This is a genomic window from Lottiidibacillus patelloidae, assembly GCF_002262935.1.
In the GTDB taxonomy this organism is placed as follows: domain Bacteria; phylum Bacillota; class Bacilli; order Bacillales; family SA5d-4; genus Lottiidibacillus; species Lottiidibacillus patelloidae.
On record NZ_NPIA01000004.1, the window covers coordinates 1 to 57,237 of the forward strand.

At 35.8% G+C, this 57,237-nt stretch carries 66 protein-coding genes and 1 rRNA gene (1 of these 67 only partly in view); 49 read left to right on the forward strand and 18 right to left on the reverse strand.

The annotated features are described in order from the left end of the window. The first annotated feature begins 2 nt into the window (after positions 1 to 2). The 3 genes from rrf to CIB95_RS08575 all read left to right on the forward strand — a co-directional run bounded on the left by rrf (position 3) and on the right by CIB95_RS08575 (position 1,191). A 5S ribosomal RNA gene (gene rrf, locus CIB95_RS08565) occupies positions 3 to 119 on the forward strand. Positions 120 to 232: 113 nt separating this feature from the next. Continuing rightward, positions 233 to 643, forward strand: a complete 411-nt coding sequence (locus CIB95_RS08570; RefSeq protein WP_233144094.1) for a GNAT family N-acetyltransferase — start codon at positions 233 to 235, stop codon at positions 641 to 643. A 29-nt stretch (positions 644 to 672) separates the two neighbouring features. Next, the gene (locus CIB95_RS08575; protein ID WP_094924249.1) at positions 673 to 1,191 is read left to right on the forward strand and encodes a GNAT family N-acetyltransferase; all 519 of its coding nucleotides are present in this window, start codon (positions 673 to 675) and stop codon (positions 1,189 to 1,191) included. An 80-nt stretch (positions 1,192 to 1,271) separates the two neighbouring features. Here the strand turns inward: CIB95_RS08575 and CIB95_RS08580 are convergent, their stop codons facing one another. Further along, a complete protein-coding gene (locus CIB95_RS08580; protein ID WP_158217591.1) occupies positions 1,272 to 1,703 on the reverse strand; it encodes an Hsp20/alpha crystallin family protein in 432 nt (143 codons plus the stop codon). A gap of 158 nt (positions 1,704 to 1,861) precedes the next feature. Between CIB95_RS08580 and CIB95_RS08585 the strand changes: the two genes are divergently transcribed. Genes CIB95_RS08585 through purB form a run of 3 tightly spaced genes read left to right on the forward strand, consistent with a single transcriptional unit; the run spans position 1,862 to position 3,874 of the window. Further along, positions 1,862 to 2,368: a DUF2179 domain-containing protein gene (locus CIB95_RS08585; RefSeq protein ID WP_198949186.1), complete on the forward strand. Its 507-nt coding sequence runs from the start codon at positions 1,862 to 1,864 to the stop codon at positions 2,366 to 2,368. 5 nt (positions 2,369 to 2,373) lie between these two features. Further along, positions 2,374 to 2,580, forward strand: coding sequence for an NETI motif-containing protein (locus tag CIB95_RS08590; protein WP_094924253.1), 207 nt, complete (start codon positions 2,374 to 2,376; stop codon positions 2,578 to 2,580). 1 nt (position 2,581) lies between these two features. Then, complete coding sequence (gene purB / locus CIB95_RS08595) at positions 2,582 to 3,874, forward strand: adenylosuccinate lyase (protein ID WP_094924255.1); 1,293 nt, start codon at positions 2,582 to 2,584, stop codon at positions 3,872 to 3,874. Positions 3,875 to 3,879: 5 nt separating this feature from the next. Here the strand turns inward: purB and CIB95_RS16570 are convergent, their stop codons facing one another. After that, the gene (locus CIB95_RS16570; RefSeq protein ID WP_332893193.1) at positions 3,880 to 3,975 is read right to left on the reverse strand and encodes an EYxxD motif small membrane protein; all 96 of its coding nucleotides are present in this window, start codon (positions 3,973 to 3,975) and stop codon (positions 3,880 to 3,882) included. An 80-nt stretch (positions 3,976 to 4,055) separates the two neighbouring features. After that, positions 4,056 to 4,310 (reverse strand): YgaP family membrane protein, encoded by a 255-nt coding sequence (locus CIB95_RS08600; protein WP_094924256.1) that lies wholly within the window; start codon positions 4,308 to 4,310, stop codon positions 4,056 to 4,058. A gap of 66 nt (positions 4,311 to 4,376) precedes the next feature. Here CIB95_RS08600 and CIB95_RS08605 point away from each other — a divergent pair, with 66 nt between their 5' ends. From CIB95_RS08605 to CIB95_RS16350, 12 genes are all read left to right on the forward strand, one after another. After that, a complete protein-coding gene (locus CIB95_RS08605) occupies positions 4,377 to 6,089 on the forward strand; it encodes an adenine deaminase C-terminal domain-containing protein (protein WP_233144095.1) in 1,713 nt (570 codons plus the stop codon). Positions 6,090 to 6,128: 39 nt separating this feature from the next. Then, on the forward strand, positions 6,129 to 7,226 hold the full coding sequence (locus tag CIB95_RS08610; protein ID WP_094924259.1) for a DUF3048 domain-containing protein: 1,098 nt from the start codon (positions 6,129 to 6,131) through the stop codon (positions 7,224 to 7,226). 35 nt (positions 7,227 to 7,261) lie between these two features. Continuing rightward, a complete protein-coding gene (locus tag CIB95_RS08615) occupies positions 7,262 to 7,573 on the forward strand; it encodes a YerC/YecD family TrpR-related protein (protein ID WP_094924261.1) in 312 nt (103 codons plus the stop codon). Between the two features lie 599 nt (positions 7,574 to 8,172). Beyond that, positions 8,173 to 8,868: a heptaprenylglyceryl phosphate synthase gene (gene pcrB / locus CIB95_RS08620; protein WP_094924262.1), complete on the forward strand. Its 696-nt coding sequence runs from the start codon at positions 8,173 to 8,175 to the stop codon at positions 8,866 to 8,868. A gap of 12 nt (positions 8,869 to 8,880) precedes the next feature. Beyond that, complete coding sequence (gene pcrA / locus CIB95_RS08625) at positions 8,881 to 11,094, forward strand: DNA helicase PcrA (RefSeq protein ID WP_094924264.1); 2,214 nt, start codon at positions 8,881 to 8,883, stop codon at positions 11,092 to 11,094. Between the two features lie 18 nt (positions 11,095 to 11,112). Then, complete coding sequence (gene ligA / locus CIB95_RS08630; protein WP_094924265.1) at positions 11,113 to 13,125, forward strand: NAD-dependent DNA ligase LigA; 2,013 nt, start codon at positions 11,113 to 11,115, stop codon at positions 13,123 to 13,125. A 4-nt stretch (positions 13,126 to 13,129) separates the two neighbouring features. Continuing rightward, complete coding sequence (locus CIB95_RS08635) at positions 13,130 to 14,296, forward strand: CamS family sex pheromone protein (protein ID WP_142296483.1); 1,167 nt, start codon at positions 13,130 to 13,132, stop codon at positions 14,294 to 14,296. Between the two features lie 81 nt (positions 14,297 to 14,377). Next, positions 14,378 to 15,925: an L-glutamate gamma-semialdehyde dehydrogenase gene (gene pruA / locus CIB95_RS08640; RefSeq protein ID WP_094924268.1), complete on the forward strand. Its 1,548-nt coding sequence runs from the start codon at positions 14,378 to 14,380 to the stop codon at positions 15,923 to 15,925. A gap of 138 nt (positions 15,926 to 16,063) precedes the next feature. Next, a complete protein-coding gene (locus CIB95_RS08645; RefSeq protein ID WP_094924270.1) occupies positions 16,064 to 16,474 on the forward strand; it encodes a VOC family protein in 411 nt (136 codons plus the stop codon). 107 nt (positions 16,475 to 16,581) lie between these two features. Further along, a complete protein-coding gene (locus tag CIB95_RS16345) occupies positions 16,582 to 16,755 on the forward strand; it encodes a hypothetical protein (RefSeq protein WP_198949181.1) in 174 nt (57 codons plus the stop codon). 32 nt (positions 16,756 to 16,787) lie between these two features. After that, entirely contained in the window at positions 16,788 to 17,252 is a 465-nt protein-coding gene (locus tag CIB95_RS08650; RefSeq protein ID WP_094924271.1) for a DUF2306 domain-containing protein, read from the forward strand. A gap of 95 nt (positions 17,253 to 17,347) precedes the next feature. Next, positions 17,348 to 17,509 (forward strand): hypothetical protein, encoded by a 162-nt coding sequence (locus CIB95_RS16350; RefSeq protein ID WP_198949182.1) that lies wholly within the window; start codon positions 17,348 to 17,350, stop codon positions 17,507 to 17,509. A gap of 37 nt (positions 17,510 to 17,546) precedes the next feature. Here the strand turns inward: CIB95_RS16350 and CIB95_RS08655 are convergent, their stop codons facing one another. From CIB95_RS08655 to CIB95_RS08665, 3 genes are read right to left on the reverse strand one after another with little or no spacing between them, the layout of a single operon-like run. Then, a complete protein-coding gene (locus CIB95_RS08655; protein ID WP_158217592.1) occupies positions 17,547 to 19,139 on the reverse strand; it encodes a YndJ family protein in 1,593 nt (530 codons plus the stop codon). Continuing rightward, the gene (locus CIB95_RS08660; RefSeq protein ID WP_233144096.1) at positions 19,126 to 19,737 is read right to left on the reverse strand and encodes a DUF4166 domain-containing protein; all 612 of its coding nucleotides are present in this window, start codon (positions 19,735 to 19,737) and stop codon (positions 19,126 to 19,128) included. Before CIB95_RS08660 ends, CIB95_RS08655 begins: the two co-directional genes overlap by 14 nt. Positions 19,738 to 19,739: 2 nt before the next feature. Further along, positions 19,740 to 20,648, reverse strand: coding sequence for a DoxX-like family protein (locus tag CIB95_RS08665; RefSeq protein WP_094924274.1), 909 nt, complete (start codon positions 20,646 to 20,648; stop codon positions 19,740 to 19,742). A gap of 404 nt (positions 20,649 to 21,052) precedes the next feature. Here CIB95_RS08665 and putP point away from each other — a divergent pair, with 404 nt between their 5' ends. The 5 genes from putP to CIB95_RS08690 all read left to right on the forward strand — a co-directional run bounded on the left by putP (position 21,053) and on the right by CIB95_RS08690 (position 24,706). Then, positions 21,053 to 22,573 carry a sodium/proline symporter PutP gene (gene putP, locus CIB95_RS08670; protein ID WP_094924276.1) on the forward strand — a complete coding sequence of 507 codons (1,521 nt, stop codon included), beginning with the start codon at positions 21,053 to 21,055 and terminating at the stop codon, positions 22,571 to 22,573. A 218-nt stretch (positions 22,574 to 22,791) separates the two neighbouring features. Next, positions 22,792 to 23,016: a hypothetical protein gene (locus tag CIB95_RS08675; protein WP_094924277.1), complete on the forward strand. Its 225-nt coding sequence runs from the start codon at positions 22,792 to 22,794 to the stop codon at positions 23,014 to 23,016. Between the two features lie 114 nt (positions 23,017 to 23,130). Continuing rightward, entirely contained in the window at positions 23,131 to 23,481 is a 351-nt protein-coding gene (locus CIB95_RS08680) for a hypothetical protein (RefSeq protein ID WP_094924279.1), read from the forward strand. 51 nt (positions 23,482 to 23,532) lie between these two features. Further along, positions 23,533 to 24,111, forward strand: coding sequence for a hypothetical protein (locus tag CIB95_RS08685; protein WP_094924280.1), 579 nt, complete (start codon positions 23,533 to 23,535; stop codon positions 24,109 to 24,111). A gap of 34 nt (positions 24,112 to 24,145) precedes the next feature. After that, positions 24,146 to 24,706 carry a 2'-5' RNA ligase family protein gene (locus CIB95_RS08690; protein WP_094924282.1) on the forward strand — a complete coding sequence of 187 codons (561 nt, stop codon included), beginning with the start codon at positions 24,146 to 24,148 and terminating at the stop codon, positions 24,704 to 24,706. A 74-nt stretch (positions 24,707 to 24,780) separates the two neighbouring features. Here the strand turns inward: CIB95_RS08690 and CIB95_RS08695 are convergent, their stop codons facing one another. After that, the gene (locus tag CIB95_RS08695) at positions 24,781 to 25,269 is read right to left on the reverse strand and encodes a VOC family protein (protein WP_094924283.1); all 489 of its coding nucleotides are present in this window, start codon (positions 25,267 to 25,269) and stop codon (positions 24,781 to 24,783) included. Positions 25,270 to 25,447: 178 nt separating this feature from the next. Here CIB95_RS08695 and CIB95_RS08700 point away from each other — a divergent pair, with 178 nt between their 5' ends. The 3 genes from CIB95_RS08700 to CIB95_RS08710 are packed head-to-tail and all read left to right on the forward strand — an operon-like array spanning position 25,448 to position 28,296. After that, entirely contained in the window at positions 25,448 to 26,905 is a 1,458-nt protein-coding gene (locus CIB95_RS08700; RefSeq protein ID WP_233144097.1) for a GAF domain-containing sensor histidine kinase, read from the forward strand. Between the two features lie 20 nt (positions 26,906 to 26,925). Continuing rightward, on the forward strand, positions 26,926 to 27,561 hold the full coding sequence (locus CIB95_RS08705; RefSeq protein WP_094924286.1) for a response regulator: 636 nt from the start codon (positions 26,926 to 26,928) through the stop codon (positions 27,559 to 27,561). Positions 27,562 to 27,576: 15 nt separating this feature from the next. Further along, complete coding sequence (locus CIB95_RS08710; RefSeq protein ID WP_094924288.1) at positions 27,577 to 28,296, forward strand: nucleotidyltransferase domain-containing protein; 720 nt, start codon at positions 27,577 to 27,579, stop codon at positions 28,294 to 28,296. Between the two features lie 348 nt (positions 28,297 to 28,644). Here the strand turns inward: CIB95_RS08710 and CIB95_RS08715 are convergent, their stop codons facing one another. Further along, complete coding sequence (locus CIB95_RS08715) at positions 28,645 to 29,226, reverse strand: DUF2087 domain-containing protein (protein WP_094924289.1); 582 nt, start codon at positions 29,224 to 29,226, stop codon at positions 28,645 to 28,647. A gap of 135 nt (positions 29,227 to 29,361) precedes the next feature. Between CIB95_RS08715 and CIB95_RS08720 the strand changes: the two genes are divergently transcribed. From CIB95_RS08720 to CIB95_RS08755, 8 genes are all read left to right on the forward strand, one after another. Beyond that, positions 29,362 to 29,655, forward strand: a complete 294-nt coding sequence (locus CIB95_RS08720) for an HNH endonuclease (RefSeq protein ID WP_094924291.1) — start codon at positions 29,362 to 29,364, stop codon at positions 29,653 to 29,655. A 46-nt stretch (positions 29,656 to 29,701) separates the two neighbouring features. Beyond that, a complete protein-coding gene (locus CIB95_RS08725; protein WP_094924292.1) occupies positions 29,702 to 30,133 on the forward strand; it encodes a GNAT family N-acetyltransferase in 432 nt (143 codons plus the stop codon). Between the two features lie 129 nt (positions 30,134 to 30,262). After that, positions 30,263 to 30,853 carry a hypothetical protein gene (locus CIB95_RS08730; protein WP_094924294.1) on the forward strand — a complete coding sequence of 197 codons (591 nt, stop codon included), beginning with the start codon at positions 30,263 to 30,265 and terminating at the stop codon, positions 30,851 to 30,853. Between the two features lie 124 nt (positions 30,854 to 30,977). Then, positions 30,978 to 31,460: a hypothetical protein gene (locus CIB95_RS08735; protein ID WP_094924295.1), complete on the forward strand. Its 483-nt coding sequence runs from the start codon at positions 30,978 to 30,980 to the stop codon at positions 31,458 to 31,460. A gap of 24 nt (positions 31,461 to 31,484) precedes the next feature. Continuing rightward, positions 31,485 to 31,964, forward strand: a complete 480-nt coding sequence (locus CIB95_RS08740) for a GNAT family N-acetyltransferase (protein WP_094924297.1) — start codon at positions 31,485 to 31,487, stop codon at positions 31,962 to 31,964. A 17-nt stretch (positions 31,965 to 31,981) separates the two neighbouring features. Further along, entirely contained in the window at positions 31,982 to 32,854 is an 873-nt protein-coding gene (locus CIB95_RS08745; RefSeq protein ID WP_094924298.1) for an NAD-dependent epimerase/dehydratase family protein, read from the forward strand. Between the two features lies 1 nt (position 32,855). Then, positions 32,856 to 33,209 (forward strand): VOC family protein, encoded by a 354-nt coding sequence (locus tag CIB95_RS08750; RefSeq protein ID WP_094924300.1) that lies wholly within the window; start codon positions 32,856 to 32,858, stop codon positions 33,207 to 33,209. Between the two features lie 8 nt (positions 33,210 to 33,217). Further along, entirely contained in the window at positions 33,218 to 33,805 is a 588-nt protein-coding gene (locus CIB95_RS08755; protein ID WP_094924302.1) for a hypothetical protein, read from the forward strand. 38 nt (positions 33,806 to 33,843) lie between these two features. On the opposite strand, the gene CIB95_RS16510 is transcribed toward CIB95_RS08755, so the two are convergent. Continuing rightward, the gene (locus tag CIB95_RS16510) at positions 33,844 to 33,972 is read right to left on the reverse strand and encodes a TipAS antibiotic-recognition domain-containing protein (protein ID WP_094924745.1); all 129 of its coding nucleotides are present in this window, start codon (positions 33,970 to 33,972) and stop codon (positions 33,844 to 33,846) included. 447 nt (positions 33,973 to 34,419) lie between these two features. Between CIB95_RS16510 and CIB95_RS08765 the strand changes: the two genes are divergently transcribed. Further along, positions 34,420 to 36,402, forward strand: coding sequence for a DUF6807 domain-containing protein (locus CIB95_RS08765; RefSeq protein ID WP_094924303.1), 1,983 nt, complete (start codon positions 34,420 to 34,422; stop codon positions 36,400 to 36,402). A 37-nt stretch (positions 36,403 to 36,439) separates the two neighbouring features. Here the strand turns inward: CIB95_RS08765 and CIB95_RS08770 are convergent, their stop codons facing one another. The 3 genes from CIB95_RS08770 to CIB95_RS08780 are packed head-to-tail and all read right to left on the reverse strand — an operon-like array spanning position 36,440 to position 38,464. Then, positions 36,440 to 36,859, reverse strand: a complete 420-nt coding sequence (locus CIB95_RS08770; RefSeq protein ID WP_094924306.1) for a DUF350 domain-containing protein — start codon at positions 36,857 to 36,859, stop codon at positions 36,440 to 36,442. Between the two features lie 22 nt (positions 36,860 to 36,881). After that, entirely contained in the window at positions 36,882 to 38,135 is a 1,254-nt protein-coding gene (locus CIB95_RS08775) for a glutathionylspermidine synthase family protein (protein ID WP_094924308.1), read from the reverse strand. A gap of 8 nt (positions 38,136 to 38,143) precedes the next feature. Then, positions 38,144 to 38,464 carry an aminotransferase yhxA gene (locus tag CIB95_RS08780; protein WP_094924310.1) on the reverse strand — a complete coding sequence of 107 codons (321 nt, stop codon included), beginning with the start codon at positions 38,462 to 38,464 and terminating at the stop codon, positions 38,144 to 38,146. A 117-nt stretch (positions 38,465 to 38,581) separates the two neighbouring features. Between CIB95_RS08780 and CIB95_RS08785 the strand changes: the two genes are divergently transcribed. Beyond that, the gene (locus CIB95_RS08785) at positions 38,582 to 39,055 is read left to right on the forward strand and encodes a hypothetical protein (RefSeq protein ID WP_094924312.1); all 474 of its coding nucleotides are present in this window, start codon (positions 38,582 to 38,584) and stop codon (positions 39,053 to 39,055) included. A gap of 46 nt (positions 39,056 to 39,101) precedes the next feature. On the opposite strand, the gene CIB95_RS08790 is transcribed toward CIB95_RS08785, so the two are convergent. Next, positions 39,102 to 39,593: a hypothetical protein gene (locus CIB95_RS08790; protein ID WP_094924314.1), complete on the reverse strand. Its 492-nt coding sequence runs from the start codon at positions 39,591 to 39,593 to the stop codon at positions 39,102 to 39,104. 183 nt (positions 39,594 to 39,776) lie between these two features. On the opposite strand from CIB95_RS08790, the gene CIB95_RS08795 reads away from it, so the two are divergent. The 6 genes from CIB95_RS08795 to CIB95_RS08820 all read left to right on the forward strand — a co-directional run bounded on the left by CIB95_RS08795 (position 39,777) and on the right by CIB95_RS08820 (position 45,237). After that, positions 39,777 to 40,322 (forward strand): NADPH-dependent FMN reductase, encoded by a 546-nt coding sequence (locus tag CIB95_RS08795; protein ID WP_094924316.1) that lies wholly within the window; start codon positions 39,777 to 39,779, stop codon positions 40,320 to 40,322. Positions 40,323 to 40,430: 108 nt separating this feature from the next. Next, positions 40,431 to 40,856 (forward strand): hypothetical protein, encoded by a 426-nt coding sequence (locus CIB95_RS08800; RefSeq protein WP_094924318.1) that lies wholly within the window; start codon positions 40,431 to 40,433, stop codon positions 40,854 to 40,856. 164 nt (positions 40,857 to 41,020) lie between these two features. Continuing rightward, on the forward strand, positions 41,021 to 41,314 hold the full coding sequence (gene gatC, locus CIB95_RS08805; protein ID WP_094924320.1) for an Asp-tRNA(Asn)/Glu-tRNA(Gln) amidotransferase subunit GatC: 294 nt from the start codon (positions 41,021 to 41,023) through the stop codon (positions 41,312 to 41,314). Between the two features lie 17 nt (positions 41,315 to 41,331). Continuing rightward, positions 41,332 to 42,783 carry an Asp-tRNA(Asn)/Glu-tRNA(Gln) amidotransferase subunit GatA gene (gene gatA / locus CIB95_RS08810; RefSeq protein WP_094924321.1) on the forward strand — a complete coding sequence of 484 codons (1,452 nt, stop codon included), beginning with the start codon at positions 41,332 to 41,334 and terminating at the stop codon, positions 42,781 to 42,783. Between the two features lie 12 nt (positions 42,784 to 42,795). Next, positions 42,796 to 44,235: an Asp-tRNA(Asn)/Glu-tRNA(Gln) amidotransferase subunit GatB gene (gene gatB / locus CIB95_RS08815; protein WP_094924323.1), complete on the forward strand. Its 1,440-nt coding sequence runs from the start codon at positions 42,796 to 42,798 to the stop codon at positions 44,233 to 44,235. 93 nt (positions 44,236 to 44,328) lie between these two features. Beyond that, positions 44,329 to 45,237, forward strand: a complete 909-nt coding sequence (locus CIB95_RS08820) for a diacylglycerol kinase (protein WP_094924747.1) — start codon at positions 44,329 to 44,331, stop codon at positions 45,235 to 45,237. Between the two features lie 71 nt (positions 45,238 to 45,308). Here CIB95_RS08820 and CIB95_RS08825 read toward each other — a convergent pair whose 3' ends face one another. The 3 genes from CIB95_RS08825 to CIB95_RS08835 all read right to left on the reverse strand — a co-directional run bounded on the left by CIB95_RS08825 (position 45,309) and on the right by CIB95_RS08835 (position 47,363). Further along, the gene (locus tag CIB95_RS08825) at positions 45,309 to 45,713 is read right to left on the reverse strand and encodes a hypothetical protein (protein ID WP_094924324.1); all 405 of its coding nucleotides are present in this window, start codon (positions 45,711 to 45,713) and stop codon (positions 45,309 to 45,311) included. 89 nt (positions 45,714 to 45,802) lie between these two features. Then, entirely contained in the window at positions 45,803 to 46,576 is a 774-nt protein-coding gene (locus CIB95_RS08830; protein ID WP_094924326.1) for a YdcF family protein, read from the reverse strand. A gap of 22 nt (positions 46,577 to 46,598) precedes the next feature. Beyond that, a complete protein-coding gene (locus CIB95_RS08835) occupies positions 46,599 to 47,363 on the reverse strand; it encodes a YdcF family protein (protein ID WP_094924327.1) in 765 nt (254 codons plus the stop codon). 157 nt (positions 47,364 to 47,520) lie between these two features. On the opposite strand from CIB95_RS08835, the gene rlmD reads away from it, so the two are divergent. The 5 genes from rlmD to CIB95_RS08860 all read left to right on the forward strand — a co-directional run bounded on the left by rlmD (position 47,521) and on the right by CIB95_RS08860 (position 51,410). Then, entirely contained in the window at positions 47,521 to 48,879 is a 1,359-nt protein-coding gene (gene rlmD, locus CIB95_RS08840) for a 23S rRNA (uracil(1939)-C(5))-methyltransferase RlmD (RefSeq protein ID WP_094924329.1), read from the forward strand. A 70-nt stretch (positions 48,880 to 48,949) separates the two neighbouring features. Further along, complete coding sequence (locus tag CIB95_RS08845; protein ID WP_094924330.1) at positions 48,950 to 50,074, forward strand: hypothetical protein; 1,125 nt, start codon at positions 48,950 to 48,952, stop codon at positions 50,072 to 50,074. Positions 50,075 to 50,096: 22 nt separating this feature from the next. Then, on the forward strand, positions 50,097 to 50,183 hold the full coding sequence (locus CIB95_RS08850) for an SEC-C metal-binding domain-containing protein (RefSeq protein ID WP_094924332.1): 87 nt from the start codon (positions 50,097 to 50,099) through the stop codon (positions 50,181 to 50,183). A gap of 240 nt (positions 50,184 to 50,423) precedes the next feature. Then, positions 50,424 to 50,633, forward strand: a complete 210-nt coding sequence (locus CIB95_RS16440) for a PAS domain-containing protein (RefSeq protein ID WP_269844985.1) — start codon at positions 50,424 to 50,426, stop codon at positions 50,631 to 50,633. 42 nt (positions 50,634 to 50,675) lie between these two features. Continuing rightward, complete coding sequence (locus CIB95_RS08860; protein WP_094924335.1) at positions 50,676 to 51,410, forward strand: two-component system sensor histidine kinase NtrB; 735 nt, start codon at positions 50,676 to 50,678, stop codon at positions 51,408 to 51,410. A 237-nt stretch (positions 51,411 to 51,647) separates the two neighbouring features. Here the strand turns inward: CIB95_RS08860 and CIB95_RS08865 are convergent, their stop codons facing one another. After that, complete coding sequence (locus CIB95_RS08865; protein ID WP_158217593.1) at positions 51,648 to 52,733, reverse strand: GTPase; 1,086 nt, start codon at positions 52,731 to 52,733, stop codon at positions 51,648 to 51,650. A 680-nt stretch (positions 52,734 to 53,413) separates the two neighbouring features. Between CIB95_RS08865 and CIB95_RS08870 the strand changes: the two genes are divergently transcribed. Next, entirely contained in the window at positions 53,414 to 54,058 is a 645-nt protein-coding gene (locus CIB95_RS08870) for a hypothetical protein (RefSeq protein ID WP_094924338.1), read from the forward strand. Positions 54,059 to 54,353: 295 nt separating this feature from the next. Here CIB95_RS08870 and CIB95_RS08875 read toward each other — a convergent pair whose 3' ends face one another. Beyond that, entirely contained in the window at positions 54,354 to 55,355 is a 1,002-nt protein-coding gene (locus CIB95_RS08875) for a DUF4365 domain-containing protein (RefSeq protein WP_094924340.1), read from the reverse strand. 641 nt (positions 55,356 to 55,996) lie between these two features. On the opposite strand from CIB95_RS08875, the gene CIB95_RS08880 reads away from it, so the two are divergent. Further along, on the forward strand, positions 55,997 to 57,237 hold the 5' portion of the coding sequence (locus CIB95_RS08880) for an McrB family protein (RefSeq protein WP_094924341.1). Its footprint extends 946 nt past the window's final position; 1,241 of the gene's 2,187 nt are visible here — the first part of the coding sequence; the start codon lies at positions 55,997 to 55,999; the stop codon falls past the right edge of the window.

Here is a 57,237-nt window from a genome sequence, read left to right on the forward strand (position 1 = left end):
TGTCTGGTAATGATGGCGAAGAGGCCACACCCGTTCCCATACCGAACACGGAAGTTAAGCTCTTCAGCGCCGATGGTAGTTGGGGGCTGTCCCCCTGTGAGAGTAGGACGTTGCCAGGCAAATATGAAGAAGAAGTTGGATTATATCCAACTTCTTTTTTTCCTTCTAAAAAGAGACAGATAAATTTACGTAACTTTGTTATAGTAAAATTAAAACTGAAACAAAGGTGATTATGATGAACTTTACATACGCAAAAGAAGATAACCTTGAAGAATTAAAAAAACGAGATTCACATATTTCTGCCAAGGTGTTACTAAAAAAAATAAGAGATGAAGAAATTATCTTAGTTAATGATGAAAAAGGAATGCTAGTAGGCTTTCTTCGCTTTAATTATTTTTGGGATAGCATTCCATTTATGAACATGCTGCAAATTGTAAGTACTGCAAGGAGAAAAGGCATCGGAAAAGCTCTAGTTACTTTTTGGGAAAGTGAAATGAAGAAACAAGGCCATAATTATGTATTAACTTCAACGCAATCAGATGAAGAAGCACAGCATTTTTATCGAAAGATAGATTATAAGGAAAATGGCTCGTTTATACTTCCAAATGAGCCACTTGAGATTATTTTTGGTAAAAAGCTTTAAATAAACATAAAGGAAAGAATGGTGAGCGCATGATTACTATTAGATCTGAACAAAAAGCTGACATCGAAAGGATCTATCAAATAAATACACTTGCTTTTGCTAGAGAAGGTGAAGGGAAATTAGTAAACGAAATACGAAAATCTCCTTATTTCATACCGCCCTTATCATTAGTAGCTGAAAATGATAAGGGTATAGTAATCGGTCATATTTTATTTAGTAAAATAACGATTGAAACAAGTGATAAATCTGTAGAGACATTAGCGTTAGGACCAGTAGCGGTAGTTCCAGATTTTCAAAGACAAGGAGTAGGTGGAGCTTTAATTAGGGAAGGTATTCGAAAAGCGAAAGGGTTAAACTATGATTCTGTTGTAGTACTTGGCCATGCAGAATACTATCCTAAGTTCGGCTTTAGTAAAGCAAGTGAAAAAGGAATAAAACCGCCATTTACCGTTCCAGATGAAGCTTTTATGATTCTTGAGTTAAAAGAAGAAGCATTAAAAAATGTGATAGGAACGGTTAAGTATACGGAACCATTTTTAAAAGTTTAGAACTTAATAGCACGATACTCAATTAATAGAAACAGAAAAAACTAGGATAATAAAATCCTAGTTTTTTTTTCTCCTCTTTCTTAATCTTCCATCGACTTAATAGAAACGTATGAATTTTTATCTTTCGGAAAAGCACGATAAAGCTGAATGATTAACAATCCTCGATGATATTTCCCTTCGACTTTGTCTTCACGAATTGGATATGGTAATTCAAAAGTTCGATTAAAATTCCCCGTATGAATTTCGGATTGAACAAGTTGAAAACCATCGTAACCTAAAGAGATTTTTCCGCTAACTTCAACGGTCCGGTAATTAGCATGAATTGATATTTCTTCAACATCGGTTACTCCAGGAAGACTGATGACGAGAATACATTCATTTTCTGTTTTATATATATTTGCTTTGGGAAAATGCTCTAACATCTCCTGAAATTCCATGAAAAAATTATCATTATTCATAAATTGTTCCATATGTTTTTTCCATTGCTTCATATTATCCATACCTTTAAACATAAACATCCCTCCACTTTTCTATTAATTATCATATGTGGGCGTAGTACATTTGGTCCGAAAAGAGGCGATTTCTTGCATGAAGGTAATGTAGTTAGTACAATGAGGGCAATACAAGCGCAAAGTTCAGGAGGGATTTTTTGTTAGATAATGCTTTAGTTATGATTGGCCTAATTTTACTTATTAATATCGTATACGTTTCCTTTTTTACGATCAGAATGATTTTGACCTTAAAAGGCCAGAGGTATTTAGCAGCATTTATAAGTGTTTTTGAAGTTATTATTTATGTTATTGGCCTAGGTATCGTTTTAGAGAACTTAGATAATCTATATAATTTAATTGCTTATGCAACCGGATATGGACTCGGTGTATTAGTGGGGATGAAAATTGAAGAAAAACTGGCACTAGGATATATTAAAGTTAACGTTATTGTTAAAGATGTTAATACAGAAATACCAAGAATTTTACGTGACAAGGGGTATGGTGTGACATCTTGGATTGCTAATGGTTTAGAAGGAGAACGGTTAATGATTGAAATATTAACATCCCGCAAATCGGAAGTAGATCTATATAATACCGTAAAGAAAATTGACGAAAAAGCATTTATTATTTCACATGAACCGAAAGCATTTTATGGAGGCTTCTGGGTTAAGAAAGTACGGAGGTAACGTCCTTGAAAAAACAAAAAAAGAGAAAGTTTGAAGTTCTTGATGGCGAGACAATTGATCAGTGTCTAGAAAGAATGGAAAAAGAAGGGTATACACCTGTTAGGAGAATGGAACGTCCAGTTTTTGAAGAAATTGTTGAAAATAAAGAAAAAATAAGAAAGCCTTTCAAACAGCAAATTATTTTTGAAGGGAAACTTAAAGGGGAGAAGTAATGTGATAGAGCGTTATACGCGACCTGAAATGAAAAAACTTTGGTCTGAAGAGAATAGGCTGCAATCTTGGTTAGAAGTTGAAATTTTAGCTTGTGAAGCATGGAGTGAGCTCGGAACAATTCCAAAAGAAGATGTAGCATTACTTCGCAAAAATGCGTCTTTTAATATTGATCGAGTAAAAGAAATAGAAGAAGAAACAAGACATGACGTTGTTGCATTTACTAGAGCTGTTTCTGAAACATTAGGGGAAGAGAAAAAGTGGGTCCACTATGGCCTTACTTCAACAGATGTTGTTGATACGGCCTTAGGTTATCAACTTAAGCAAGTGAATGACATTATAAAGCAAGACTTGGAAAGAATCGTACAAGTATTAAAGGAAAAAGCACAAGAACATAAGTATACGGTTATGATGGGGCGCACACATGGCATCCATGCTGAACCGACAACTTTTGGCTTAAAGATGGCACTATGGTATGAAGAAATGAAGCGAAATGTAGCACGTTTCGAGGAAGCTGCAGACGGCGTTCAATATGGGAAAATTTCAGGGGCAGTAGGTACATATGCCAATATCGAGCCATTTGTCGAAGAATATGTTTGTGAAAAATTAGGGATTAAACATGCTCCAATTTCAACGCAAACACTTCAGCGTGATCGCTTCGCTCATTATATGTCTGTCATTGCTCTTATTGCAACAAGTATTGAAAAGTTTGCAGTTGAAGTTCGCGGCTTACAAAAAAGTGAAACGAGAGAAGTCGAAGAGTATTTTGCAAAAGGTCAAAAAGGGTCTTCAGCTATGCCTCATAAGCGAAATCCAATTGGCTCGGAAAATGTTACAGGTTTAGCGAGAGTTATTCGAGGGTATATGGTAACGGCATATGAAAATGTCCCACTTTGGCATGAACGTGATATTTCACATTCTTCTGCAGAGAGAGTTATTTTACCTGATGCAACTACAGCATTAAATTATATTCTAAATCGCTTTACAAATATTATTAAAAATTTAACAGTCTTCCCTGAAAATATGAAACGAAACATGGATAAAACGTATGGCTTAATTTATTCACAACGAGTATTATTAGCGCTAATAAATAAAGGGCTAAGCCGTGAAGATGCTTATGATCTCGTCCAACCGAAAGCAATGGAGGCTTGGGAAACAGAACAACAGTTTAAAAAGCTAGTTTCTGAAGATAAACAAATATCCTCCCTATTAACAAAAAAGGAAATAGATGATTGCTTTGATTATAGCTATCATTTATCACAAGTAGATAATGTATTTAACCGTTTAGGGTTATAACTTAATCACTTTTTCCGGCGAATCCAAACATAAGATAGGGCAACAATACTTCCTATTAACGTTGCCAATATAAAAAGTGTATCCGATAAATATTCAAACATGTCATTCACTCCTGCTATAAAAGTCTCCCGTAACTTGGGAGACTTTTTTCAATTATTTTTATGGTTAATCTCAATTTTTGTTAAGACGGGTTTATGATTTCCTTTTCTTCCTCGATGTCACAGCAGTCACCTTTTTTAGGCATACATTTCATTAGTTCAGTGATTGGGCAGAAACGAGTAATTCCTTGAGCAACTTTCATTGCTCCGAGTAGCACTACCCAAAGATAAGACTGACACCATGGACGTTTCACTAATTTAGCAGTAGACCACGACAACATCGTTAATCCACAAGTAATACGAATCATTGCGTTAATAATTCCAATATTTGGACGCATTTTTTCACCTCCATTTCTACTTTCATGGTAGGATATAGGAAAAGAGACGAAGGGAGAACGTTCTTTATGTTTCATTGGGATGTCGAGCAAATTAGAAAACAAATTAATGTAATTAAAGGAAAAGAAAATCCTTCTAAAGTTTTAAAAAACGTTACTTACTTAAATGGTCCTCTAAAGAAATGGCTTTCTGGTCATATATGGATTAGTGAAAACCGCATCATATACGTCGGTGAAGAGCTGCCCGAAAATCTAGAAAATACGGAAGTTGTTGATTGTACTGGGCAATTTGCAGTTCCTGGTTATATCGAACCACATGCTCATCCATTTCAGTTATATAATCCCCTCACTTTAGCTCATTATGCATCACTACGTGGAACGACAACACTTGTCAGTGACAACCTTTTATTGTCAATTTTATTTAATAAACAGCAAGCTTTTTCATTCATAAATGCTTTGGATAAAGAAGTATCCTCCTTTTATTGGTGGGCAAGATATGATTCTCAAACAGTGTTGCAAAACGAAAGACAAACCTATACAAAAGAAACGTTAAAAGCGTGGACAGATCATCCGAATGTACTTCAAGGTGGCGAGTTAACAGGTTGGCCAAAAGTGCTTGCAGGTGAAGACGAACTTGTAAAAGCAATGATTGAAACTAGAAAAAATAACAAACCTATTGAAGGACACCTTCCAGCAGCCTCGGCAAAAACATTAACACAGCTGGCACTACTCGGTGTGACTAGTGACCATGAGTCAATGACGGGTAAAGATGTTTTTGAACGTTTACGTCTTGGGTATAACGTAGCATTAAGGTATTCATCGATTCGCCCGGACTTGCCGGCATTACTTGAAGAAATGAAAGAGTATGACCTAGCTTCTTACGACAAAATAATGTTTACGACTGACGGATCGACACCAGCTTTTTATGAGCAAGGTGTTATCGATAAAATGATCTCTATTGCACTAGAAAATGGAATACCGTCAGAAGAAGCGTATAATATGGCTTCTTATAATGCGGCAAGGCATTTGCGAATTGACGATGTTCACGGCATTATAGCGCCAGGACAAATCGCCCATATTAATATACTTTCAGATATAAATAATCCTACACCTATAGCCGTTTTGGCTAGTGGCGAATGGGTTTTAAGAAACAAGGAAGCTTGCATGGAGGAAAAGCCGTTTCCATGGGCGGATTTTGACGTGGAAAAGCTGAACATTAGCTGGGAATTAAAAGAGGCAGATTTTCAGTTTGAAACAAAAACTGGATTAAAAATGCTCAATTCAGTAATTATTAAACCGTACGAAAGAGAAGAAGAAGCTCTTGCAGAAGACGAAAGTTATGTCATGTTAATTGATCGAAATGGGAAGTGGCGAGTTAACACAATATTGAAAGGCTTTGCTACCAATGTTTGTGGATTTGTTAGCTCTTATTCTAATAGTGGCGATATTATTTTAATTGGAAGAAATAAAAATAGGATGATCGCAGCTTTTAACCGCATGAAACAAATAGGTGGAGGCATTGTGCTTAGTGATAACGAGGAGTTAGTATATGAGCTACCGTTACCTTTGGCGGGCGCTTTTTCGGATATGCCTTTAGTATGGTTAGCGAAGGAAAATACAAAATTAAAAGAAATGCTACAAGAGCGAGGATATCGATTTGAAGATCCTGTCTATACATTGTTGTTTTTGTCTTCCATTCACCTACCATATATTCGCGTGACTCCAGCAGGAATCTACAATGTTATGCAGAAAAGTATTCTCAATCCTTTCGAGGTGCGTTAAACTAAAGATAATACTAATAAGGAAGTTAGGTTGATACTTATGAAAAGGATATTATTTATAATTATTTTCACATTATTCGCCTTAACTGCGTGCTCTAATGGAGAGAAAAATAACGAAGAACTAAGTTCGCCAGACCCAGTAATTACTGATGAAAATGAAAATGCAAACGATGAAAGTACAGATGAAGAAGAAGTAGTAGAAGTAGTAGAAGAAGTAGAGGAATCTTTACCATACGTTTATCCATTAACAGGTATTCGAACAGATCAAGACATCTCACAACGTGTCATCGCTGTTATGTTAAATAACCACGTAAAAGCAAGACCACAATCGGGACTACATAAAGCAGATGTTGTCTATGAAGTTTTAGCCGAAGGAAACATCACTCGTTTTTTAGCTTTATATCAAAGTGATCTTCCAGAAGTATTTGGACCAATTCGTAGTGCAAGACATTATTATATGGATTTAAGTAATGGCTATAATGGTTTTTATATTCACCATGGATGGAGCCCATTGGCGAAAAAAATGGTGAAAAATGGCCAAATTGAAAACTTAAATGGACTTTATTTTGATGGAATATTATTTCATCGTGCACCGTTTAGAAAAGCTCCTCATAACTCGTACATTACCGTTGAAAATTTAATGGAAGGTGCAGACCGTAAAGGGTACGCATTTGAAGATACCGACATTTCACCCTTACCATTTTTAACAGAAGACGAAGTAGCATCTTTGTCAGGTGAAAAAGCAACTAGTGTTACTGTTACATATGCTTCTAGTTATGATGTGAAATACGAATATAATGCGGAAGAGATGACTTACACGAGATACAGTTCAGGTGTGAAAACAGTAGACTTAGAAACAGAAATACCAATTACAACAAAAAATATATTCGTTGTTGAAGTGCCTCATTACTTTATTGATAGCTATCCACGCCGAGGTTTAAGTTTAACTGATGGTGGAAAAGGATATCTTATAGGTAATGGAATTGTACGGGAAGTAGAATGGCAAAATGTTGATGGGCGAATTCTTCCATTCCACGATGGGAAAGAAGTTGGCTTTATTCCAGGAAAGACGTGGATTAATATTGTACCAACAGACCCAGGTTTAGAAGATAGCGTTACTATTGTCGGTAATGAATAATAGTTTCGTTTTAAAGCTCGAAGGGAGAAAAAAGCGTGTCCATAGAAAAATTAAAAAGTGAAGAATTTAATGAGTTATTTGAAGCTATACTTTCTTTAGATTCAGTGGAAGAGTGTTATAAATTTTTTGATGATATATGTACAATAAATGAAATTCAGTCAATATCACAAAGATTACAAGTAGCGAAAATGCTTAAAGGTGGATTAACTTATCAAAAGATAGAAACCGAGACTGGCGCAAGTACGGCAACAATCTCTCGTGTTAAGCGTTGCTTAAACTACGGAAATGATGGCTATAATATCGTTTTAAATCGCATATGTCCTACTACTGAAAAAGAGAGCCTGTAACATTTTGTTACAGGTTTTATTTCTTTTTAGAGTGCTCCAGTTTTTACGCCGTTAACCGATTGCTTCAGCTTTTCTTTATCTGTCTAGCTTCGACTCCTAGCGACTAGTTAACTTCATACTTCTCATTTGCGATAAGTCAACATCAAAGTGTAAGAACACTTTGTGTTTCCTTTATCTCACTCGAAGTATTCCAGTTCATACGTCGCTAAGCAGTCGTCTCAGCTTTTCTTTATCTGTCTAGCTTCAGCAATCAACGTCTAGAAAACTTCACACTCTTCATTTCGATAAGTCTACATCGAATAGTTACGACTATTCGTGTATCCTTTATCTTAATCAGAGTGCTCCAGTTTTTACGCCGTTAACCGATTGCTTCAGCTTTTCTTTATCTGTCTAGCTTCGACTCCTAGCGACTAGTTAACTTCATACTTCTCATTTGCGATAAGTCAACATCAAAGTGTAAGAACACTTTGTGTTTCCTTTATCTCACTCGAAGTATTCCAGTTCATACGTCGCTAAGCAGTCGTCTCAGCTTTTCTTTTTTGGACGGTTACCATGTTATTTTGTTATAATTTTTTCATGAAGATGTAGGAGGAAACACGATGATGGAGTATCAAACATGGCAACATGTTTTTAAATTAGACCCTAATAAAGAAATCAATGATGAAAACTTAGAATTGATTTGTGAATCTGGTACGGACGCAGTAATTGTTGGTGGAACCGACGGAGTTACAATTGATAATACACTAGACTTATTAATGCGAATTCGTAGATATTCTGTACCTTGCGTACTCGAAGTTTCAACGATTGAAGCACTGACACCTGGCTTTGATTATTATTTTATCCCAACAGTGTTGAATAGTAATGAAACAAAATGGGTAACAGGTTTACATCACGAAGCTGTTAAGGAATACGGAGATATTATGAACTGGGATGAAATTGTCATGGAAGGCTACTGTATTTTAAATGAAAAATGTAAAGCTGCGGAAGTGACAAAAGTGAATGCGAATTTGGAAGTTAATGACGTTGTTGCCTATGCACGAATGGCAGAAAAGATGTACAACCTTCCAATTTTTTATTTAGAGTATAGTGGAACATATGGCGATCCTGCAATTGTTGAAAAAGTGAATAACACACTAACAAATACGAAACTTTTTTACGGCGGTGGCATTGACTCGAAGGAAAGTGCGAAAGAGATGAGCAGGTTTGCTGATACGATCGTAGTTGGCAATGTCATTTATGAAGATTTAAAAGCTGCCTTAGCTACAGTAACAGCAGTAAAACAAACAAACGTTTAAGGAGTGCAACAAATGAATACGATGAGCGAACGTTTAGTAGAAGGATTGAATAAAGAACAAAAAGAAGCAGTAAAACATACAGAAGGACCACTATTAATAATGGCTGGTGCGGGAAGTGGTAAGACTAGAGTTTTAACACATCGTATGGCGTATTTAATTGTTGAGAAAGGTGTTACACCATGGAACATTCTAGCACTAACCTTTACAAATAAAGCGGCTCGTGAGATGAAGGACCGTATTTCCGCTATTATCGGACCATCTGCTGAAGATATGTGGGTATCAACGTTCCACTCAATGTGTGTTCGTATTCTTAGAAGAGATATAGACCGAATTGGTTTTAATCGTAACTTCTCAATCATTGATTCAAGCGACCAATTAACGGTCATTAAAAACATTTTAAAAGCGCAAAACAAAGACCCGAAAAAATGGGATCCGAAGACAATTTTAGGTTCGATTAGTAGCGCGAAAAATGAATTGAAAACGGCGGAACATTTTAGTAGAACAGCCGGGGATCATTATGACAAAATCGTTAGTGAAGTATATACAGCATATGAAAAGCGTTTAAAGCAAAACCATGCATTAGACTTCGATGATTTAATTATGTCAACAATTCATCTGTTTAAGCGTGTACCTGAAGTACTTGAATTTTATCAACGTAAATTTCAATACATTCACGTCGATGAGTATCAAGATACCAACCGTGCACAATACGTATTAGTGCAAATGATGGCAGAGAAGTACAAAAACATTTGTGTTGTAGGTGACTCAGACCAATCGATTTACCGCTGGCGTGGCGCCGATATTGCTAATATTTTATCGTTTGAAAAAGACTATGATAATGCGGAAGTTATTTTATTAGAACAAAACTATCGTTCAACGAAAAGTATTTTAGAAGCGGCAAACAACGTTATCGAAAAAAACATGAACCGAAAGCCGAAAAAACTTTGGACAGAAAACCCTGATGGCAAAAAGATTAATTATTACCAAGGTGATAATGAGCATGATGAGGCACGATTTGTTGCTGGTAAAATTAAAGAATACGTTGATAATGGGAAGTATTCTTATTCAGATATTGCAATACTATACAGAACGAATGCTCAGTCCCGTGTCATGGAGGAAATGTTCCTTAAGGCAAATATGAATTACACAATTGTTGGCGGAACAAAGTTCTATGACAGAAAAGAAATTAAAGATTTACTAGCGTATCTTCGCTTAATTGCGAACCCTGATGATGACATTAGCATGCGCCGAATTATTAACGTACCAAAAAGAGGAATTGGGGCAACAACAGTTGATAAAATTGCTCTTTATGCCGATCAAAATGATATGTCGATGTCACGAGCATTAATGGAAGTTGAGCAAATTGGTCTAAGTGCTAGGTTCACAAATTCTTTAAGAGAGTTCGCAGCCCTTATGAACAATTGGACAAAAATGCAAGAGTTCTTATCTGTTACAGAGCTCGTGGAAGAAGTAATTAAGAAGACAGGTTACAGTGATATGCTAAAAGCCGAAAAATCGCTAGAAGCAGAATCTCGCCTTGAAAACATCGAGGAATTTTTATCAGTAACGAAAGAATTTGAAAAAGGTTCTGATGATAAAAGTTTAATCTCCTTTTTAACAGACCTAGCATTAGTAGCTGATATTGACCAAGTAGATGAAGAAGAAACTAAAACTAACGATAAAATTGTCTTAATGACGTTACACTCTGCTAAAGGACTTGAATTCCCACTTGTATTCTTAATGGGAATGGAAGAAGGCGTCTTCCCACATAGTAGATCTCTTTTTGAAGAGGAAGAAATGGAAGAGGAACGTCGTCTTGCTTATGTAGGGATAACGAGAGCAGAAAAAGAATTATATTTAACGAATGCAAAGATTCGTACTTTATTCGGCCGGACAAATGTAAACCCTGCATCACGCTTTATCCAAGAGATTCCTGAACATTTATTAAATGACTTAAACGAAGGGAAAATTCCTTGGAAACAACCGAACCGAAACAATGTTGCACAACAACCTACTAGAACAACGATGCGTCCGAAAGCAACGACAACAGGCGGAGAACAACATGGTTGGAAAGTTGGCGACAAAGCCGCGCATGGCAAATGGGGAACTGGTACAGTTGTTAGTACAAAGGGAGAAGGCGATTCATTAGAATTGGATATTGCATTCCCACAACCTGTTGGAATAAAACGTTTACTTGCAAAATTTGCGCCAATTACGAAGGCGTAATTAGTAGGAGGTATTGCATTGGACTTAACACAAGCGAAAACGCGTGTTGAAAAGCTACGTGAACTACTGGAAGATTACAATTATCAATACCATGTGTTAGATAACCCACAAGTATCTGACGAAGAATATGATCAACTAATGAACGAACTCATTGAACTTGAAGGGAACTATCCTGAACTTGCTTCAGAGGATTCTCCTACGCAACGTGTAGGTGGCATCCCTTTAGGTGCTTTCGAAAAAGTCGACCATAAAACACCGATGTTAAGTTTAAGCAATGCCTTCAATGAAGAAGACTTACGAGACTTTAACAAGCGTGTGAAACAAGCTGTAGGCGAAAAGGTCTCCTACATGTGCGAGCTAAAAATTGATGGACTTGCTGTTTCGTTGAAGTATGAAGATGGGCGATTTGTTCAAGGTGCTACGAGAGGCGACGGGCAAACTGGAGAAGACATAACAAATAATTTAAAGACAATTCGTTCGATTCCTTTAAAACTAAAGGAAGCTGTTTCTTTAGAAGTCCGCGGCGAGGCATTCATGCCTAAAAAGTCGTTCGAACAGCTGAATGAAGCTCGCGAACAAAGTGAAGAAGAACCATTTGCCAACCCACGTAACGCTGCAGCAGGGTCGTTAAGACAACTGGATCCAAAAATTGCGGCTAGCCGTAACTTAGATATCTACCTTTACAGCATCGCGGATTTAGGGAATCTCGAGGTATCGACGCATCAACAAGCATTAGACTATTTAGAGAAGTTAGGGCTTAAGACGAATAAAGAAAGAAAACACTGCCCTTCAATAGAAGATGTCATTACTTATGTGAATAGTTGGTTAGAAAAAAGACCACATCTTCCTTATGAAATTGACGGCATAGTAATTAAAGTGAATGAGCTTGATAACCAAAACGAGCTAGGTTTTACTGCGAAAAGTCCTAGATGGGCAACAGCTTACAAATTTCCTGCAGAGGAAGTAGTTACTCAACTGCAAGATATTGAATTAAGCATTGGCCGCACAGGTGTCGTCACACCAACGGCAATTTTAGCACCAGTAAAAGTAGCTGGAACGACAGTGAAGCGGGCTTCATTACATAATGAAGATTTAATTAAAGAAAAAGACCTCAAGCTCGGTGACTACGTTGTTATTAAAAAGGCTGGAGATATTATTCCAGAAGTCGTAAAAGTGTTGGAAGAACGCCGTACTGGAGAAGAACGAGAATTTTCAATGCCGACAGAGTGTCCGGCTTGCAGTAGTGAGCTCATTCGCATTGAAGATGAAGTGGCACTTAGGTGTATTAACCCTAAATGTCCAGCACAGACATTAGAGGGGATTATCCACTTTGTTTCAAGAACGGCAATGAATATCGATGGCTTAGGAGAGCGTCTTATAACACAACTGTTTGAAGCCGAGTTAATCGTCGATATTTCTGATTTATATCATTTAGAAGCCGAAGAGCTCCTAAAGCTCGAACGTATGGGACAAAAATCTGTCGACAATTTATTATCCGCAATAGAAGACTCGAAAGGACGCTCCCTTGAAAAGTTACTTTTCGGTTTAGGGATAAGACATGTTGGTGCGAAAGCTGCGAAAACATTAGCGCAACAATTTGAAACGATGGATCGATTAAAAGAAGCATCGAAAGAAGAAATAATCGCAATAAATGAAATAGGTGACAAAATGGCAGACTCGATTGTGAACTATTTTGCAAAACCAGAAGTTGCAGAACTGATCGATAAGCTGAAAAATGCTGGCTTAAATATGGAATACATCGGTCCGGAAGCAGCCGACATTGACGAAGAGAAGGCTATTTTTGCAGGAAAAACAGTCGTTCTAACAGGGAAGCTTGAAACGTTATCGAGATCTGATGCAAAACTGCAAATTGAAACACTTGGCGGTAATGTAACAGGTAGTGTAAGTAAAAAAACAGATCTTGTAGTAGCTGGGAAAGAAGCAGGCTCGAAGCTTACGAAAGCAAATGAATTGAACATTGAAGTTTGGGATGAGGAAAAGCTAATAGAAGTGTTACAAGCTGTGAGGTGAGAGAGTGATTAACCGGAGGATATTTATTTTTGTCATCTTGATGATTGTTTTATCAGGATGCATACCAAGTTTTGAATCAGAAGAAGAAAAGATAGAGGAAATTAAAGAAGAAGAGGATCAACTGATCATCTTGCCAAACATAAAAACAGCTGAAGAGTATTACCAAACGGTACTTCCGTACGAGCATAGTGAGGCTCGTGGTCTAATCCTATATGGCTTAAATTCTCGCTTGGATATTGATGAGTTAGAGATTGGTCTAATGCGATTAGCACAGGATACATTTAGTCCAGAAAAATACTTCTTCCAAGAAGGGCAATTACTTTCAGGTAACGTTGTTAATAACTGGCTAAAACGTAAAGATGCACATGAACTAGGGTTAAATCCGGCAGTAAACATTTTGCCAGAAGATACTTGGCAAGAGAAAATTAATAAAAATAAAGAAAAACCAAGTTACCTTTCTTATATTTTAGAGCATAACTACCTTGTGAAAAAGGAAGAAGGGGTAGTAGAACTTGGAGGAGTAGTCCTTGGCGTTTCCTTAAATTCAATCTTTTACATTGATGTGTATGATGATGCTCGCCTTAAACATTTCGACCACGTCGTGTTAAATGATGAAGAAATTGAAAAACAAGGGAAGATTATCGCTGGGAAAATTGCTCAAAGAGTAAGAAGCATGCCAAATATGGTAGATGTCCCAATTATTATCGGCCTATTTAAAGAGGCACCAAAAAGCTCTGTCATACCAGGATCTTTTATCGCAATGACAGTAGTTGAGCCAGGTAAATCATCCATTGCAAGCTGGAAGGCAATTAATGAAAAATATGTCTTGTTTCCATCTAGTGATGCTGCAAAAACAGATACAACTATGTCTAATCAATTCGAGCAATTTAAAGAGAAAATAGATGAGTTTTTTCCTAACTATGTAGGAATAATAGGAAAAGGATTTTATAAAGATGATAACTTGCAACGACTAGTCATTGACATTCCTATTCAATTTTACGGAAAAACAGAAATCATCTCATTTACACAATTTGTAACAGCTTTAATGATGAACGGAACCTTCCCTAATGATATCCTAATTGAAGTAAATATTAGCTCTCTTCAAGGAGCAGAAAGTTTAATTGTTGTTAAACCTGGAGAGAAAGATCCACTCGTCCATATATATAGATAATAGTTTAGGTTTGAAGTCGCTTACAATATCAGTTAGAATTGTAGTGAATTATAGATAACGTACATACAAGGAGGAATAAAAATGGTTTTACCTTATAAACATGAACCGTTTACTGATTTTTCAATTGAAGAAAATCGCAAAGCGATTGAAGAAGCTATTTCATACGTTAATGGTGAAATGGGTAAAGAATACCCATTAATCATCGGTGGTGAACGTATTACTACAGAAGATAAAATTACATCTGTAAACCCAGCGAATCATTCAGAAGTTATTGGTACAGTTTCAAAAGCTAACCAAGAGCTAGCAGAAAAAGCGATGCAAGTTGCTGATTCTACGTTTGAAACTTGGAGAAAATCGAAGCCAGAAATGCGAGCAGACATTCTTTTCCGTGCTGCTGCTATTATTCGTCGTCGTAAGCATGAGTTCTCAGCTTACTTAGTTAAAGAAGCAGGTAAGCCTTGGAATGAAGCAGATGCTGATACTGCTGAAGCTATCGACTTCCTAGAATTCTATGGTCGTCAAATGTTAGATATTAAAAACGGTGTTCGTGTAGAAAGCCGTCCAATTGAATATAACCGTTACAACTATATTCCATTAGGTGTAGGTGTTGTTATTTCTCCATGGAACTTCCCATTTGCAATCATGGCTGGTACAACAGTTGCGGCAATGGTTACTGGTAACACAGTATTACTTAAGCCTGCAAGTTCAACTCCAGTAGTTGCTTATAAGTTCATGGAAGTAATGGAAGAAGCGGGAATGCCTGCTGGTGTAATTAACTACATCCCAGGTAGTGGTGCAGAAGTTGGAGACTACTTAGTAGATCACCCTCGCACTCGTTTTGTAAGCTTCACTGGTTCTCGTGATGTTGGAACTCGTATTTACGAGCGTGCTGCAAAAGTTAACCCTGGCCAAAAATGGTTAAAGCGTGTAATCGCTGAAATGGGTGGAAAAGATACAATCGTAGTTGATAAAGAAGCTGACTTAGAATTAGCAGCTCAATCAATCGTGAAATCTGCATTCGGATTCTCAGGTCAAAAATGTTCTGCATGTTCACGTGCAGTAATCGTTGAAGACGTTTACGATCAAGTATTAAACCGTGCTGTTGAACTTGCAAAAGATTTAACTGCTGGAATCACTGAGCGTAACGAACACTTCATGGGACCTGTAAATGACCAAGGTGCTTATGACAAGATTATGAGCTACATTGAAATTGGTAAATCTGAAGGTAAACTAATGTTAGGTGGAGAAGGTGATGACTCAACTGGTTGGTTCATTAAACCGACAATCTTCGCTGACTTAGCTCATGATGCTCGTATCATGCAAGAAGAAATCTTCGGACCTGTTGTTGCATTCTCTAAAGCGAAAGACTTTGACGAAGCAATTGAAGTTGCAAACAACACAGACTACGGTCTAACTGGTGCTGTAATTTCAAACAACCGTGCAAACATTGAAAAAGCTCGTGAAGACTTCCACGTAGGTAACCTTTACTTCAACCGTGGATGTACTGGTGCAATCGTAGGATATCAACCATTCGGTGGCTTTAACATGTCTGGAACAGACTCTAAAGCTGGTGGACCTGACTACCTACTATTACACATGCAAGCGAAAACTACTTCAGAGCATCTGTAAAAACAATAATCAAAACTTTACTGACCTTGTCTTCGGACTCGGTCAGTTTTTTTATGTTTAAAAAGGAAACGGCTAATTCTTAGCGAAGTAGTGATGAAACATTCCATTTAATTACTTAAGAGTAAAAGGAGATAGTAAATGAACAAATTGGTAAGAGTAGGTACAACATATATTCCAGTTAGTAATGTTGAAAGATCAGCATCCTGGTACGGAGAAAAACTAGGAGCAGAATTAAGTTATATAGATGAAGAAAAAGCAATTATCAATCTAGCAAATCAAAGCTTTTTCTTAGTGAAAGCACAAGTAAATGAGTCTGCAAACTTTGTTGATGCAGAAGGAAATGAACGCTTTTCAATGACATTTGAAGTGGGTGGATTAGAAGCGTTAACGCAATTACATAGAACATTTAAAGAAAATGAAATCATTGTTGGAGAGATAGAAAATAGAGGACACACCGGTAGGAACTTTGTTTTCTCTGATCCAGATGGCAACAAGTTTGATGTATGGAGTGAATTAAGTCCGACTTTTAAAGAGAAATTTAACATCTAATGTGGATACACGAAGGAGAAGACTGATGGATAGAAAGATTATACCTAGCATATTACTTATTATATTAGCAGTTGCGGGTATTTTAAATTAGATTTGAGGTGGCCGGTATGACAGAAGAGGATAAGAAAAAACAAAGAGGAAGTGGCGGATATATTGCTGTAGGGGTCGCGGTAGGTACTGCGTTCGGAGTTGCACTAGATAATATCGGACTTGGAATTGCTTTAGGGTTAGCAATTGGAGCGGCAATCGATTGGTCAACTCATAACAAAAATAAAAAATGAAAGGCCACATTATTTAGAAAAGAGTTGATAATATGTTTCAACTATTGTTAACCATTCACATTATTACTGGAACAGTTTGTTTAATAACTGGGTTAATTGCGATGCTTTCTAAAAAGAAGAAAGGGAAACATACACGCTCTGGCGAGATATATCATTGGTCCTATGTTATTGTATTTGTCACAGCTGTGGTGATGTCGATAATTTATTGGGAAAAGAGCGCATATTTATTTTACATTGCTTTGTTTTCTTATAGTTTTGCATTAATGGGATATTTAGCCGTCAAGAAAAAGTGGAAAAATTGGTTAGGGTCTCATATAGGTGGAATGTTAGGTTCATATATTGGAATAGTAACTGCTACTATTGTTGTTAATATTCCAAGAATTCCTCTATTAAATCAATTGCCTATAATAATATTTTGGTTACTTCCTACAATTATAGGAGTCCCTCTAATAACTAGAGTTGGTAAAAGGTACGCATCAAAAACCGGGCTGACCTAATTTGCACCCTTTTCTAGTAAAAGTCGGAGGAAGCATTAATTAAGGTGTGACTATAAATTTTTTGATTCATACTAAATAAGTATGAGGTGATTGTTATGACGGATAAGAAAATTAAGCCGGAAAGTGGAAAGTACTTTGCCGTAGGTATAGCGATAGGTACTTCGCTTGGAGTAGCAGTAGATAATATCGGATTTGGAATGGCTATAGGGGTTTTAATTGGTGCGATAATAATAGAAAAAAAGAAAAATAAAAAGTAATATTACACATAAAACGAGGGAGTTTATCCCTCGTTTTTTAGTGCTTTTTAATATCATACTTTATCGACAGAAAAGGGAAGCCGAAGATCCACATGTTGTGCCTTGCTTGTAAGACTTCTGAATCTACTTCTTTCACTAGAAATGTTTCCTCTAATGGGAGTTTACATAAGTATTTTCCAAATGCTAAGTAAATGCCCGCGTCTGAATCCACTATAGACCTTTTACTTGATAACTGCAAATTTTCTCCGACTTGTTTTAACTCTAAAATTCCAACCATTGTCGACCAAGGTAGTGGCAGTGCGATGTTGTTATATGTTTTTCCGTCTTTTTCATGGGATGAGTATAAAGCGACAAAAGCTACCTCCTCTTCAATTTTACGAACCCAAGCTCGGACTGCGCTTCTTCCATCACGTTCATTATTGATAGCAACAATATCACCAGTCATCTCAATTTCCTTCCTAGAGAGTGGAAGGTTTATTTGCCCTGTGAAGCGACTAAATAATTTGTATACAACAGCAAAGGGCATAAACCAAAGCTGCCATTTTACTTTTGCAAATAGACGATAATCTTTCGTGTTTTCATAGAAATCTTTAATAGTCGGTGCTAACGTGGCAACATCAACATCCTTTTCATAGACAGCTATTTGATCAATTAGGCCATTGTATGAAGAGTTGCTCTTATACTCTTTTAATACTTCTTCACCAATTCGCATTTTACCGCGAATGTTACTCACGGGAAATGTCGGAAGGTGTGCCTTTGTTAAAGGTGTATGGAGTGACCAACCGATTATCCCGAGCAAACCAAAAAATATTGCATTAACAACGCCGTGAAATTGCAACATAAAATAAATGTCTATTACTACATTCCCGGTATAGTTCCCGAATGCATAAAAAAGAGAAAAAATAATGGTGACACCGATTGCAGAAAAAGAAATTCGCACGAGCCATTTTTGCAAAGTATGGGAAAAGTTAGCTTGAAAGGCGTAAGCGATCAGACTATAAATTGCTACGATATAAATAAGTACGGATAGAACTTCAACCGTTCTCGAATAAGTGATTCCTATGGCGACAACAAGTGGTGATATTAAGATTAATGAGCATATCAAGACATATGACTTCGGCTTGTAAATTCTGCCAAGAAAACCAACAAAAATCGGTAATAAAAATGCTGAATAATGAAAATGTATGGCAGTTAACCATGTCAGTAATGCAGAAAAGCCAGTATCAAGTTCTGCCGTATAGGCAAAAAACCAGACGCCTCCAATTGCTAAATACATGAGACCGAGATCAATGGCGAATTCTTCAAAGTTAATAAATCCACGGTGGAGAAAGCGACTGATGGCATATATAGCGACTATGATTGTAAATAAAAGATAAATACTTGGGAAAATAATGATCCATATTCCTTCATTAAAAATGAATGTACACACTACTGAAAGTGAAGCAATAACAGTTATTAAAGGAAAAAATCTTTGAAAAGAATCTTTCTTTCCGGCCATTACTAAATGCAATGCGATCGGCACGAAAAGAAGCTGTGCTCCTGATAACAGTAGCAAATGAGGGTAGCTAGTGAATAGCATAGTAAGTATAAAAAGAATGATTTGAAAGATAAGTAAATTAGAAAATTTCATCAGAAGTAAACTCCCCTTCATAGCCAAAGACTTGTCCAATTATTGGGTTCTTCACGATAACGCTAATTTCATAGACACCTTTCTCCTCATTATACCGTTCTGTTACTGTTGCGAGTCCTTGCAGCACCTTTGGTAACGGGATTTCAATTCTCCCCAATACTAAGCGCTGTTTATAAGAATCGATTCGTAATCCTCCATCAATACAAGAGAATTTCAAATCAGAGTACATTAACGGTGGTTCTCCTAAATAATCTTCAATAATATTTCGCTTTTTATCCAAGCTCATTAATGCATTAAAATACCTTCTTTTTTCTCCAAAGTGAAAGATCCGCTGCCAATGAATTTGTTCCTCGCCATTTTTTCCATGGCGGGCGGTATTCTTTATCGTAAAGGGGATGTTTTCCCCATGCTCTGGAAATAGTAATTTCCAATGTACACCGAAGTAAAAGAAAGGATATAGCCATTTCGGCCCTCCTGAAATTTTTCGCATCGTACCAGTTGCTTGAAATGGTTTTTCTTCAGAGATGTCATAACGTTTTTGTAACATTGGGTGTAGCTTATTGAAAGAATTTCCTAGTGATTGCTTAATAATAGACATTGTTATCCCTCTCTTTTGCGTTTGCACGATTTTGCTGAAGGCACATCTTTACTAACTAAAAATCCAACAATCGATAGAATAATTAAAGCGCTATTAAACGTAAGTGGCGTAAATGGATGAATGATATACTCCATTCCAGCTACTAGCGTTGAGATTGTTAATAGCGGAAAGACAAAGAGTTGAAGCAAAAATAACTGTCTTTTCTTTCGATAAAAAAGCCACAGAATACCGAACATCACTTCAACAATTCCAGCGACAAAAACAATCGTTGCAGCTGTCTCTTCAGACATTTCCATCATACTTCTTGTCATCGCTATTTCAGTCGGGTGCATCACTAATAATTTTGGTACTAGTCCATGAAAAATCCAGACGAACGCAAATAATAAGGTGATGAGCCAACTACTAAAAAAGCGAATGTATTGTGAAGCGGGAGTCTCACCTTTTTCAAGCCAACGCTTCAGGACGTCAAAACTAAGTGCAGTACCCCAACCGATCATCGGGCGGAAAGCTAATTTATCCAACAATGCTCCAAACGTTCCCCAGTTTGTTTTATAGTCGTATTGTGTTAAAAACTTTACATGTTCATGTTCGGGTTCATACTTCCAAAATCCTTTTCCTTCAGAAATAATCGAAAGCTTTTGCTCTGTACCAAAGTGTAAAGAAGACGTACGCGAGCCATCTTCGCCATTAAAGGTTCCAACACTTTTTCCCCAGCCTTCGATCTTTTTACCAAATCCTATATTCGTAGCATACGTAAATTTTTGCGGTTCATTTTCTTGTTTAGGTAAATAAGTGATTGAAGAAAAACGAAGGTCCCACTGTTCGTGAAGGTGGGGTGTTTGGGTTGATTCCCACAAATCGTCCATGGTTGTTATTATCGGTATTTCAACATAAATTGGTTTGCGTTTCATATGAACACTCCTCAATAATAAGTATTAAATTTCGGAAAATAATGACAAAAATCTATTTATTTCCCGTATTTCTTACTGTAAGAGTATCTACTCTACCGTAAAAGGCTCTCTGCTAAAGAGTAGATTATACCTCTACTATGATGGAAAATGCGCCCAAATGCTACCATAACACTACTTTGAACAGTAAATTTCCTTATGTTACGGTTTTATATGGGACTTAATTCTCATAGTTTATATGAGAAAAGTAATATTTTCACCATACATATAATAGGGTAAGACAAGGGGGTGTAATGATGGAAGAGTTTGCAATAACAGGAGCCACATGGTTTTGGTTACTCATTCCAATGCCATTACTAATCGTATTATCAATTATTTCGTATGTAAAAGAAGGGGGAAAATAATCCGTGTCAACAGCAACTTTAATAACATTTATTGTATATTTAATAGGAATGCTCGCGTTTGGGCTTTATTACTACAGAAAAACTAATAATCTATCAGACTACGTACTAGGAGGGAGACAGCTAGGTCCAGGAGTAGCTGCTTTAAGTGCTGGTGCATCTGATATGAGTAGCTGGCTAATTATCGGTTTACCAGCATATGCTTATAGTGCTGGTATGTCTTCACTTTGGATCTGTATCGGACTTTCTATTGGTGCTTATATTAACTGGCAGTTCGTTGCAAAAAGACTTCGTTCATATACAGAAATTGCGAAAGACTCGATTACAATTCCAGATTACTTAGAAAATCGTTTCCATGATAAATCAAAAGCATTACGTATTATTTCAGCGCTAGTAATCTTAGTGTTCTTTACGTTCTATGTATCTTCTGGTTTAGTAGCAGGTGCCATTCTTTTTGAAGCTTCATTTGATATGACATATAATGATGCGCTTCTTATTGGTTCAATTGTAATTATCTCTTACACTTTCTTAGGTGGTTTCTTAGCGGTAAGTTGGACAGACTTTATTCAAGGGATTTTAATGTTCCTTGCATTAATTGTCGTTCCTATCGTTGCGATTTCTAAGTTAGGTGGATGGGGCGAAACAGTAAATAAAGTAGGTTCAGTGGACCCAGCGTACTTAGATATCTTTAGTGGTATGGAAGGAATGGTAGGTTTCCTTGCTATCGTATCGTTAATGGCTTGGGGGCTAGGTTACTTCGGTCAACCACATATTATTACTCGTTTTATGGCAATTAGATCAGTAAAAGATATTCCGAAAGCGCGTTTAATTGGGATGTCATGGATGATTATTGGATTAATTGGTGCTGTGTTTGTAGGTTTTGCAGGTATTGCTTACTTTATGGATGCACCACTAGCTAATGCAGACGAAGTATTCCTTCAATTCGCAGATGTTCTATTCAATCCATGGGTATCAGGTATTCTTTTAGCGGCAATTTTAGCGGCAATTATGAGTACAATTGACTCGCAATTACTAGTATCTTCAAGTGCTTTAGCAGAGGATTTCCATAAAGCATTTTTAAATAAAGAAGCGTCTGATAAAGATTTAGTATGGGTGGGGCGTTATGGAGTAATTATCATTGCTTTAATCGCAATTATACTAGCTATTCCACAAAATCCTGCTTATGAAAGTTCAAGTAGTATTATTGACTTAGTAAGTTATGCATGGGGTGGCTTTGGTGCTGCATTTGGTCCAGTTATCCTTCTAAGCTTGTTCTGGAAACGCATGACTCGTAACGGAGCGCTTGGTGGTATGATTGTAGGTGCAGTGACTGTAGTTGTTTGGAAAAAGCTATCTGAAGTCCCTGTCGATGGAACACAAGCGGATGCAATCATTCCATTTTCACTGTATGAAATCGTACCAGGTTTCTTATTAGCAACACTTACAATTTGGATTGTAAGTTTACTAGGTAAAAAACCATCAGCTGAAATTGAAGCTGAATTTGATCAAGCAGCAAGCGGAAAATAAGTTTCAAAAAAACAGTTTAGCACACCAATTCTTTTTTAACGTTACTTGAGATGTGCAACCGAATATCATAGGAAAGCGCACTGCATTTCATATTGAAATCCAGTGCGTTTTCTTTTTTTATTTATTTTAAGAAAGCAAAAACATTGCTTTTTTCAATTATAAGAGATTGTAATAATTCGATTATTTTGAAATAATTGGTATTAAAAGGAGGTTTTCATGTGAGGAATATATTGTTTCCCCTATTAGCTTCAATAGGGACAATGGCTCTACTTTTTTGGATTGGAAATACGTTTCATTTTTCTCTTTTCGGTTTTTCATTGGATTTAAATGAACCGTTAGAAAATGGCATGTTTTTTGATGCAAATATTTCAATACTTCCTGTCGTCATTGGATTATTTGTTGGATTTACAGTGGAAAGGATAGTTAAAGTTAGAAACAATTAATTGATAAATTTGGAAAACCTTTAAACATAATAAATGAAAGGGTGATTAAATCTGAAACAAATATTAGGGTATGCTCTCGCAATAACTCTTTTCTTAGCAATCAGCTACTTTTTTATGCTGCATCTGAAACCGGAAGAACCTATAGCAAAAAGCATTCAACCACAAACAGAAAAATCAATCAATGATAATGGCTATGGCTATGACATTACGTACCCAATTCTCATTATGGAAGGAAATCCTACGATAGCCGAAAAGATTAATGCATCAATAAAAGAATTTATCGATGAACTTAAGGTTGATGACTATACAAAACATAGAAAACACGTCATGTATGAAGTGAAGAGTTGGAGTGATGGACTCTACCATATAGAATTTTATATATCGTCTACTCGCCAAGGTGAAGATGATAGTGAAACAGACGTAGTAAGCAAGTCTTATAGCCTAGAAACGGGAGAAAGCAACTGATAGTAAATTTTAAAAATAGAAAAGTAAGCAACATAAAGGGTGACAACGTAGATGAAAAAGATAAAAATTACTTTATTATCACTAGTTTTAGTTTTGCTTAGTAGTTTACTAGTAGTAGCTTATTACTACACGGACGGATTTGATTTCAAAGATTCTGACGGAACTGGCGATACGATTGAAGAAGCGCTAGTTAACTTTTCGGAAAAGAGGAACCTTTCTTTCGGAGAAATAATTAAAGAAGTTTATGTTGATCAAGAAACTAAATTGATTTTTTATATGGATAGAACGCAATACTCGCTAAGTGCAAGTATCGTAAAACAAAAGTGGAATGGTAAATGGAAAGTACTAGTAGTATCTGCTAATCAACTACTAGAACAAATAGAAGACCACCCATATTCATGGGGAGGGTTCTCTGATGATGAAACTATTATGGGGTATTGGGGTATTATTTATTACGAAAATGTAGAGAAAATGGTCGTGAAAAAAAATAAAGAAATTGAAATAGCTGAAATGTTTCAACATCCCAATCTGCCGAGGGTATGGTATAAGTTTTACGACGTTACTGATCCTTACATAAGAAATATTTCGTTTTGGCCAGAAGATGCCAATGGAAATGAAGTGCCATGGTAAATAAATCGTTCAAAAAGAAACAGGTGGGACTAACATGTACGCAGTAATAGCATTATTTGATGAACAAATGGAGCAAAGAATTAAAGATGTATGGAAGGATCTTCATGAAAAAGAAATTTCCTTCTACGCTGCTGAAGTAAAAAACCGATTACCGCACATTACCATTGCAAGTTATAGTAACCTCAACTATGAAGAGTGGATGCATTCCATGGAAACCGTTTATAAAGAACAAGAAAGCATCACTATTACAATGCAAACAATAGGAACATTTTTAAAATCTAGGACACTATTTTTCGCACCAACAGTTACAAATGAACTAATGCAAATGCATACTAATTATCATCAGCAATTCTCAACTTTTAACGATAACCCTAACTCCATATATTTACCTGGAAATTGGATACCGCATTGTACGATTGCTAATCGATTGAGCGAAGAAAAGTTAAGTGAGGCTTATAGCTATTGTTCAAAAAATATAAATCCTATCCAGGGGGAAATATGTGAAATAGCTTTAATAGAATTAATCTATGACGAAAATGGCAAATGTACTGAAGCACCAGTGCTCTATTCTAAGAAGCTTCACGGAAACAAATGAGATTCTGAGATAAATTTATAAGAAAAAATAAGAGCAGTGAAGCTCTTATTTTTTCGATTTATGCTAGAGAAAATCTATTTCCTAGCATCTTTCATTGTTGTGCTAACACCATTTAATAACGCTTCCCATTCCTCTAACAAGAGTTTCTTTTCAATTGTTTTTAACTGTTCTGGTACTTCGATAAAACTCATTAATTCTAGGGAATTACCATCTGGGTCATCAAAGTATACACACGCATGTCCTTGGTACGGTCTGACGAATGGTTCCGCACTCATCCCATCAGCGAATGGACGCGGAGTAGCCCCAATACTTTTCAGCCATGAAGTAGCATTTTTCATATCTTCGTAATCAATTCGAAAGGCAATATGTCTTAGTGATGGGTGATAAGGTGTTTGTACCTCTTTACCTTCCCAAAGACCGAGCCATGATTTATCCTTCTCAACCCATAAAAAAACCGTTTTTTCACTTCGCCAAGCTAACGTCAAACCTAAATTTTCATAAAACGCAATAGCTTTTTCTAAATTCGATACAGGCAAATGTGCTTCATATAACCCTTTAATCATCAAAATACCTCCATTTTGCTTTTGTAAGTTTAGTATAATGTTAGAAAGATAGGAAAAAAACGGTCGGTTGTCGAAGATTTATCTACATAAAAAGTCGTAGAAAAAATACAACATTTCATCGAGGATTGCTAAGGGAAAGTTATCTATAATAAAGAAAAGAGAAAGTGGAGGGTACCCATTGAACGAGAAGCGAATTCAAGAATTAAAAACGTTAAAAGTTATCGCAGAAACATTAAATCAAGCAACAGACCTCCAAGATATGCTCCAAAGTGTGTTAGAAGAGTTGTTGAAAGTGACAGGTCTTACTACTGGCTGGGTTTTTCTCATTGAAGAGAATCGAACTTTTACATTAGAAGCGGATAGCAATTTACCACCTGCATTATTGTGGCAAGAAAAGCGCCCAATGTGTGAAGGTGGTTGTTGGTGTGTCAATCGTTTTAGTGATGGCCGTCTTCAAGAAGCGGTAAATATTATTGAATGTAAACGAATTGAAGATGCTATTGAAAATAAATGGGGTGCAACGGAAGGCATTACCCATCATGCGACAGTACCACTACAAGCTGGAACAGAAAAATTTGGACTATTAAATGTTGCGGCACCTAACAAAAAGCATTTTTCTGATGAAGAACTAGCTTTATTGCAATCGGTATCTTTTCAAATTGGGACGGCAATCAAACGAATGAAGCTTTACCAAAGTAGAAAAAAACGGATCGACATGCTGCAAAAATTAGGGGAATTTAATGCGAAATTAAATGTAGAACGTCATGAAGAACAATTGCAACAAAAGGCAGTCAAAATGATCGCTAATACGTTTCAATGGGCTCAAGTATCTTTAACGATTAACGGAGAAAAAGATGAAACCGTGACGCTTCGAGACATAGAAGATGCCAAAGAAATAAAGATGAAAATAAAAACAGGAAATACAGAAGGGAAATTAATCGTTAGTAATGAAACGTTTGATGATATTGATAAGGACGTCATTACACAGTTAATTGACCATATCGGTATCACCTTTGAAAATGTTCGTTTGGACCAACGGGGCCGGGAAATAACTTTAATCCAAGAACGAAATCGATTAGCACGGGACTTACATGATTCAGTAAACCAACTTATGTTTTCTTTAATGCTCACTGTACGAGGTACGAAGGAAATGACGAATGACCCAGAGCTTCTAGAGTCATTAAATTACATGCAAGAATTATCGCAAGAAGCTTTAAAGGAAATGCGGGCATTAATCTGGCAGTTGAAGCCAGAAGGATTAGAGGACGGAGTAGTTGCTGCCTTAATGTCGTATGGAAAAATACTGGGCCTTACTATAGATGTCGATGTTGAAGGGGTTAGTGACCTCCCAAGTACAATTGAAGAATGTTTGTGGCGAATTGGCCAAGAAGCTTTTAATAACATTAAGAAATATGCCGGGACCAAACAAGCTATCGTCTCATTACATGTATCAAAGACAAATGTAGTGTTAACGGTTGCAGATAAAGGAACTGGCTTTGAAATCATGGCTGGAGAGGCAATGCCTTCATTCGGTCTTCGGAGCATGAAAGAACGAGCTGAACTTTTAGGCGGTACAGTTGAGGTTATTAGTGAAAAAGGAAAAGGGACAAAAATTATTGCGAGCATACCTTTGTAAACAGTAGGGGGAAAAAAATAATGAGTATTCGAGTTGTTATCGCAGACGATCATCATGTCGTCCGTAGAGGTCTTGTTTTCTTTTTAAAAACACAAAGTGATATAGAAATAGTAGCGGAAGCACAAAACGGAGAAGAAGCAGTTACATTAGTAAAAGAGCATAAACCAGATGTAGTACTCATGGACCTCGTCATGCCAGTGATGGATGGGATTGAAGCGACGAAACAAATTTTAGCGGAGATGCCGACGTTAAAAATCATAATGTTGACGAGTTTCTCGGATCAAGAGCATGTTATTCCCGCAATTCGTGCTGGGGCTAGTGGCTATCAATTAAAAGATATCGAACCAGATCAATTAGTTTCAGCGATTCGCGCAGTACATCGTGGAGAAACACAGCTCCATCCAAAAGTAACGTCACACATTATGACTCATATGGCTAAAGGTGAAGAAAAGGAAGAAAACTTAATTGAGTTATTAACGAAGCGAGAAAAGGAAGTACTCGCTGAAATTGCTAATGGAAAAAGCAATAAAGAGATTGCCGATACGTTATTTATTACGGAGAAAACAGTAAAAACACATGTTTCAAATATTTTTTCGAAACTAGATGTTGCTGATCGGACGCAGGCTGCCCTTTATGCAGTAAAACATGGACTATAAGATAAGGTGATAAAGATGAAAAACGGACAAAGACTTTCAGCACTCGAAGCTGCTAAAAAGTTTATTGAAGAATACTTTCCCACTTGTGATGCAGCATTATTAGCTGGTAGTGTCGTTCGCGGAGAAGCAACAGCAACTTCTGACTTAGACATCGTTATCTTTAATGAAAGTCTTCCTAATTGTTATCGCGAATCTATGGTTGTCTTCGATTGGCCAATAGAAGTATTTGTTCACAACTTAACTACATATAAGCAATATATTGAAAGTGATAAGAAGAGGGCGAGACCGTCACTACCAAGAATGGTAACAGAAGGAATTGTAATGAAGGACAATGGAAGATTGATAGAAATAAAGAAAGAAGCAAAAGCGTTGTTGGCAAAAGGACCTGATAAATGGTCAGCGCAAACCATTCAAATGAAGCTCTACTTTATTACAGATACTTTAGATGACTTCCTTGGAGCAACAGATCGTGCAGAAGAAATATTTATTGCCAATGCATTAGCTGAGCATATTCATGAGTTTGTACTGAGAACGAATAACCAGTGGGTTGGTTCGTCCAAATGGGTGATCCGTGCCTTAAAACAATACGATGAAGCATTTACAGCTAGTTTTATAGATGCATTTGACAGCTTTTATAAAACTGGTGAAAAAAGTAAGGTAGAAATATTAGTAGATGCTGTTTTAGCGCCATACGGTGGAAGATTATTTGCTGGTTTTTCAATAGGTAAAAACTAACACTCGAATTAATGAATTGTATTTCTATAGGCGTTCTTTCGTATAGATGCCAGCTCTTTTGACCATCCTTTTGAAATAAAGAAATTAATCATTCGGAAGTAATAAAAAGAGACTGGGAAAGAACTAAAAAATAGTTCATTCAAAAGACGAATATAAATTTTGTGAATAATAATAGCTATTCCTGAGCGTTGTCAAAATTCGGAGACTCCTACGGGAATAGCACGTGTCCGAAGACCCCGAAAGAAAGTGTCCTTTGCTTTCTTCGGAGGCTGAGGCCGTGCCCGTGGAAAGCGAGGAATTTTGACGTAGCATTTTTATATAGTAAAAAAACTATTGTCCCAGTCTCTTTTAGTCTATCGTTGCCCACATTTCTTCTGGATTTAATTCGTAAATGTTATTCTCCCGGTACATAAAGTGATTGATAATAAACTCTCTCCGAATTGTTGCATAGTCGGAATGAAATCTTTTAATGTAGTCATTAATTTCTTTCTCAGGGTACTTTTTCCCTCGTTCTAATCCTTTTATGATGTGCTTTAGAACGATAATTTTTTTCTTGCGTTGTGCAGGTAGATGTTTTAATGTACCGTCAGCTTCTAAGAAATTATTCAAAATTGTTGCCTGTGTTTTCATTGAACCGTCCTCCTCCTTTTCGTTATTTGCTTGGGTAAGCATATTAGCAAGGGCATCGGAATAAGAGCGAACTTTATCTTCATCAATATAGTAGTAGATAGTGTTTTTATCTCTACGTTGAAAAACGATGCCAGTGTCTCTTAATTTCGTCATATGGTGCGTAATAGTAGGTGCTTTTAATCCAAGCTTTCCCGCAATCGCTTGCCCGTGGAGAGGCCCAGTCGCAAGTAACGAAAGGATGCGAATTCGAGTTGGGTCTCCGAGTGTTTTATGAAAATTGACTAATCTGTTTAATTGCAAATTAATACGACCTCACATCTAGTTAGATTAATATCTAATTAGATTGTAATCTAATTTGCATAGGTAGTCAACAATTGGTTTTACATAATTTGGCTACTAAATCGATAATTGCCAAGGCATACAGGAGTTGTTGAAATGAAAAACGTTTGTGAATTATGTGAAAGAGAAAATATTGAAACGACTGTGCACCATTTAATTCCGAGGGAAGAAGGCGGCAATTACGGGCCAACTGCGAATCTTTGTGCTGCTTGTCATAAACAAATTCATGCCCTTTTTACAAATAAGGAATTAGCGAGTTACCTACATACAATTCAAGATTTAAAAAACAATGAGAAAATGAGAAAGTTTTTAAAATGGATAAAAAAACAACCGTCTACAGCAAGTGTGAAAATAAAAAAATCAAATGAAAGAAAGAAGAAAAGGAAATAAAATAGAATAGTGAGCTAGAGCTAGGGCCCATATTGGAGGAAAGAAGATGCAGGACGAAAAAATTATCGAGTTAACAACAGAACGGCAATGGATAGCGGCTTTTCCGGTGATGAACCAGTTACGTACAGAATTATCGGAAGAGCATTATTTATCACTACTTCATGAAATGAGAAAAGAAGGTTATCAGCTTTTTGCGCTATTTGCAGGAGAAACGATTGTCTCGCTAGCAGGTGTTAGTTTGCGCTATAATTTTTACAATAAAAAACACGTTTTTGTTTATGATTTGATAACCGATGCGGACCAAAGATCTCATGGTTATGGAGAAAAGTTGTTACAATATATCCACCAATGGGGGAAGGAAAATGGTGCCGAGCTAGTTGCTTTAGAATCAGGGCTGCAAAGAAAAGGTGCCCATCGATTTTATAAGGAAAAGCTAGATTATGAGATAACTAGCTACTCATTTAGAAAAAAATTATAAGTAGAAAAACCGCTAGCAAAAACAAATATGGTAAAAATAACCAAAAGACTTGAAGATTCAAGTCTTTTTTTTATGTCCACTTAATACAATGATTAATGGAATTTATATGTAAAGGGGAGTGACAACTACATGAAAGTAATAAGCTGGTATATCACTTTCTGTCTTGCAATCTCCATTAGTGCAGGGTGTACCTATGACACACTAGATGAAGCAATAGAAAAAGGAATACCGTATGAAGCTAGAGAAATTATTCATAAAGAAATTATTGATGAAGTTGCCATTGTTTTATATACGACAGAGCCGAAAACAAAGAGATGGGCAAAAGTAAACAAACGAATGTTAGCCGTTGCTTTTTTTGAAAAGGACGGAAATGAATGGCGAAATGTCGGGCCAAACAGATGGGACTACTATGAAGATGAGGCAATGAATGCTTATCTGCAACGTTTTCATGCATATGATAGGCATGGAAATAGAAAACTTGATCTTGACGTCGTTTATGGAGAAGTAAATAGTGAGCAAATCAGTGTTGTAGATGCATCTGCGGATGAACAAGAAGACTTTAATAAACTACCAATCATAGAAACGGAAACGGGACGATATTTTTTTTATGTCGGAAAGAAAAAAGTCGTAAGAGCTATTGCTAAAAATGGCACGATATTAAGTGAACGAATACTTGGAGCAACGGAAAATGAATCCTTAAATCCGGCAATTCCTAAATAGCGTACTTGGAGAAAAATGTCATTATTTTATCGTTTCATTTAGGATTGCCACTTCCTATTTCTTCTAGCAAGTTATGTTAAAATTAGGTAATAGAATGCTAGGTAATATTATTGGAGGTGCTATATTGACGCTTATCTTATTTTTAGTTTTTTATGTAGTTGTATTGCCCATCTCCACTTTAATCCATGAAATAGGACATGCTCTCGGAATACTATTAACTACGAAGGAAAGGGCAGTCATATATTTAGGGCCGAGCGATGCGAAAAATACAGAAAACTTTCATTTAGGTAGAATGCACTTTCATATTAAATGGTCGATTTTTGGCTCTTGTAAATATAAAGAGATAACAAAAAAATTAACAGCATTCCAACAAATAGTTGTAGCAATTGGAGGCCCATTCATGTCACTATGTTTGGTTCTATTATTTACTTCATTAGCTAAGGTTCCGACAAATGAAGTAATCGCGCAATATCTTCAAGCAATTGCATTTGCAAACCTCTTCATTTTTATTTCTACTGCAATACCAATAAAATATCCAAAATGGATGTCTCATTATGGAGGCATGCCTTCGGACGGTTATCGTGTAGTATTGGCGCTTAGAAAATAAAAGAATAGTGAGTGTGAACATTAGATGAACGTGATTTCAAATAAACAACTATCACAAACAACATTGGAAAACTTTTTTACAACACATTGGGGAAGCCCAGAGATGGTGATTTCGAGTGGTACCTATGACTGCTCTAAATTAGAGGGCTTTGCTAAGTTAAATAACGAAAATGAAATCATTGGCTTAATAACGTTTATTATTAAGAAAAATAGTTGTGAAATTATTTCGTTAGATAGTTTAGAAGAAGGAAAAGGTATCGGTACCTCCTTACTAAAACAAGTAGAACAATTTGCTAGAGGGAGAAAATGTTACGTTATAAAACTTGTAACGACAAATGATAACTTACATGCCCTGAAGTTTTACCAAAAAAGAGGATACCAATTAGTAACAATCCATAAGAATGCCGTTGTAAAGGCTAGGGAAATCAAGCCACAAATTCCGCTAATAGGAAATGATGGTATTCCGATAAGAGATGAAATTGAACTAGAGAAAAAATTAGATTGATGACAGGAGATGAGTAAATGAAAACAGCACTAGTATTTGGAGGCACTCGTTTTTTCGGAGTGAATTTAGTAAACGCATTAATAAAACAAGGAGTAAAAGTAACAATAGCAACTAGAGGTGAAACACCAGACGATTTCGGTGATAAGGTCGAACGTCTAATGGTCGATCGCTTTAATGACAAGTCAGTAAATGAAGCAGTTGAAGGTAGGAATTGGGATGTCGTCTTTGATCAACTCTGTTTTTCTTCCGAAGATGCCAAAATTACAGTGGCTGCTTTAACGGGAAAAATTAAACGATATATTTTTACTTCAACAATGTCCGTGTATCCTTTTAAAGCTGGTATGAAGGAAGAGGACTTTAATCCATATACATATGAGTTGAAAATGGTTCGCAGAGAAGATGTCGATTACCAAGAAGGCAAGCGTCAAGCAGAAGCGTACTTTTTCCAGAAAGCATCATTTCCGGTTGTGGCTGTTCGCATTCCGATTGTAATGGGAGAAGAAGATTACACGAAGCGCTTACTACATTATGTAACTAGTATTAAAGAGGGGAAAGAAGTTTATCTCCCTAATCCAGAAGCGAAAATGTGCTTTATTCACCAAAAAGAAGCGGGAGATTTCCTCGCTTGGACAGCAACTCAAGATTTCACAGGCCCTATTAATGCTTGTGCAACTGGAGAAATCACGATGCAAAAGCTAATGGAGGAAATCGCTAAACAAACAGGAAAAGAAGTAAAAATAGTAACTGATCAAGAAATGGAATCTCCATATGGACTTAAGACATCATGGTCAATTACGAATGAAAAGGCGCAAAAGCTAGGTTATCCTTTCACTAAATTAAATGATTGGCTTCCACAATTACTGTTAAATCTTCAACAAAAGGAGAGTTAAAATGAAAAGTCCGATATTGAACGAAGTAGGAGCGATTTTTATACCAGTTAAAAATATTGAAAAGGCACGAGACTGGTACTGTGAGATGTTAGGTTTACCAGTAGAAGGAGAAGTACAGTTTGGTCATATATATGTTTTGCCAATGGAAGGGCCAAATATTGTTTTAGATAGTAAAATTTATTCAGAAGAAAAAGTTTTCCAAGTTCCAATGTTTCATTTTAATACGGAAGACATTGAAGCAGCATATACGTACATGAAGGAAAAGGGTGTCGAGCTAACATCGGCAATTGAACATCAGCACTATTTCACCTATAAAGACCCTGATGGAAATCATCTCATGGTTTGTAAGTGTTAGGTTGATAGATGAGTATCAATCAATTACCAAACTTTAAGATTAAGAAAGAAGGGCCAATTTCTTATCAATTTTTAAAGTTAAAAATAACGAGCTTCCATGAGGCAATGAACTTTGTACAAAAGCTCCCGTATGGTCGAAATAAAGTTCGTTCTAACTACATGTTAGTTTTAGAAGAGATGCAAGGGACTTGCAGTACAAAGCATGCGCTTCTTAAAGCACTATGTATCGAACAAGGCTATGAAGAAATAAAATTAATGACTGGTATTTATGAAATGAATGGAGAGAACACACCAGGTGTTGGCGATGTTCTCAAGGAAGCTGGATTATCAGTCATTCCAGAGGCGCATTGTTACTTGCTATATAAGGGAAATAGATATGATATTACTAGAAATGTAGTAAGTGAACCTATTGAACCATTTTTAGTTGAAATGGAAATTCAACCTGAGCAAATTGGTGAATATAAGGTAACCGTTCATAAGGACTATATGCATAAGTGGATAAAGAAAAATCACATCGGATTAAGCTTTCGTGAGTTATGGACGATTAGAGAGAATTGTATAAAAGCATTATCAAATAACGAAAGCCAAAGAGATTAATTTAAATCTCAATGGCTTTCGTTTTCCATTTCAAATATCTATTTTTTCTTATGGTAATTCTCTTCTTGATCACAGTAGTAATGGAATGCCTCTTTTAGAAACTCCGATAAACCCTCTTTGTGCTTATCGATATTTTTCGTGAAGCGAGGGTCATTTACAAATAATATAAAAAGCGATCTTCTTTATGAAGTATCGCTTATTTTCACAATTATTTATTCTTCCTTTGCTTCCTCATCAGCTGTTACGCCATTTAATTTTTCAGAAATGTCTTTTAAAGTGCAATGATTTGCTACATTCCCTTTATGAGTGACAACTAGCTAAACTTATTCATTAATATGGTGAATGCTCCTCCAAGTTTTGATTATACGGAAAGTATGTTTCAGAAAGATATTCGTAAAATTTTCATAAAAATACAAGCTCATATAGTACGAGTTCAGAGTAGCTTTTAAGCTACTCTCTTCTATTAATACCGTTGTTTGTAAATAGTAGTATGTCTTTGTAACCTTGAATTTTTAAGTACTGATTTATTGTGGAATTCATAGATTAATAAAGTGGACTTAATAGTTAGAAGTTCTGCTATTATAACTATCCAATTTAGGTAAGGGAGGTAGGAAATGTTGGTTTTCCGTTTTTCAATTTTTAAGAAAATCATCTTGAAAGTATTTATTGTTTTGTTATTATTAACCGGACAAAGCGCCATCGCGCATGCTAAAACTGCTGATGGAATAGTAGAAAAAACAGAAAGCATTATTTTTAAAACCCAAAACCAAAAGGTGTGGGAAAATGACTTGCATGAAGCGATTCCACTTGTTTATGAGTCTTTTTATGAAGAAGGCTTCATAGAAGATGATGCAGAAAATTTCACAGGTTATTATTATGGTAAAATCGGGGGAGGGGCTAGCGGGGAGTTTGGTGTTACGGCACACCTCAACTTTGATGCTGGAAAAGTTGATATTACGTATCCAATTGACGTTAAGTTAACGATTCCTGAAGAAGCCAAGTACAAACCTGGTGAAACGTTTACCATTGACTCTTCATGGGAAATAGCAGATGGTTGGGCAATGACAGCAACAGGCCCAAAAGGATCCGCTTACATTGACATGAACTTTGCCTTAAAAGCATGGGCATATTATAAAGTGAGAGATCCAGTTTTCTTTCCGGATTATAAAGAAGGTGCCCTTTTTCCTACGATTGATATAGCAGATCGGTTTGATATAACGCCGACGGTTACTGATGAAACGAACGAAAACTTTTCCCTCGACAAACCGGAACTTGATATAGAAAGTACGATTAAATTTCCTAATATGGAGTTAAATTCATCCAATGTCCGAGTGGAAGATAAAAAATTAGTGGCCTCAACTTCGGATTCTTTTTTCGAGTTCTTTATAGAATTTGATAAAAAGATTATACGGACACCAGATGAAGTAGACGAATTTCTTGAGGACCTTTTAGATTTCTTGGATGTTGATATTGATTACACCATCTTTAATGCCATTTTAGATAATGAAGCGAAAGTAGATCAAAATGTTGTATTTGACCCTAGAATTATGATTACTTTACCATTTTCTGTCCCAGTAAACTATACAGAATTAAATGCTGATGGTTCAATTGTAAAGAATGAGACATCTCAATTTGTTCGTTTTCAACTAGGGAATTCCGTTGAAATTGAAATTCCTGATGTAAATTTGGAAAACTTTTCTGTTTATCCGACCTATAACCTTTCAAACCATTTTTCCAATAGCACGATAATGAGTGTGAATAACGATATTACTTTTGAGGCACTTTCTCTTGATATGGATATGCCAGTAATTCCGACTTTATATTTACCACCAGTGGTGTACGGAGATTTTAATGCCACTTTGTCTACTTCTGTATATGACAATACATGGTCTTTAAATGGATTTAATACACAAACTGGTAACCTTTTAGAGTTTGGTTTGATTGATAAAACCCCACCAGTAATCCGTTATCTTAATAATCAGCGGACCTATATGGTCGATGAACATATAGATATTAAGTGTGATGTGACGGATAATCTTTCCGGGGTAGAAAGTCATACGTGTGAAGATATTAACGCCGATGCTTATACGTTTGCGTTAGGGGAGCACACTTTTTCTTCTGAAGCTATTGATGAGGCAGGAAATACTGCTTCAAATGATACATCGTTTACTGTGGATGTAGATATTCCGAGCCTAATTAATTTAACGAAACGATTTGTAGAGGAAAAAGGGGTACAAAACGAACTTGTTAAAAAATTAGAAAATGCAACACATGCGTTTGAGAGAGAGAAGGATAGACAAGGATTTATTTTGTTAACTGCTTTTCACAAACAGCTGTATGCTCTAAATGATAAATGGATCTCAGATGAACACCGAATTATTTTGAGGAATTATACTTTCATCAGTTTCAGAGAGCTTTTGCTGGAAAGGGGCAAGAGTCTCCAAAGATGGGTAGCCATACACGCAGGAGCAACGGAAGAAGAGGCTGAGGAAAAGGTACGTACAATATGGGAGAATCGTGATGAGCGTTACTCAGAAATTAGTACAGAAGAAAGTTATAAACAGCGCAAAATTAAAATGTCCTATATCGGTGAGTAAAAAATGCTCGGAAGTTTTCCGAGCATTTTGCTGTTTATTAATAAGTCAACGCTTGCGCGATAACCCATCCAAGAGATAAAGAAAGCATGAGGACGAATGTTCCAACTGCCACGTTGTTATCATCAATTGCTTTTGTAATCGAAGGCATGTGTGCAAGCATTACTGTAATACCTTCTAAAAGTAAGAAAAGAATTATTTGCGCTAAAATACCAATTACGCCCCAAACGATCATATCCATTAAGGAAATACTGTTCGCAGCCGCAGCTCCAAGTACAAATGCTAAACCGAAAAGACGTCCACCAATTGATAATGCTGCCGCTACATTCCCCTCAGCAATAAGCTTGAATTCTCTATTTTTCGTCGTTAATTCAAATAAAATAAGTCCAACGATTAAAAGTAAAACGAGTACACCTGTATAAGCTAAAAAGTTAGGTAATGTTGATAAAAATTCCTTCATTCCATTCGCTCCTTTTTTAATGTTATTTTTTAATGCCGATCGGTAAGTAGTAACTTAAGTTGTCGGTAATTTGGGCACCAACACGATATCCGATGCTACTTGGTTTACCGTTAAGTAAAAACGAACCAATCATTAGGTGGCCTACTTGCTCACCTTTTTCACTCATAAACGTAGTTTTAGGTAAATCAATGTATTTTTGATAAATCGCTAAGTATTCGGTATATGATTTATTTGCATCTTCCAGCACTTTCTTGCCATTTTCATACACTTCAACAGTGTCACCTTCCCTGCCAAAACAAGGCTTTTTCACATATTTTTCACCACGTGCTAAAAAAGCATCAGCCTCTAAATAAGTTGGTAAAAAGAATTGCTGAATCCATTGATGCTCTTCCTCGGTAAAAAATGGTGATTGTTCTTCATGAAGCCCCCAAACAACAGCTTGCACAGCTTTCGATTGTAGTAGAAAAGCGGAAGGAGGATTTACAATGGCTAGTTTCTTTTGTTCAACAAGTTGCATTAACAAACTGCCGACATTTTCTCCAGTATTAGGGTCCTTATCCTCAATCATGTTTTCAATTGGGAACGTCTGCCGATATAAGACGTCAATTTTATTTCCAAGATGATCAAACAGACCTTCGTTTTCTACTATTTTCAACTCATGCAAGGGAACATAAGATGATGGAACTTCGCTTAAAGCTTGCAAATATTGCACGGTATATTTATCTTCTTCTGAATCTGCATGGGAAGTAAAAACGACAGAAGGAAATTCATCTTTGCCAAGATATGAGTATGCCTCAAAAATAGCATGTTGAACGGCTTTTGCTAGCTGATTTTCCATGCCTTCATTTGGATTAGGCGAGCCCAACTCCTGACATACTAACCCGTTAATATGAAATAATTCTTTAATAAATGTTGGTGTGTCGGAATTAATTTCAAGAACCTTGATCCCATTTTCCGTTTTAACTAAATCAAGCCTAGAAATAACTGTCTCTGTTTGCATCGTTTTTAATCGAATAAATGAGAGTGTTTCTTTTGGAAACCCCATTTGCAATAACGTTTCATCATCAAGCGTTCGTAATAAATGGGCCGTTTTGAGAAAGATGTGTGAAATTTTCTGTGACGCGAGAAGTATATCTTGCTGCTCTTTGCTACTAATTTTCTTTATGTCATAAAGGCTATACTCTTGACCATACATGTCGGGCCAGTAGTTTTCTACTTTCGCATAGAAGGCTTTCCGTTTTTCAGAATATGTTTGTAGAGATAGTCGCTTATCCATTATTTCTATTATCCACCGTATGATTTACTGCCACTACCGAAACCACCTTTAAAACTTGAGGAAGAACGGTATGATTGGTACCCTTTATTTGCTTTTAATGACGACTTTGTTTTGAATGCTTTACCTGCAAAAAAGAAGTAACCAAAATGTGGTGAATCAGGGTCATCACATTCCCAAACGCCTTCTTCATCTTCCCAATCCCAATCACCACATTCATAATCTTCTGGAACTGGCGGAAGGTCTGCATAATTATCACCACATGCAGCGAGGGAAGATAAAACTAGGGCTGATGTGCTAACGCCAGCTAAAAGCTTTTTCGTTTTCTTCAAATGAGTGTCCTCCTTTTTTAGTACTCTAAGTATTCTTTTTTATGTTATCTTTATCTTAACTATACCATGATTTTCCTAAAAATAGTCAGTCAAATCATTTTCAATGGAGGATGAAAGATGCATTATAAACAGAGAAAAATACAGGAGCTTGTCTATTTTATTAAGACTGGTAGTGGGGAAGATGATTTTGAAGAGTTTTACCGATTCCCAGCCTCAACTACGATGCGAGAAGAGATGTTAGCCAAACAATTATGTACGTATCTTGTACTCGAAGGAAAGCAGTTTCGTTTACTTTATAATGAAATGAATGGGGAAGAGGAGTACCTTGTTCTTGAAGATGAAGGAATGGCAAAGCGCTATATGGAAGAAGCGCAATATGATGGTAAAGAAATCGTCATTGAGTTTCGCCAATTTAAGCCGTATGGAGATTGTCCCGTAAAACAGCGATTGAAAGTGATGACACATCTCGACGTATTGGAATTTTTAACGAAAGATATTGTGGATATTCCGGATATTGGACAGCGAGAAGTTGATAGCACGGAAGTTGACTCTGATCGTAAATGTTATGTTATTTATTTTAAGGAAGCATAAAAAGAAGCTAAGTGGATGGTGCATATGTAGCACTTTTCACTTAGCTTTAATATTTTTTTGTGACATTAAAACTAGAGGTTACTGTTTTTCTCGCAACTTCATCTTTATGTTTAATTAGCAATTTGTATTCTTCACTTTCGTTCACTTCATAAAATTCAACTTGGGTTGTAAGTTCTTCACCAGCCTTTAATACCTTTATGCCTTTATGCTCACTATCATAGCCGTTTAATAACCCTGCCGTTTTCGCTTTATTACCATTACTGTCATACAGTTCAAACCCAGGATGTGCGAGCCAGCCGAATTCTATATCATTTTCTGTTACATTTTCATAGGTCACATTGACAATTAGCTTGTCTTCCTCTTTATCTGCGTAATTTATCGTGATTTTTACCTCTCCATTATTGTCACCTAGTAAGTTTACAACCTCATGAGTAAGGTCACCCGAAACTTTATAATTCCCTTTAGATTCAAAAAGTGAACAACCTAAAGTTGCTAGAAATAGTGAAATAATAAAAATGAAGACTAAAATCCTTTTCATATCCATACCCCCTCATAAGAAGTGTATGATACAAGCTGTTATTTAAGACTATAGTCTTAGAAAGTCTCGCGTTTGTGCGAGGCTTTTTACGTAGAAAAGTTCGTAGTATCTATTGAGGCTTTGATTGAGGAACATGTATATACTATAAGTAACAATTAAGATATCTAAAAAGGAGAAAATAAAATGAAAATTTTAGTTATAAACGGAACGCCAAGAAAATATGGACGTACGCGGATCGCGGCTAATTATATTGTGGAAAAATATGAAACAGATTATGTGGATCTAGCTACTTTTGACCTTCCATTATTTAATGGAGAGGAAGCTCAAGGAGAATTATCGGCTGTAAAAGAACTTCGTAAATTGGCAATGGAAGCAGATGCATTTGTGTTAACTTCACCGGAATATCATAACGGGATGAGTGGCGCGTTAAAAAATGCACTCGACTTTCTTGGAGGAAAACAGTTCAAACATAAGCCTACGGCATTACTTGCAGTTGCCGGTGGTGGAAAAGGTGGAATGAATGCGTTGCAAAACATGCGTATCGTTATGCGAGGTGTATACGCCAACACGATTCCAAAACAATTAATTTTAGATCCTCCTGGGTTCAATGCTGAAACGAAAACGTTAAATGAGAAAAGTAAAGAGCAAGTCGATAGCTTAATGCAAGAACTAATCATGTATACAAAAGCGTACATTCAAGTCATTAAACCACAAATGGGAGAACAATAAGTACTTCCTTAATAACAGGTCATTAGGTCTGTTATTTTTTAGATTTTTAAAGGATTTTGAAAATTGTTATTGATTAATAAAATATAGTGAGTGTATGGGGGGAAAGTCGTGAAAAAACTAGTTTATTATTTTTTGTTTTCTATCCTTTTGATAGCGAGTCTCATTGGCTGTATGCAACAAGAGCCAAAAGAGGGTGAAAAGATGCAGTTATTTAAAATGGAAGTACAGTTAGCGAAAGAAGATGGAGAATATGAAGAGGTAGTAATCATTGATGATGAAGACTCTTTGGAATTGTTACGTGATGCTTTTGAGAAAGTAGTATGGCACCTGAATGTAGAACCTGAGATGGCAAGAAATGAAGATGTTAAGGCTAATCTTTATTATAGATATGATGAAAGTGAACCTGAACTTTTAAAAATAACGTATAAAATATGGTTTAACAAGGACGGTTCAGCATCAATCATTAATGAAATAAATGGAGATTACGGTACGATAGAAGAAGCAGATGTTATTCGTGAATATATAGTCAAGTAAATAACTGAATCTTTATAACTAAAAACAGACTAGAAGTATGAATCACTTCAAAAGAAATAATAAGACGTAGGATGACATTTCCTACGTTTTTTCTTTTGTCTTTGCCCTAAGCAAAAGATCTTTGGTATCTTAGTAAAGGAAGAGTCACCTTGGAGGTGAAAGTGTTGAGTAAAGTAACAAAAGAAGAAGTAAGACATGTCGCTCATTTAGCGCGCTTACAAATGGATGAGAAGGAAATAGAAAAATACGAGAAACATTTAGCGGATATCTTAACATATGTTGACCGACTAAATGAATTAAATACAGAAAATGTTAAGCCAACTACCCACGTCCTTGATTTACAAAATGTTTTACGTTCGGATCAGGAGGAACAATCGTTTACGCAGGAGACAGCTTTAGAAAATGCTCCAGCTCATAAAGAAGGAAAAATTGTCGTGCCAAGTGTTATGAAAAAATAACGGAGATGAGGGAGTTCATGTCTCTATTTGATTTATCTATTAAAGAGATACATAAAAGACTGAAAGAAAGACAAGTTAGTGTAAAAGATTTAGTACAAGCTTCCATCGATCGAATTGAAGAAGTCGATCATAACATTCATGCTTTCTTAACAATAAATGAAGAAAAAGCGTTAAAAGAAGCAGACATATTAGATGAAGCGAATGATGCTGAAAAAGGCTTACTATATGGTCTTCCAGTTGGGTTAAAAGACAACATCATTACAGCAGGGACGAAAACAACGAGTGGGTCACAAATGTTAAAAGATTATTCGCCAGCCTTTGATGCAACAGTAGTAACACGTTTAACAAACGCCGGGGCAATTACGATTGGTAAGTGCAATATGGACGAGTTTGCCATGGGGTCATCAAATGAAAACTCAAGCTTCTTTCCAACGAAAAATCCGTGGGATACAAAAAGGGTAGCTGGAGGATCTAGCGGTGGTCCAGCAGCGGCAGTCGCAGCAAAAGAAGTTTTTTTCGCACTTGGCTCAGACACTGGAGGTTCCGTTCGTCAGCCGTCAGCCTTTTGTGGAGTTGTCGGACTAAAACCTACTTATGGACTCGTCTCTCGTTTTGGCTTAGTCGCATTTGCTTCATCACTTGATCAAATCGGCCCGATTACAAAATCAGTCGAAGATAATGCCTACGTTCTTCAAGCAATCGCAGGACACGACAATATGGATACGACGTCTGCGAAAATTGCTGTACCGAATTATCTATCTTCTTTACAGGGTGATATTCGCGGGCTGAAAATTGCTGTTCCAAAAGAATTCCTTGGCGAAGGAGTGGATGAAGGAGTACGTCAGCGTATTCATGAGGCGTTAGCGACGTTAGAAAAACTTGGGGCAACATGGGAAGAAGTGTCCATGCCACATGTCAGCTACGCAGTTGCCGCGTACTACATTTTGTCATCAGCCGAGGCATCAGCTAACCTTGCACGCTATGACGGGATTCGTTATGGAAGACGCTCACCTCATGCAACAACATTAGAAGAGGCATACAAGTTTTCCCGAAGTGAAGGGTTTGGTGATGAAGTCAAACGCCGTATCATGCTCGGGACGTATGCGTTAAGTGCTGGTCACTATGAAAATTACTATGAAAAAGCGCAAAAGGTTCGCACGCTTATTAAAGAGGACTTTGAAAACATTTTAACTACATACGATGTCATTATTGGACCAACTGCGCCGACAACAGCATTCAAACTTGGAGAAAAGACAAAAGATCCGCTAACGATGTACGCGAATGACTTGCTGACGATTCCAGTCAATCTAGCAGGAAATCCGGCGATCTCAATTCCATGTGGCTTCAGTGAAGGGCTACCAGTTGGTATGCAAATGATCGGCAAGCCTTTTGCAGAAACAACGCTCTACAAAGTCGCACATGTATATGAACAAGCTACAAATTATCATAAAGAAAAGCCGAAGCTATAAAGGGGGAGCAACATGACATTTGAAACCGTTATTGGCTTAGAAGTACATGTCGAACTAAAAACGAAAAGTAAAATGTTTTGCAGCTGCCCGGTAGCTTTTGGCGCAATAGCGAATACAAATACTTGTCCAATTTGTTTAGGGCATCCTGGGACGCTTCCGACAGTGAATAAACAAGCCATAGATTATGCGATGCGAGCTGGTTTAGCATTGAACTGTACTATTGCCCAGGAAACAAAGTTTGATCGCAAAAACTACTTTTATCCGGACAATCCGAAAGCTTATCAAATTTCGCAATATGACAAACCGATTGCTGAAAATGGCTACCTTGACATAGAAGTAAATGGCGAGAAAAAGCGGATTGGCATTACGAGATTACATATGGAAGAAGATGCAGGCAAGCTGATCCATACTGAAAGCGAAACACTCGTAGATTTTAATCGAGCAGGAACGCCTTTAATCGAAATTGTCTCTGAACCAGATATGCGCTCGCCAGAAGAAGCGTATGCCTATTTAGAAAAATTGAAGTCGATATTACAATTTACAGGAGTCTCTGATTGTAAAATGGAACAAGGGTCACTTCGCTGTGATGCAAACATCTCCCTTCGAGAACATGGTGGAACAACATTTGGCACAAAAATAGAGTTGAAAAACTTAAACTCATTTCATCATGTCAAAAAAGCATTAGTATATGAACAAAATCGTCAGGCGGAAATCTTACGCTCAGGGAAAAGACTCCAACAAGAAACAAGAAGATATAATGAAGCGACAGACGAAACGGTGCTCATGCGAATAAAAGAGGGAGCGGATGATTACCGATATTTCCGGGAGCCTGATCTTGGGCGGATTTTCATTGACGAACTCTGGCTGAATCAAATTCAAGAACAGCTACCAGAGCTTCCTGAAAGTCGCAAGAAGCGATACATCAATGAGCTAAAACTATCTCCTTATGACGCTGAAATGTTGACGCTATCAAAAGATATCTCCGACTTTTTTGAACAGATACTTTCATTTGAAGTCACACCAAAGCAAGCGGCGAATTGGCTCATGGGGGAAGTTTCCGCATATTTAAATAATCACCAATTAGACTTAGCGCAGACGAAATTAACGCCTGAAAATTTAGCTGCTCTCATCTTGCTTATAGAAGATGGAACAATCTCTAGCAAAATTGCAAAAGAGATCTTGCCAGAAGTGATTGGAAAAGGCAAAAATCCTATGCAGGTTGTGCAGGAAAAAGGACTAGTACAAATCAATGATGAAAATCAACTGCGCGAAATAGTCTTGCACGTCCTACATGAAAATGAGCAATCAATCATAGACTTTAATAATGGGAAAGATCGAGCTTTAGGCTATCTTGTCGGACAAGTAATGAAGCAAACAAAAGGGAAAGCAAACCCACCTTTAGTAAATCAAATGATCATAAGTGAAATAGAGAAAACAAACCATACATCCTAGTTTGCGAAGCGGACATAACGCTTTTCTTTTTCGAAAAAACAAGCTATGATGTTAAATAGTGGAATATTCTTAGAGAGGATGGTTGGGATTATGATCAAACGCGCAAGATTAATCTATAATCCTACATCAGGGCGTGAACAAATAAAAAGGCAATTACCTTATATATTAGAGCGATTAGAGAAAGCTGGATATGAGGCGTCATGCCACGCAACAACTGGTGAAGGCGACGCAATAAATGCTGCACGAACTGCTGTTAAAAGAAAATATGAACTCGTCATTGCTGCTGGTGGTGACGGAACGATAAATGAAGTTGTACACGGATTAGCAGAACAAGAATACAGACCAAACTTAGGGATTATCCCTGTAGGAACGACAAATGACTTTGCAAGAGCGATTGAAGTTCCTAGGATCATTGAAAAAGCTTGTGATGTAATTTGTGATGGTCATCAAATGCCAATCGATATCGGAAAAGTGAATGAGCATTATTTCATTAACATTGCTGGTGGCGGAAAACTTACAGAGTTAACCTATGAAGTTCCTAGCAAACTGAAAACAATGCTTGGTCAACTTGCATATTATTTAAAAGGAATGGAAATGCTTCCGTTCTTAAAGCCGACGAATGTACGTATTCAATATGATAAAGAAGTTTTCGAAGGCGAAATTATGCTCTTTTTAGTAGCTAACACAAACTCTGTCGGTGGCTTTGAAAAGCTTGCTCCTAGTGCTGATATGAGTGATGGCTTTTTCGACTTAATCATTTTGAAAAAGACGAACTTAGCGGAATTTATCCGTATTGCAACGCTAGCTGTCAGAGGCGAGCATATTAACGATAAAAACATCATTTATACGAAAGCGCGCCGAATTAATGTAGAAGTAGATGAAAAAATGCAATTAAACATGGATGGTGAGTACGGAGGAATGCTCCCAGGAGAATTTTTAAACCTACACCGTCATTTAAATGTTTTTGTGCCTGAGCATATTGCGAAAAAGAAATACGAATAATAAAAGAAGAGGCTGGGACACAAGTGCCAGCCTCTTTTTCGTTCATATAGTATTTGTAGTGTAAAAATTTTTTATTTGCTTGGTATTATTTCAATTAATTGATTTGTTAGTTCTTCAGAAACTAGATATACAGTATGAGTATCAGTAGTCTGCATTATCATGCTTTTCCTACCTTCTTCCCCTACCCAAAGGTGGTAGGCCTCTTTATCTCCGTTTTCATAAAATACTTGAAACGTATAATCAGGGCTTGATACATCAACAATACCAGGCTGTTTAGCAGCAGTCGTAATAACTTCCTTAAATAAGGAAAGTGTATCAGCTTCCTCATATGTAGCAAGGAAATCATCGTTCACTTGTCCAAAGCCAGACGCCTTTGCAAGAGTGACTTTAATCAATTCATTCCCTTTTTCTTGTTGGCACCCTATAAGAGATAATAATAGAACGAGTGAAAGTAGTAACAATACTATTTTTTTCATAGAAACAGCTCCTAAGATTTTGATTTTCCTATTAAACGTCTATCTATTATTAAATGTTTCAGAAGTAGACCAACTCGAGAAAATTTAAATTAATAGGTCGTTTTTAATTTAATGTACGTGTCAACTAGAGCAAACGCTTCGCGGGTTAGATAATGCCATAACATGTAAGACTCGGTGCCAATAGCATAAGCTTTCAAGTCGAATTCTTTACTAATCATTAAAGCACGAACGGTGTGAAATTCGTTTGTTATGATTAAAACAGTTGGATTTTTTAGTTGCACATCTTCTTTAATAACTTTTTTTGAAAACTTAATGTTCTCGATTGTTGATGTCGATTTATCTTCTTTATAAATGCGAGCTGGATCAATTCCTCGTTCTTCTAAATATCTTCGCATCGCTTCAGCTTCGGTAATGTCTTCTCCTGGGCCTTGACCACCTGAAACAACGACAGGGACACCTTCATTTTTCTCTAAAAATTTTAATGCTTCGTCTAAACGGTAGCGTAATGTAAGGGGGATATGTTCACCATGAAGCCCAGCCCCTAGGACAATGACTGCGTCAATTTCCTCATCTTCAAATGTATCGAGATTTTTCATATTATAAATAACATACGCCTCAACAATAATAAACAGCAAGATTAATAGAGAAGCACTATAATATCCAAAGCGAAAAAGGTAAAGATAGAGCTTTTTCCCTGTTTTTTTGAACGCCCTCTTCAAATCTATTAAAAAGAGGACTCCAAAAATTACGAGAGCGCCAAAGTATAAAATGAAAAGCCCCCCAGATAAAAAAAGAATAATAAATAATGCCAAACCAATCCAGACACTAATAAAATGTTTAAATATATTAATGTTGTTTTCCATTACGTCACCTATTCTATGTATTTTAGTATGAAAAATTTAATGAAAAGTAAGTATTAACTAAGGCAAAAGACTCAAATATAATATTACCTACGATATTATAGGAATCACTTTGGTGTACATATCCATTTATCCCTAACTTTGAACAAACTAGTATTGTTCGAGCAGTATGGTAGTCGCTAGTAACAAATAGTATCGTCGGGTTTTCTTTCTGTAGTTTCTCTTTAATTATTGTAGTTGCTGATTTAATGTTCTTTATTGTAGAAGTGGCTTTATGTGTAGTGAGAATCCGAGCGGAGTCAACGCCACGCTCTATTAAATAATGCTTCATATCATCTTTATTTGATAAGTAATGCATGGTATCGAGTTCAGAGGAAACAATGACTGGAATACTAGTATTTTCACGTGAGATTTCAATTGCTTCATCCAAGCGGTCTTCTAGTGTAAATACAGTGATATCGTAATGTAGACCTGTACTTAGTACAACGACTGCATCTATTTCGCTAACATCATATGAATCAGTGTTGTATGCGTAATAAAAAATAATATTGCTAACTAAAGTGAAGCAAGATAAAAGCAATAAATAACTAATGATGAAAAACTTTTTTATTAAAAGCTTTTTTCCGTTTTTAAGACTTTCTTTATATTCAAAAAAAACAAAGACCATCGAAATTAACATAATACTAGTAAACAAGTAAAAAGAATCAAAATGTACAGTTGCGAGAAAGCCGATAGAAATACCTAATGAAATTAAAAATTTAGGAACCTTTATTATAGTATCCTTGTCCACTAAACCACCTACAAAATCTTACTTATTTTTATTGTTATTTTACCATATTTTTCATGTAGACTGACGGGAATTAATTCTAATTCCCTGCATTTTTTCTTTTATATATCTGGATATGGTACAATCATGACAGCAATTTTAAGCGTAAAGGGCGGTAAACATGACATTAGAAAAAAATCAAACAGTTGAATTAACGATAGAAGACTTAACACATGATGGCGCAGGTGTCGGCAAGATCGATGGCTTTCCTTTATTTATTAAAGGAGCATTACCTGGAGAACGCATCGATGCGAAAATAATTAAGCTGAAGAAGAATTACGGTTTCGCAAGACTTGTTCGTGTGTATGTAGAAAGCAAACATCGCGTCGAAGCACCTTGTCCAATTTATAAACAATGTGGCGGCTGCCAATTGCAACACCTTTCATATGAAGGGCAATTAGAAGCGAAATATAACCAAGTCGAAAGTGTGCTTCAGCGTATTGGCCATTTGGATAACGTAAAAATACATCCTGTTTTAGGAATGAATGATCCTTGGAACTACCGAAATAAAGCACAAGTACCTGTAGGTGAAGAAGAAGGCGGACTAGTAGCAGGTTTCTATCAGCAACGTTCACACAGTATCGTTAATATGGACGAATGTATGATCCAACAAGAAGTAAATGATCAAGTTGTGCAAACCGTAAAGCGTATTGCTGAAAAATATGGCGTTCGTGCCTATGATGAGCAAAAACATCGCGGAACACTTCGTCACATTATGGTCCGCTATGGACAAGTTTCCAAAGAAGTGATGGTCGTCTTTGTAACGAAGCAAAGTGAAATTCCACATCGTGAAGAAATCATTGAGGAAATTGTTGCAGAAATCCCGAATGTGAAGTCGATTGTGCAAAACATTAATCCGAAGAAGACAAACGTCGTCTTTGGTGATAAAACGACTGTGCTTTGGGGCGAAGAGTACATTTATGACTCGATCGGTGATATTAAATTTGCGATTTCAGCTCGTTCGTTCTACCAAGTAAACCCTGAACAAACGAAAGTCCTTTATGATAAAGCATTAGAATATGCAGACCTCAATGGAAGTGAAACAGTGATTGATGCATATTGTGGCATCGGAACAATCTCACTATTTTTAGCGCAAAAAGCGAAGCGTGTTTATGGTGTCGAAATCGTCCCAGAAGCGATTGATGATGCGAAAAGAAATGCGAAGCTAAATGGTGTTGAAAATGTGGACTTTGCAGTAGGCGAAGCGGAAAAAGTAATCCCATGGTGGAAAGCGCAAGGCATTGAAGCAGATGTCATCGTCGTAGACCCACCGCGCAAAGGCTGTGACGAAACGTTACTGCAAACAATTATTGAAATGAAACCGAAGCGTGTCGTGTACGTTTCATGTAACCCAGCAACACTAGCGCGCGACCTGAAAATCTTAGAAGAAGGCGGTTTCGAAACGAAGGAAGTCCAACCAGTAGACATGTTCCCGCATACGACGCATTGTGAAGCAGTTGCGAGAATAGAACTTAAATAGGAAATTCTAATGGAGAAGATATAAAATGGATAGAATGACAGATGATTAAAAAAAACTGTTAAATAGTTTAATGGAGCTTCAGCAAGACTTTCAAGAAAGAGAAGAAAAACTAGAGAAAAAAACTTGGAAGAAGCACAAGAGTGAACCCACCTTAATAGAAGCTTTAAGCGTATTAACGAAAAAAGAACTAGATAAAATTCGTAAAAGTTATGAATTTACAGGAATAAGCACATTAAAAAAAGCAGATTTAGCTAACGAGCTTGCTAAATCTATTCCGGCTAATTTGGAACGCATTTTATATAAACTGGATGAAGAAAGATATTATCTTCTGAAGAATATCGTTAAAAACGGTGGATCAATTGAAGACAAAGGTAATTTAACTCTTCCTAAAATTATTTGGTTGGTGGAGAATAGCATCGTATTTCCAAGTGAAATAAACAATGAAAAGAATTTAGTTATGCCAAAAGAAATTGTGAATCGTTTCAATGAATTAGATGGGCTGGAACTATTTAAAGTAGTTAAACGAAATACAGAATGGATAAATTTGATTCATGGAATGCTGTACTATTATGGAATTATGAAAACAAGTTTGATAATAGAGAAATTAAGAGAATACACAGGAGAAGAGATTGAGTTATTAAAATTCTTTAAAGTACTACATTCATCGTTAGATTACTACTTAAGAATATTCTATAAAGGTTCTTTCTTAGTTGATGAAAGAGTTAGTGATTTTCTAGAATTAAAAGAAGCACAAGATGCTCGGGACGTAATTCCTTATTACCCTTTCACCAAGCAACAATTACTAAACGCTAGCAAAGAGGATTACTTCGATTTAACTCCTGAAATACGTGAATTTAGACAGTACTTAATACATCATTATGAATTTGAAAAAGAAGAGTTAGATGAAATTTGTCTAGATTTAACAGATATGATTAATATCAGTATGGATGTGTCTACAATCATTCAGGAAATTGTAAGTCAAATGGAAATACCATCTATGGACGTTTTGAATGACATAACAGGAAAAATTATCAAGGTAAATAATACGACACGAATGTGGATGTTAAAAGGACACAAACCGAGTGAAATTAAACGACCTACCAATAATCATCCGGCAAATGTAATGAATTTTGATAAAAGTGCCCCGAATGTTATGAGTATGGATAAACATTCTGCAAGTGTAATGAGTAAATAAAAATTCATCTAATGTCATTAACATGGATAGCTATTCCAAAGTTAGACGGAACGACCCTTGTCCGTGTGGCAGTAACAAAAAATATAAAAAATGTTGCGGGAAAAAGTAGCGATAATATTGCATAGGAATCACTGTGAAAGCCATTGTCAAAATAGAACTAGAAAAAAATATTTCATTACAAGTGGAGATCATTTATGATAAATGGTCTTCTTTTTTTATGATTAGAAGAATAGAGGTATTCTTTTGTATTTGTTGAATAGTAAATAAAAGGAAAAAATAACCTACTATTAAGGGCATAAGAAAAGTTGTGGATTTTATTGACACGAAAGCATTTCATAAAAATATATGTATGACAGAAGTATTGAATAACATAAAAGTGGGCTGTTATTTTTTAAACGCCAGAATGGAATTCGAATTTATTAATAAAGCAGCTGAATCAGTAATTGAAAAACCAAAAGCAGAACTATTAGGGAAATGTCTTTGGGATGCCTTGCCTAATTATGTAGATACAGATCTTTATCATCTATACAATAAAGCGTTTGAAGAACAGGAACTGTAATCTTTTGAAGTAACGACATTATATACCAAACGTCTTGTCGAAGTGAAAGTCTTTCCTAATAAAGATGGATTATTATGTATTTTCAGTGATATTACTAATATTAGAGAAAAGGAAAAAGAAGAAAGATATTATGATAAGCTAAAAATCATTGGTGAAATGGCGGCAGGAGTGGCACATGAAGTTAGGAATCCGCTAACCACTGTTAAAGGCTTTTTACAAATTATGTCCAAGGATAAAAGCTTAGTAAACTATAATACGCATGTCAGATTGATGATTGAGGAAATCGACCGTGTAAATAACATCATTGCTGAGTTTTTAAATTTATCTAAAAACAAAGCGAGGAACGTAACAGAATCTTCCATGAACCAAATTATAACTTCCATATATCCTTTACTTGAAACACGAGCCCTAAAGGAAGGGAAAATATTAAAATTAGAATTAGGAAACATAGTAAATATTTGTGTCGATCAAGATGAGATACGACAACTTTTACTTATTATGATCAATAATTCTTTAGATGCAATGGAAGCGGGGAAGTCAGTATTAGTTAAAACATACAAAGAAAAAGATGCCGTTGTCCTATGTATTAAGGATGAAGGTAGTGGCATTCCAGAAAACTTAATCGATGACATACCAACCCCTTTTGTGACAGGTAAAGAGAGTGGAACTGGCTTAGGTTTATCGATTTGTTATTCCATTGCACGAAAAAATAACGCTAAAATAGATTTTGATACAAGCGCTAATGGCACTACATTTAACATTCGGTTTTCAAACTAATTAATTATACAAAAGCCATCTGCCAGCAGGAGGTGGCTTTTGTGCTCAGCCAATTAGCTGTTAATGTTTAACCTTTTAGGATTAATTGCGGTGAACCGTATCACAAATAGTGGTAAAACAGCGAGTGGAATTGGAAATCAACAGAGAATGGTTGGAGAAATTTTAAACGTTACTTTTCTGTAAGAATAATATAACAGGGAAATACACAGGTATTTCCCTGTTACTTCTCTTTTTATTTTAATTTGTACCAGAATAGAGTTTATCTTTTAGAATTGTTGTAGCAATTTCTGCACAATCATTACAATAATTCTTACTGGCTGCAAAGGTTACAATGAAAGATGTAGTGGCTGAAATACCTTGACCAATTAGTGGTATTCTCTTTCCAATCTGCTTTAGAGTTGTTTTGACTGCCTGTTTCTCAAGTTGGTCTTTAGCAACTTTTTGAAGTAATTTAGTGATTGCTGTCTTAGTAGAATATTTTAAGACATTATTTGCGATAGAAAGTAACCTTTCATTATATAAAGGTTTATTATCTTCAATTATTTCTTTACTTAAACCAAAAGACTTTCTTATACGATCAAAAATTCCTTTAAGTATAGAGAGATCCACAGTGATATCAACCAATGGAATAGGGTTTATTCCATTTGCAGCAGCAAGTGATGAGCCTAAATAAATAAACTTATAGCATGATTTTTTCTTTTTTTCTAAAAAATCCTCAGAATATGCTTTTGCATCTAATGAAAATTTTATCTGTTTAACGCTACTTAAATTTTCATAAATCGCTTGGGTTAAATCATCTAGTCCCTCTTCAGTTCGACAACTAGTAAAGTATACTTTTACATTTTTTCCCACCTGTTCTCTAACATCGTTTGTAACACTTTCCTTTAGTTGCTCTATTGTTTTCCCTTTTTCAAACATACTGTCTACTGAATTTCTGACAAAAATGCACTTTTTATTTTCTTTATGAAGTCTCCTGAAAAATTCTGTATCTTCTTGTTTAAATTTACCTGAAAATACACAAATAAAGATATCATAACTAAGCACATCAAATCTTTCAAAAAAAGATTCGGCAGGAAAATTTTTAGTGCCATAACCCGGTAAGTCGGTTAGGATCAAATCTTCCCATTTATATGGATCTTCACTTATTGTAGTATCAGTTTCTTGAGATACTCTTGCTACATCTTCACCAATTAGCGCATTAATTAATGATGATTTTCCAGAGCCCGGTTGTCCGAATAACGCTATTCTAACCTGTGTTTGATTTAACTTTTCTAACTCTTCTTTTATTGCGTCGATTGATTCATAGATATTATTATCGTCCAAAAAAAAACCTCCCATTTCCCCACCAATATTAGTATTTTCTTCCTAATTCTAATACACCATTATATGGGAGGTTAAGTAATGTGATTAGGAAATTTAATAAAAAACTAGTAGGATACGTATAAGAAAGTGTGAACCCGCTGCGTGAATAATCGGCCCATTTATCATTTATCTCTTACTATTAAGACGTAAAAACAAGGTGGTTAAATTCCGTAAGAAAGTGTTCAAAGGGACTTGATGTTTCTACTTTATACGAAAGGACATCCACTTGGTTTAAAAAATCCTTTAGGGCTAGTACAATTTGGTTTATTTACTCCGACATATTATCTCCTTAGCATATTAGAATTGATAAAATAATCACTTTTGTGGACTAATAACTAAATTCCAGCATGCTCATAACTTGCTGATACATTATCTTGGTCCCTATTACTAGGCATTACTCTTCTAGGTAGCATTATATGCTCCTCTTTAGTTACAGTGGCTGTCCATAAATATTGTTTAATAATATTTCTAACAAACTTCTCAGTAAGAACGCCGTCCCTTGCTTTCTGTTCGCAAATGTCTTGTATGTATTTCTTTCAATTCTTCTAATGCTCTTTTAAAATTGAAAATAGTCTCTTATGGTTTACTATATAATATAAATGTAATAATCGGAAAGAAAAGTAGAAAAGGGTGAATACTACATGATTTCAAGCGAAGACTTTTTTGAAAGAGTTAGAGGAATGGTGATCTATTCATGGGAAATATTTTCCAAAAAAGTAGGAAGTGGTTTAATAAAAATTAACAAGGAAGCGTCTATGCAATTAAAGTATTCATATATTTTGCAACAATTTATACCAATAGTTATCTTTGATGAAGGGGAAAAAGTAGAGGTAGAGTTGGAGTCAACATGCTTTTTAAATGGGAAGTATAGAGAAGTCGATATTTTAATAAAGGCAACTAATTCTGAGTTAGTAACATATACAATTGCAATTGAATTAAAATGTTATAAAGAGTTTGCCTCGTCAGGAAGACCAAGAGGTGCACATGATATTTTTATGAAAGATGTTTATTTCGATTTGTACTTACTTGAAGAGTATTGTAATCATAATATTGCTGATTTAGGAATTAGTTTAGTTATGTCGAATTACAGAACATCAGTAAATCCAATAAATAGAAGTGCAAAGTGTTGGGTATATGATATATCGGACGGTACTACTGTGACTGCTGGGACAAATTTCTGTACCCCAATTGGGGGATATGATATTGATTTTACTCTAAACAAAAATTATACTTTTTCATGGAGTTCATATGGTGACTATTGGTTTACGAAACTAATTGGTAATTAGTTTATTTGATAGAACGAGAATACTTGAAATTAACAGTGAATAGGAATAAAAATACAAGATAATAAGAGTTAGAAGATGAAAAGGATAAGGGATGATCACAAGTGGAAAATATGATTTTGACCAAACTACAAAAAGAATAGGAGAATTGATAAAGACCAAACACTAAGGTTTGGTCTAAGGTTGAATTATATATAGAAAAATCAGCGCTTAAATGGCCCTAGAATGCAATTTAAATGCAACCATAGGGGTTTTGCTAGTAAAGATATTTAAGGCATTATATGAGTAATATAACTCATTAAAACCATTTTGTTAAATCTCCATCACTATTATGTCGTTTACTTTTAGTTAAACCATTTCTAAGGTAATTATCCAGCAGTAAAAAGGAACGTCCTATTTCATTGAGGTCTAATGTTAATTGATAGGAGGCTAACTCCCCAGAGTGAATAATATATGGTCTAATTTTAGGCTGTCGCTCTTTCCATTCCTCATAGTCACCAAAAACAATGTAATTACCATCTTCCTTGTCCCAAACAGCATTGTCTATAAGGAATTCATCTTCATCGTATTCCTCATAAAATTCTTCATCTATGGAAATATTAGCCCAAGGGAACAATTCAGGAAATAAATTCTCATAACTAGTATAAGGAAAGAAGACCATTGGCCAACTTTGGACTATCTTTTCATATCCAGTATTCTCCTCAACTACTTTCAAATTTATTGATCCTCGTCCTGAAGTCTTATTAATCCATTCATCTGATGTTAAAATCACGCGGTTTCCATTCAGTAATTCTTCCATCCATGCTCTTGCCAAGACTAATAAATTTAAGCGTCTTTCATAATCAGTAGTATTTTCAGCGATATTCTTTAAATAGTGCAAGGCTGTTTTATCGAGTATTTGTTTTTGGGGGACAATTACTTTCCAACTGGATTCGGAAATTAACTCAACAGTATCTACATTGATTTGTTCCCAATAGCATGTTTGACTATCTAAATCACAAAGAACTAAGACAACCGGTAAAGAGTGGTTTGTCCAGTAATTGTAATGTTCCATTTTACCTCTGAATATAAAACCTGTGCTGTTTTCCTCTTTTAAGTAACTGCTGCCTGCTTTTATTTGTATTGCAATGAGTCTGCCGGTTACAAACTCATCATCATCTACTACTTCCATATGACCATCAATTCCGTAATCTTGTGTTGGCTGTTCCCTAAAAATCCAGCCTAGTTCCTCCATAACTGCTCTCTCAACTAAGTTTACACCCATACTCCCCTTATTATGATCGAACTTTGGAAAAGACATAGTTACCTCCGTACACGTAATTTAATAATAAAATTATATCATTTTATCTTTTGTACTAAGTCATTTTTTAGTAATAGTTCAGTATAAAAAAGTTTATGTCGCTTTAAGTTGATAATATAATCTAAATAATAAAATTAAAACGATGCGATGAACCGCATTACAAATATTGGTGAAGTAGAGAGTTGAAGTAATTTTGGATAATAAGTATTAAAAAGGCTAATTTAAATTGTGGAGACTGTTCGTATTTAGACGGTCTTTTTTAATTTACGGGACAAGATAATTTACATTTGTATATCCTTATTTATTGGGCTGAAATTCGCAAAATCAAGGCCAATTATTACTAATAGAGTATTGAAGGGATCAAAAATAGTCATAAAGGAGAACGTCGAAATTGAATTAAATTCTGGCTAAATGATATAAGTTAATAGGGCAGTAACATTTATACCAAGATCCAAAAACAGTAGATCATTTTCTACAATTTTATAATAAATTATTGTTAATAAGAAATTAAATAAGGAACCAAGAATGAATGGATAATTCCACAAAGATTTATATAAATTACCACTATATTCTAAATTTTGTATAAATTATTAAAAATTAACTGTTATAATAATTTTAATAAATAATATAGGTGGTGTATTATGACTTCTACAAAAAGCCTACAAGATGAATTTATAAAAAAATTAGAAAATGTAGAGAAACTTTTCTCAGAGTTAACTATTAATCCAGCCGTGTTAGGAATCGATTTCAGTAGCCCTGAAAGTTCTTTTGATATTATATGGTGTTTAAAATTAAAAGATATGAATGCAATTGGGTCAACTAGCACTCAAAGTCAAAAACATATACATATGGGAAAAGGTATGGCAGATGCTTTCCCATATTTAAACAATTACATTTATTTAGAAGATGAATTAAATTCTCATTCTGATTTTAAAAGAAAGTTTCAACTTAATGTTCCTTTGATAATACCTAAAAATCACTATGAAGATTTAGTGGGAAAACCCCATAAAAATACTAATGAGTTTATAAATGCAACTACAAATATAGTTATGAGTCCTAAGGGTTTAGAGATGTCACTTATGAGATACGATTCGCCTGAGTTCTTAGAAATAAGAAAACAATTAAATGAAGGTGATTATTTAATTTTTTTGAAGAAGTACCAAAAGTATGAGTATGTTGTATTAGGATTAAAGGAAAAACAATCAAAAATTCCAGATGAAATTCAAGGTGTGAAAATTTATCCTCAATCTTATACTGAAATTACTAAAGAAATTTTAGAACCTGCCTTTGAATACCAAGAAATTTTAGATTTTGTCACCCAATATCCAAACTCAATATATTATGGTGCACCCGGAACAGGAAAATCATATAAGGTTGATCAAATTTGCAGTAGTCTTGCAATAAAACAGGATAATCTTTTTAGAGTAACATTTCATCCTGAGTATGATTACTCTGATTTTATTGGTAGTTATAAACCAGCCGTTATAAAAGGGAAAACTTCAATTAGAAGAGGCCGTAGTAGGGAAAAAAGTCAAAATAATATTACATATGAATTTATTCCGGGCCCTTTTATAGATGCATACGTAAAGGCACATAAAGATAAAGAGAATATAACAATCCTAGTAATTGAAGAAATAAACAGAGGTAATTGCAGTTCTATTTTTGGTGATATATTTCAATTATTAGATAGAGGCCATAATGGACATTCAAAGTATCCAATTAAGGCGAATAAAGAACTTAAAGATTATCTCGCTGATCGTCTAGGTGAAAGTCACTTTGAATTGGTAATACCGAATAATTTAATAATATTAGCAACAATGAATACTTCTGACCAATCACTTTTCCCAATGGATTCAGCATTTAAAAGAAGATGGAACTGGCA

Excerpts from the sequence above, each read along its gene's own strand:
- CIB95_RS08570 (WP_233144094.1), top strand. The coding sequence starts at position 233 with ATGATGAACTTTACATACGCAAAAGAAGATAACCTTGAAGAATTAAAA.
- CIB95_RS08575 (WP_094924249.1), top strand. The coding sequence starts at position 673 with ATGATTACTATTAGATCTGAACAAAAAGCTGACATCGAAAGGATCTAT.
- CIB95_RS08580 (WP_158217591.1), bottom strand. The coding sequence starts at position 1,703 with ATGTTTAAAGGTATGGATAATATGAAGCAATGGAAAAAACATATGGAA.
- CIB95_RS08585 (WP_198949186.1), top strand. The coding sequence starts at position 1,862 with ATGATTGGCCTAATTTTACTTATTAATATCGTATACGTTTCCTTTTTT.
- CIB95_RS16570 (WP_332893193.1), bottom strand. The coding sequence starts at position 3,975 with ATGTTTGAATATTTATCGGATACACTTTTTATATTGGCAACGTTAATA.
- CIB95_RS08600 (WP_094924256.1), bottom strand. The coding sequence starts at position 4,310 with ATGCGTCCAAATATTGGAATTATTAACGCAATGATTCGTATTACTTGT.
- CIB95_RS08605 (WP_233144095.1), top strand. The coding sequence starts at position 4,377 with ATGTTTCATTGGGATGTCGAGCAAATTAGAAAACAAATTAATGTAATT.
- CIB95_RS08610 (WP_094924259.1), top strand. The coding sequence starts at position 6,129 with ATGAAAAGGATATTATTTATAATTATTTTCACATTATTCGCCTTAACT.
- pcrB (WP_094924262.1), top strand. The coding sequence starts at position 8,173 with ATGATGGAGTATCAAACATGGCAACATGTTTTTAAATTAGACCCTAAT.
- pcrA (WP_094924264.1), top strand. The coding sequence starts at position 8,881 with ATGAATACGATGAGCGAACGTTTAGTAGAAGGATTGAATAAAGAACAA.
- pruA (WP_094924268.1), top strand. The coding sequence starts at position 14,378 with ATGGTTTTACCTTATAAACATGAACCGTTTACTGATTTTTCAATTGAA.
- CIB95_RS08645 (WP_094924270.1), top strand. The coding sequence starts at position 16,064 with ATGAACAAATTGGTAAGAGTAGGTACAACATATATTCCAGTTAGTAAT.
- CIB95_RS16345 (WP_198949181.1), top strand. The coding sequence starts at position 16,582 with ATGACAGAAGAGGATAAGAAAAAACAAAGAGGAAGTGGCGGATATATT.
- CIB95_RS08650 (WP_094924271.1), top strand. The coding sequence starts at position 16,788 with ATGTTTCAACTATTGTTAACCATTCACATTATTACTGGAACAGTTTGT.
- CIB95_RS16350 (WP_198949182.1), top strand. The coding sequence starts at position 17,348 with ATGACGGATAAGAAAATTAAGCCGGAAAGTGGAAAGTACTTTGCCGTA.
- CIB95_RS08655 (WP_158217592.1), bottom strand. The coding sequence starts at position 19,139 with ATGAAATTTTCTAATTTACTTATCTTTCAAATCATTCTTTTTATACTT.
- CIB95_RS08660 (WP_233144096.1), bottom strand. The coding sequence starts at position 19,737 with ATGTCTATTATTAAGCAATCACTAGGAAATTCTTTCAATAAGCTACAC.
- CIB95_RS08665 (WP_094924274.1), bottom strand. The coding sequence starts at position 20,648 with ATGAAACGCAAACCAATTTATGTTGAAATACCGATAATAACAACCATG.
- CIB95_RS08680 (WP_094924279.1), top strand. The coding sequence starts at position 23,131 with ATGCTGCATCTGAAACCGGAAGAACCTATAGCAAAAAGCATTCAACCA.
- CIB95_RS08685 (WP_094924280.1), top strand. The coding sequence starts at position 23,533 with ATGAAAAAGATAAAAATTACTTTATTATCACTAGTTTTAGTTTTGCTT.
- CIB95_RS08690 (WP_094924282.1), top strand. The coding sequence starts at position 24,146 with ATGTACGCAGTAATAGCATTATTTGATGAACAAATGGAGCAAAGAATT.
- CIB95_RS08695 (WP_094924283.1), bottom strand. The coding sequence starts at position 25,269 with ATGATTAAAGGGTTATATGAAGCACATTTGCCTGTATCGAATTTAGAA.
- CIB95_RS08705 (WP_094924286.1), top strand. The coding sequence starts at position 26,926 with ATGAGTATTCGAGTTGTTATCGCAGACGATCATCATGTCGTCCGTAGA.
- CIB95_RS08710 (WP_094924288.1), top strand. The coding sequence starts at position 27,577 with ATGAAAAACGGACAAAGACTTTCAGCACTCGAAGCTGCTAAAAAGTTT.
- CIB95_RS08720 (WP_094924291.1), top strand. The coding sequence starts at position 29,362 with ATGAAAAACGTTTGTGAATTATGTGAAAGAGAAAATATTGAAACGACT.
- CIB95_RS08725 (WP_094924292.1), top strand. The coding sequence starts at position 29,702 with ATGCAGGACGAAAAAATTATCGAGTTAACAACAGAACGGCAATGGATA.
- CIB95_RS08730 (WP_094924294.1), top strand. The coding sequence starts at position 30,263 with ATGAAAGTAATAAGCTGGTATATCACTTTCTGTCTTGCAATCTCCATT.
- CIB95_RS08740 (WP_094924297.1), top strand. The coding sequence starts at position 31,485 with ATGAACGTGATTTCAAATAAACAACTATCACAAACAACATTGGAAAAC.
- CIB95_RS08745 (WP_094924298.1), top strand. The coding sequence starts at position 31,982 with ATGAAAACAGCACTAGTATTTGGAGGCACTCGTTTTTTCGGAGTGAAT.
- CIB95_RS08750 (WP_094924300.1), top strand. The coding sequence starts at position 32,856 with ATGAAAAGTCCGATATTGAACGAAGTAGGAGCGATTTTTATACCAGTT.
- CIB95_RS08755 (WP_094924302.1), top strand. The coding sequence starts at position 33,218 with ATGAGTATCAATCAATTACCAAACTTTAAGATTAAGAAAGAAGGGCCA.
- CIB95_RS08765 (WP_094924303.1), top strand. The coding sequence starts at position 34,420 with ATGTTGGTTTTCCGTTTTTCAATTTTTAAGAAAATCATCTTGAAAGTA.
- CIB95_RS08770 (WP_094924306.1), bottom strand. The coding sequence starts at position 36,859 with ATGAAGGAATTTTTATCAACATTACCTAACTTTTTAGCTTATACAGGT.
- CIB95_RS08775 (WP_094924308.1), bottom strand. The coding sequence starts at position 38,135 with ATGGATAAGCGACTATCTCTACAAACATATTCTGAAAAACGGAAAGCC.
- CIB95_RS08785 (WP_094924312.1), top strand. The coding sequence starts at position 38,582 with ATGCATTATAAACAGAGAAAAATACAGGAGCTTGTCTATTTTATTAAG.
- CIB95_RS08790 (WP_094924314.1), bottom strand. The coding sequence starts at position 39,593 with ATGAAAAGGATTTTAGTCTTCATTTTTATTATTTCACTATTTCTAGCA.
- CIB95_RS08795 (WP_094924316.1), top strand. The coding sequence starts at position 39,777 with ATGAAAATTTTAGTTATAAACGGAACGCCAAGAAAATATGGACGTACG.
- gatA (WP_094924321.1), top strand. The coding sequence starts at position 41,332 with ATGTCTCTATTTGATTTATCTATTAAAGAGATACATAAAAGACTGAAA.
- gatB (WP_094924323.1), top strand. The coding sequence starts at position 42,796 with ATGACATTTGAAACCGTTATTGGCTTAGAAGTACATGTCGAACTAAAA.
- CIB95_RS08825 (WP_094924324.1), bottom strand. The coding sequence starts at position 45,713 with ATGAAAAAAATAGTATTGTTACTACTTTCACTCGTTCTATTATTATCT.
- CIB95_RS08830 (WP_094924326.1), bottom strand. The coding sequence starts at position 46,576 with ATGGAAAACAACATTAATATATTTAAACATTTTATTAGTGTCTGGATT.
- rlmD (WP_094924329.1), top strand. The coding sequence starts at position 47,521 with ATGACATTAGAAAAAAATCAAACAGTTGAATTAACGATAGAAGACTTA.
- CIB95_RS08845 (WP_094924330.1), top strand. The coding sequence starts at position 48,950 with ATGGAGCTTCAGCAAGACTTTCAAGAAAGAGAAGAAAAACTAGAGAAA.
- CIB95_RS08850 (WP_094924332.1), top strand. The coding sequence starts at position 50,097 with ATGGATAGCTATTCCAAAGTTAGACGGAACGACCCTTGTCCGTGTGGC.
- CIB95_RS16440 (WP_269844985.1), top strand. The coding sequence starts at position 50,424 with ATGACAGAAGTATTGAATAACATAAAAGTGGGCTGTTATTTTTTAAAC.
- CIB95_RS08870 (WP_094924338.1), top strand. The coding sequence starts at position 53,414 with ATGATTTCAAGCGAAGACTTTTTTGAAAGAGTTAGAGGAATGGTGATC.
- CIB95_RS08875 (WP_094924340.1), bottom strand. The coding sequence starts at position 55,355 with ATGTCTTTTCCAAAGTTCGATCATAATAAGGGGAGTATGGGTGTAAAC.